The sequence below is a fragment of the Anaerolineaceae bacterium oral taxon 439 genome, assembly GCA_001717545.1.
In the GTDB taxonomy this organism is placed as follows: domain Bacteria; phylum Chloroflexota; class Anaerolineae; order Anaerolineales; family Anaerolineaceae; genus Flexilinea.
The window spans coordinates 2,188,991-2,246,661 of the sequence record CP017039.1; the positions used below are offsets into that span (position 1 = coordinate 2,188,991).

The window sequence follows — 57,671 nt, forward strand, 5'->3', positions numbered from 1 at the left end:
GCGGCGCAATAATCACAATATCGCGGCAGTCTACCCCCTGTCCATGAACCAGCGCGGCGATATCGCGCGCCGCGTCCTTAATCATGCGCGGGTAATAATGCGTCAGGTGGAAACGGAAAGCCTCGACCGGGTTCCCCGGAAGCGACGCGGACGGGGCGTTCGGATTTTCGATCACCGCCGCCAGCGCCCTGACCGAACCGGAGGATACGAACGAGTCGCTCAAGACGCCGGTCCGGTCCGCCCCATCGCGCAACTTCCGCGCCGAATCCGGATCGCCGCCCATAAACGTCCGGAACCCGCCGAGCTCGTCGTAAATCGCCAGCGAGGAATCGACGATATCGCGAATCGAGAGTCCGAACGCGTGCGCAAGCGGGATATCCTCTTCGACATTGTCATGGACAAAGAACTGAATATGGTCCTGGAGCCAGCGCCGGTAGAGCGGATTTCCCGCCAGGCAGCGCTGATAAATTTCAAGCTGGAGCGCGAAATCGAGCATGTTATCCGCACGGCAGGTCTCCTTAAACGAGAGCCCCAGCCGTTGAATCAGATCGAAAACGGATCGCATCGTCCCGTCGCCGCTCCAACTCGACTTCATGCGTTCGGCGTACGTCTCGAACGGGAAACCCGCCGCCGCCATTTTATGCATCGCCATCGTCGCCTGATTCAGGAACCGGCTCAGCGTCCATTGCAGAACGTTAAACGCGCCGCCTTCCCAAAGCGGTTCGGCGACCGATTGGAGAACGACCTGCGCCGTTTCAATCGTCAGGAATAAAGGCGCGGATCCGCCCGCCGAATAACCCGCCTCCTCCGCGATCAGCGGCCAGAACAGGTTGAGATTCTGCTGCACGAAGCCGTTAAACGTCGTCACCCACGCGCTTCGTCCATCTTCAGTCCGAATCCCACGGTACGCCTCCCCAGCGGACGCGACCGGCGTAAAAACGAGCGTCCGCTTTCCCGCCCGCTGGGCGCTGAGCATGCGCCGGACGCGCGCGCAGCCGACCGTCGTCTTTCCGGCGCCGGGAATCCCTTCAATAAAGACGCGCCCGGTTAACGGCGCTTCCACGATATTTTTTTGCGCTTCCGTAAGTCGATCCATAGTTCGTTCGTCAATCCTGATAGTATACCTGATTCGCCGTGGACAGGAAAAAGAAAAATGGAAGGGAAAGAAAAATAAACTCCCCGGAACTTTTCGCGCCGTTTCCGCGTCATAATAACAACTGGCAGATAATTCCTCAGGTACAATATGAATTGTAAAGCGCATCGATTCTAAGAAGAAAGCAGGTGTCCCCACAATGAAAAACCAGAACCAAACCGTCAAAGTTTTAAACCTCCTCCTGACCGTTCTCGCGGTCTTAACGCTGTTCGCCGCGGCCTGCGCGCAGGAGCAGCCTGAAACCGATGAAGAAGACCTGATCGAATACCCCAATCCTGAAAGCCCCGACGAGAACGCTGAATTCCCGCCCGAAACTCCCGACGAGACGGGATACTTCGGCGTCAGCGCCGAGGACCTCGCCGCTTTGGACCAGATCTATAACCAGATGACTGAATTCGGGCGTTCGAATTCCGGCTGGTTCGGCGCGAACCCCGATGTCTGTTCCTGGATGGGATTAGGCTGTGAAAACGGCTCGATTGTCCGCTTTTCGTTCGATAACGTCGAGTTTTTCTGCGAAATACCGTCCGCTTTAACGGCGCTTCCGGCGCTTCGCGAAATCCACCTGACGAACACGCTCCTCCGCGGAGTCGTTCCGGATAATTTCCTTCAGAAGGATACCCTCGAACAGGTTGACCTCAGCAATAACCTGTTGACCGGGCCAATCCCGGAAAACATCTACGCTCCAGGCCTGCAAAATCTTACGTTATCCGGAAATAAGCTGACCGGAGAAAAACAGCAGATGCTGAACGAACGGCCCAATCTGGCGCAATGTGAGGCGAACCTGACGATCGACCCCTATCGGGAAATCGATCTGACGCCCGGAATCGACGGCGGAATTCCGCCGTCGATCGGAGGCTTATCGGTAATGAGCCGGCTCGATCTTTCCGGGAACAACCTTTCCGGCGCGCTGCCATACGAAATGACGTATCTATGGTCTTTGGGCTCGCTTTTCCTGAACGACAATAACACTGAGCAGCCGTTGATGACCGATCACCCCGAAGTTATCGCCAAATTAGAAATGATTCCGGATAAAAATATCGACGGCGTCGTACTGGCAAGCCCGCCGACAGTCGAGATTCCGACCGAAGTTCCGACTGATACGCCGGAGCCGACCTGGACGGAAATCCCGACTGAAATTCCGACCGACACGCCGGAGCCGACCTGGACGGAAATCCCGACCGAAATTCCGACCGACACGCCGGAGCCGACCTGGACGGAAATCCCGACCGAAATTCCGACCGACACGCCGGAGCCGACCTGGACAGAAATCCCGACCGAAATTCCGACTGACACGCCGGAGCCGACCTGGACGGAAATCCTGACCGAAATTCCGACCGACACGCCGGAGCCGACCTGGACAGAAATCCCGACCGAAGTTCCGACCGACACGCCGGAGCCGCCGACAGCCGTTCCGCCGACGGCCGTTCCACCGACAGCCGTTCCACCAACAGCCGTTCCACCGACAGCCGTTCCACCGACAGCCGTTCCGCCGACAGCCGTTCCACCAACGGCCGTTCCGCCGACGGCCGTTCCGCCAACGGCCGTTCCACCGACAGCCGTTCCACCGACAGCCGTTCCACCGACAGCCGTTCCGCCGACGGCCGTTCCGCCGACGGCCGTTCCGCCGACGCCGATCGTTATTACAGTCATTCCACCAACCGCTGTCCCGCCAACACCGATCGTCATCACGGTCATTCCCCCGACGCCTGTCCCGCCGACCACCGGTCCTATCATTATTGAGTGGGTCACGGCAACGAGCCAGCCGTTCTACTGGGCTACCGCCACGCCGCAGCGCAACTGGATGACTGCGACCCCGTATTGGCGATATCAGACCGCGACGCCGATGCCGTATGTTCCGCCGATCTGGGTGTATCCGACCGCGCCGTCGAATCCCAATTACGTCTATCCAACGTCGCAGCCCAACGTCAATCCGAATCCGCAGCCGCAGTCGACCTATTACACGCCGCCGCGGCGGACCGCAGCGCCGCCGAGTAACTGGACTCCGTTCGCGCAGGTCCCGACGGCGACAAAAGCGCCGACCGTCAACCCCGCCTCTCAATTCGGCTTCACGTACGATTCGGCAGCAATGACCGCGGAACGGCTCCCGGTCTCCTGGAAATATACGGGGATGGACTCATACATGATCAATTACCTGACTAAAAATAAGACGCTCTTCCCCGGATTCGCGATGGAATGGACAACGGCTGATAAACTCTGCACCGGGACATCCTGCAAATTTGAGATCCTGAATATCCCGATGGACCTGCTCAAAGACGGCGTCTTCTATATCCAGCTCCAGGGACGCGATAAATCAGGACGCGTCTATCAGAGCGATCCGATCGGTCTCCAGGCCGCCGTAACGCCGGAACCGTCCGCAACGCCGGTCCCGGAAGAAGTCGAGGAAGGGAACTGGTTTACCCGCTTCCTGAAATGGCTCTTTGGACCGATTATCCGCTTGTTCGGAGGCGACGCATAAAATGGATTGGTTCGTCTATTTATCCAAGCTGCTGCCGACGCTGATCTATCCGATCGGCCTGACCTTCATCCTCTTAGCCGCTGCGCTGCTCTCGTTCAGGTCCGAGAAATGCCGAAGGCGGTTCCTGACCGCGGCGTTCCTGATTCTCTGGGTTACCGGGCTGCCTTTTCCCACCGCATGGCTGACCCGCTCACTCGAGACGTCGGCTCCCCCGCTTCCGGCAGGCGAATCCGCGGAGGTCGCCGTCGTCCTCGGAGGCGGGACGGAATCGTTCGAAGCCCCGCGCCAGATGGTTGAAATCGGCGGCGCGGGCGACCGAATCCTCTACGCAGCGAAACTGTATCATGAAGGACGGGTCGGGAAGCTTCTTTTCGGCGGCGCATATTTCGCGCCGCTGAGCGGAAAGAAGCCCTCGGTCGCCGCCGAAATGGCCGATATCGCGGAGCGGCTCGGCGTCCCGAAGGAAGATATCCTGATCCAGGAGACGTCGCTAAATACCGCTGAGGAAGCCGCCGCGGACGCGGTCATCCTGCGCGAGATGGACGTTGAAAAAATAATCGTCGTCACCTCCGCGACGCATATATTCCGCGCTGTGAATCTCTTCAAAAAACAGGGCTTCGACGTCGTCGCCGCGCCAACCGATTTCACGTACTCGGACGCGGAATGGGAAGACCTGACCCATCCAACAGCGGAAAGCTGGTACCGCTATGTCATTCCGCAATCGGGAAACATTCGTGCGTTCGAGACCGCGGTTAAGGAGTACCTTGGCGTACTGATGTATCGGATCCGCGGATGGCTTTAGAAGAAACGCGGCCCCGCACCCCTATAGAAAAACCGCTCGCCGGGAGCGGTTTTTCTATATATCCTGAATATGCTAATCCTTCGCCTGTTTACGCGTTCGCGGCTTTTACGATCGCGCTGAACGTCTCCGGATCGCGAACGGCCAGATCCGCCAGCATCTTCCGATTCAGGCAGATATCCGCTTTGCGAAGTCCCGAAATCAGGCGGCTATAAGAAATTCCGTTGATCCGCGCCGCAGCGTTGATCCGCGTAATCCAAAGCTTCCGCAAGTCGCGCTTCCGTACGCGGCGATCGCGAAAAGCGTAAACCAGACCGGATAACAGCGTTTCATTCGCACGGCGGTAAAGCTTCGAACGAGTCGCTCGATACCCTTCCGCTAACTTCAATAATCTCTTGTGCCGGCGATGTCCCTGCGGACCACCCTTAACACGTGCCATAAGCTATAAACTCCTTTGCAAACCCCCGGACGCCGGTTTTTTCAACCCGTTGCGAACATCCGACAGCCGCACTGAAACGAACCGATTACGCCATATAAGGCGCGAGACGCTTGACGCGGCGGACAATCTTCTTGCCCTCCACCGGAATCATCTCTGCCAACAGTTTTTTCGTTCGCACGGACGTTCGGCGGCGTAAATGACTCTTCCCGCCTTTCGTGCGGACGATGATGCCGGACCCAGTCATGCGAAAACGCTTGGAAGTCGCCTTGTGGGTCTTCAGCTTCAACTTACCCGATACTTTTAATTTGCGTGGCACAACAAAACTCCTTAATATTTTATCGCCGAGACGCATAGGAAAAGAACCGCGTCTTCGACGGATTAGCCTGTAAATTATACCCGGGATTCATCCTTCCGCCGGGAAAGACAAAAAATCAGGACGCTAAATTGGATTACGGCTCTCCTTCGCCGTCCTCCTCCTCCTCGTCATCGTACGCCTCGTCGATCTCGTCCTCGATCTCAGGTTCAGGTTCATTCGCGCGTTCTTCCTTAATTTTAGCGATTTTTTTCATGTTCGGCGCTAAGAGCATCCCCATCGTCCGCCCTTCCATACCCGGCGCCTGCTCGATCATCGCGATATCGCTCAGGTCCTGCGCAATTTCACGCAAATCCTCCAACGCAATTTCCGGATAAGTAATTTCACGCCCGCGAAACCGAATCGTCACGCGCACCTTCATCCCGCTCATCAGCCACCGGCGGGCGTCGCGCGTCTTGAAAGATCGATGATGATCTCCTGTTTTCGGACGCAGCCGGATTTCCTTGATCTCTATTTTCGTTTGAGACTTTCGGGCTTCCTTCTCTTTTTTCATCCGCTCATACAGGAACTTGCCAAAATCCATCACACGGCAGACCGGCGGATTCCCATTCGGCGAAACCTCTACCAGATCCAGATTTGCGTCCTGCGCCATTTTTAACGCTTCGTAGGTCGATATGACGCCGATGTTATTGCCCTGATGATCGATGACCCGAACCTCGGGAACCCGAATCGATTCGTTTACGCGAAAATCTTGTGTACTAATCTTATGCTCCTTCCAACTTGCCGGCGAATTTCAGGTCAGGCCAGCAAATTACCAGTCAAATATATCATAATCCGCGATTTTCCGCAATCATGACCTTTGTCAGGTCTGCAAAAACCCGTCACGATATCCGGAATCCGCTATAATAATCGGCATGACGCCCCTGAACGAACTCGCAACCGCGGCTCAGCCTTTCCTCGGCTTCCAGCTCACCCCGTCACAACTCGACCAGTTTGAGCGCTTTCTATTCGAAATCCTCGAATGGAACGCGAAATTCAACCTGACCGCGATCCGCGACCCTGAATCGATTCGCGTGAAACATTTCCTCGATTCCCTGACCGTCGCGACAGGGACCGGCGATCTGAACCGGAAGACGCTCGCCGACGTCGGGACCGGGGGAGGCTTCCCGGGAATCCCGCTGAAAATCGCGTTCCCGGAACTGAAGCTGACGCTGATCGATTCGATCGGGAAAAAGCTGAAATTCTGTGAACGCGTCTGCGCGCTTTTCGGCTGGACCGACGTCGTGACGCTGCATGCCCGGGCCGAAGACGCGGGCCGCATGGCGCAGCTTCGGGAGCGGCAGGATTTCGCGGTCGCCCGCGCCGTATCGCGTCTCCCGGTTCTCTGCGAGTACCTGATGCCGCTCGTGACCGTTGGCGGCGCCATGCTTGCGCAGAAATCCGCTGACTGCGACGAGGAAATCGCCAGCGCGAAAAAGGCGATCACGCTCCTCGGCGGCGCGTTCGAGTCAAGCCTCCGATTCGAACTCCCAGGCGCCGGCGGCGAAACGTCCGGCCGCGCCCTCGTCGTCATCCGCAAGCGCAGCTCAACGCCGGCGGCTTACCCGCGTCAGGCCGGGATTCCGCTCAAAAAACCGCTCGGCTAAACCATTCCCTCTTTCAGCAGGATACCATCACGGACTTCCCAAATCGTCCGGCTCCCCAGGAACTCAGACGAAAAAAACTTCAAGTCCGTCGTCGTCACGATCCCCTGACCGCATTCGTCCAGCAGCCGCATCAGCTCCCCACGCCGTCCCGCGTCCAGCTCAGAAAACGTCTCGTCGAGGAGCAGCAGCGGCGCCGTCCCCTTCGCCTCCCGAATCCAGTCGACCTCGGCAAATTTCAGCGCCAGCAGGACCGTTCGGACCTGACCGCGGGAGCCATAAACGCCGACATCAATTCCATTCGTCACAACGCGCATTTCATCACGATGCGGCCCGATCGTCGAAACGCCGCGCCGGATATCCTGCCTGCGTCCGGATTCGAGCGCCGTCCGGACCGCCATGGTAATTCCGGCGATCGCTTCGGGTTCCGCTTTCCCGTCCGCGCCGACGAGCTCCGTCAGCGTCAGATCTGCATCGCTCAGCGCCGGCCGGTACCTGAGCGACATCACCTCGTTCCGCCCCGTCAGTCGCTGCAGCGCGGTATCCGCCAGCCGCTCCAGCGTTGCGATCGCCCGGGCGCGATGATAAATCAGGAACGCCCCCTGCCCGGCCAGGAGCTCATCCCAATAAGCCAGCTGCCCCGGATCGCCGCCGCGCTCGTTTAGCGTCCGAAGAAGCGCGTTCCGCTGCAGGACCGCACGCGCATAGCGGCTCAGCGTCCGAGCGTAACCCGGAACCGACTGCGACAGGAGGATATTCAGGTAGCGCCGCCGCTCCGCGGGCGGTCCGCTGATCATCTCCGTCATCTGCGGAAGGAACAGAACCGCCGGGAACTCGCCGACGGCGGATTGCGCCGTCGTTTTCCGCCCGTCGAGGAGGATTTCTTTCCGAAGCCGCCGGGTTTCCCGCTCGCCTTCTAATATCAATCGGATTTCCAGCTTCCGCTTCTTTTCCCCAACCGCGTATGCAGCAACGATCCGCGCGACAGCCGGGTCCTCCTCTTCCGCCTGAAACCGGATGAGCTGCCGATCCTGACCCGCAAGAGACGTCGAAAACGTCGCGCAATAAAATAAACTTTCGAGAATGCTCGTTTTCCCAACCGCGTTCCCGCCCCGCAATAACAAAATCCCGTTCGGAATATCGCTTTCCAAACGGGCGTAAGAACGAAAATTCGTCAGCGACAGCCGTTCAAGCCGCAAGGTTCCGCCTCGCTTCAGCCCTTCTCGTCTGCCGTAACCGCGGCTTCCATTTCATCGTCTTCAGCGTCAAGCTGCCAGACGTTCGACGATCGATCCACGTAGCAGACTCCATCTAAATGGTCGATTTCATGCTGAAAGATCCGCGCGATCCAGCCCTTCAAGTCATATTTTACCGGCCGGCCATAAACGTCGAGCCCACGAACCTTAACGGCTTCATGCCGCTCGACTTCGCCCGCCAGGCCCGGAATCGACAGGCAGCCTTCCACGCCTATGACCATTTCCTCCGAACGCCAGATAATTTCAGGATTGACAACCTGATACGTCCGCAGCGGCGAATCCTCCTTTTCATCGTCCTCAGGGAACTCGACGACGATCAGGCGAACCAGCTCGCCGACCTGCGGCGCGGCCAGGCCAACCCCATGCGCCTCACGCATCGTCTCCAGCATTTCATTCGCGAGCCGCCGCGTCTCGGCGGTAATCCGCGAAATCTTATGACTTTTCTTCCGTAAAACCGGATTTCCAATTTGAACAATCGGCAAACTCATTGATCCTGACTCCATGATCCACATCCGGCCCATAGCCGGAATTCAGTTACGATTAAATCTTTCCATAATTGTAACTGTTTTTCTGGGAATAAACGTTCCCGGTCCGAAAAAATAAATAATCGTTCCGGGACCTGGCGCCGCCCGATGAATCAGGCCTCGAACCATTGATTCCTCGCGGGAACCTTCAACGCCCTGAACGCGTTCCCCGCTGCCTTTCGCAGCGGCTTCGAGCCGCAGACGAAAACGTCATAGCGGTCGCGCTCCCGCGGATAAACGCGCCGGATCGATTCCGCCGAAATCGGTTCTCCAATCGACCTCACAACCGTCAGCTTCAACCGTTCCTCCAGCCTCGTCAGCTCCTCTGCAAACCAGACCGCCGTTTCGCTGTCGGCGCGGTAAATCAGCGTCAGCTTCCGTGGGTCGCGTCTTTCCGCCAGCGTTCTAAGCGACGCTATCGCCGCCGCGATCCCGTACCCATCGACGATAAAGACGAATCCGTCCGCTCCGAGCCGATCCAGCCGGAAATTCCCATGCGCGATCCCCACCGCCGCTTTCGTCCCGACGCGAAGCGAATCGCGTCCGCCCGGAAACGCAGCGCGCAGCGTACCATCCTTCCCAACGCCGCTGATATAAAACAGCGGCTTTCCGGAAAAGGCGCCGCCGTTCAGCGCCAGTCCAACCGACTGGCCCGGGAGAACGACGGCGTGACCCGATTTCCGTACGAACGTCGCCTCGACCGCATCCGCGCCGATCTCAACAAGCTCGCTGATCTCATAGCGCGCCGATCGAAGCGGCAGGATCACCCCGCCAACCGCGACGCCCATCACCGCTGCGAGGAGCAGCGCGCCCCACAGCCAGAAAACGACAGGACTCAGATCAGGCGCTTCCGCAAAATACGCCTGCGCCAGCGCGAAAGCGACCACCGCCGCCGTGAGCCAGAATCGTCCGATCCGGAGCGCGCTGTGAATCCCGCCACGCCAGGGATCGGCCGTCAACCGTAAAACCGCCAGTACCGCCAACGCGCCGGCGATCGCGACGAACGTCGGACCTGGCAGCAGGCCCCCGCGCTCCGCGGGCAGAACGTGAACGACCTCCGGAAGCTGACGAAACTTCAGGAGCAAATGCGCAGCGGCAAAGGTCAGCCCGGTCAGCCCGACAGCGCGATCGATCGACGCCGCTTCGCGCGGATTAAACCGTCCTGCGACGCAGGGCAAATCAGCGAACGGGACCAGCGACAGCGTCAGCAGCGACAGCCCCATCACGCCGCAAAGCCGCGCGGCAATCCACCCGGCATCCAGCCCCCCCCCGCTTCGAAGCGTAAACAGCGCCGCCCCCGTCGGGAGCAGCGCGGCCAAAACCAAACCAGCAATAAAAAACGTCCGGGAAGATCGGAGCGCCGCGACGAACGCGCGGCGTTCCGATCGATTTACAGCAGCGTTCATGCCTGAATTTCCTTTCCAAATTTACCTGTTGCGGCTACCCGATACGCCGGACGATCAACCCGGCGATAACCGTCACCGCGACGAAAAAGCCGATGACGACAAAAACAAGCGTATTTATCATACTGCGCCTCCATTTCGAATTCCACTTCATTATACAGTCTTCCTCTGGAACCGACTGAAAACCGGAAATCGCGGCGCGCCGGACGCGCTCTCCCCGCCCAGATCAGGGACAGGTAAAGAACTGTCATGAAGGGAACCTGTCGAACGCCGCGGCCAACAGCAGGAATTCCCAAACGCGTACCTTCCGCCTGAAACAGGCCGAATACAGTATCATTTTAATAAGGGGAACGCATGGAAATTCAGAAGTTGCTCGATTCTTTCGTCATACAAAGCGAAAATATCCTGAAGGACAATCTGACGGGAATCTACCTTCATGGCTCGATAGCGATGGGATGTTTCAATGGTCAAAAAAGCGATATAGATTTAATCGTCGTCGTTCAGCGTGAGCTTTCCAACGCAATAAAACGCCAATATATGGATAAGATCGTCGAACTGAACAATCAGGCGCCTGGAAAAGGGTTGGAGCTGAGCGTCGTCAGGGAGTCGGCCTGCAATCCCGTTATCTACCCGACGCCATATGAGCTGCATTTTTCGGCAATTCACTTGAACCGATACGCTTCGGATCCCGAGGAGTACATCGAAAAGATGAAGGGGATGGATAAGGACCTGGCAGCGCATTTCAAAATCATCCGCCATCGGGGAAAAACCATATATGGAAGAAACGTATCCTCCGTTTTTTCCGAAGTCAGCGATCAGAACTATATGGACAGCGTCTGGTCGGACGTTGAAAAGGCAGAAGAAGGCATCAACGGAAATCCGACATACGTTATCCTGAATTTATGCAGAGTACTGGCGTACGCCAGCGAAAAGCTGATCTTGTCCAAGCGGGAAGGCGGAGAATGGGCGCTGCGGCGAATTCCCAGTCAAGGATTCAAAAGAATCATAGCGGCCGCGATCGAAGATTACAGAGGCGGCAGGGTTATAAAGACAGATTCTCCAGCTGCGGTAGAGTTTGCGGAAACCATGCTGCGGGAGATTCGCGATTCAGGATCGGTCTTTTTTCGAAACACGCGGAACGACGAATCAATTGGACACTGCGGAATCAGAGAGGAAGCCAGACTGATTTCGGGCCATCCGGTTGATCCCGGTGAAAATGAAGAAGCGGCATGATGATCTTCAAGCCGAAAAGAAAGGAAGGGAACGCATGCAAACGTTCAATCGAAACGCCAGGAGCGAAAGCCTACGCGAAAATTCAGAGCAGAACGACGCGAACGATTATGCGTTCCGTGACGCCGACGAACGCGTCGAAGCCTTTCTTGACGTCTACCGTCGCCTTGAAAAAGCTCTGAAATCGAACAGGCGCTACGCCCAAAATAATCCGTACGACAACGTTATTATCCGCTTCAGCAACTCGAACGAAGGCAAGGCATATAAAGAATCGCTCGACCTTATCCGTGAGATCCGGAACCTGCTGACCCATTCGCCGAAAGTCGCCGGCGATTACCCGGTCGAGCCTTCTCCCGCGCTGTACCGAATCCTGAAAGAGGTCCTGGAGATCGTCGAGAATCCCGAACTCGCGGTCAATTACGCGATCCGCGCGGATCAGGTCTTCAAGACCTCGCTTCATGAAAACGCGCTGAACGTCATGCGTAAAATGGAGTCTGCCGGCTTTTCGCACGTTCCCGTCGTCATCCGCGACGAGCTCCTCGGCGTCTTCAGCAAAACCAGCGTCTTTTCGTACATTATTAAAAGCGGAGAAAAACAGATCGGCACAGCGTTGAAAATCAGCGATTTTCTTCCCTATATCGACCTGAATTATCCGAATGGGGACCGGTATGAATTCGCGACGAAGGACGCCCTCGCCGCCGACGTCCGCGACCTGTTCGACATGAGTCTCAACCGCCGCTCGCGTCGGATCTCCGCTGTCTTTCTGACCGAAACCGGCGAACCGAAAGCGAAACTGGTCGGAATGATCACCCCGTGGGATATCCTGAAAAACGCGAACGACGCGCGCTCGGGCGCGGGGAAGTAAGCGCCGCGGATTTCTTACGCTCGTCTTATAATCGTCGAGTAAATTTAAACGAGACGCTTGATGATTTATCATGAGTTGAAAATTTGAAAGGAACGTACATGATTCGATTCGATCGATTTACAAAAGAAGCTCAGGACGTCGCGCAGCGCGCGATTGAGCTTTTAAAAGACTATAAACATAATCAACTTGCAACTGAACATATCTTACTGGCGCTGATCGAGAACCCGGAATCCGCGGCGGCGTCGCTCCTGTCACAGATGGACGTCAGCGCTGAGACGCTCGCTGACCGGATCGACTTCATGCTCCGAACGCGGGTCAAAGCCGATTTCTATAGCGGCGGCTCCGGCCAGCTCTTTATTACGCCCGAGGTCCGCTCGATTATTGATAAAGCTCCAGCCGAAGCCAGCCGGCTGAAAGCCGATCTCGCCGGCCCGGAACATATGTTCCTGGCGATCCTGACCGAAAAAGGCACGGCCGTTTCGCGCCTGATGCAGGAGTTTGATCTCAACTGGACCAAGGCGTATAATCTCCTCGCCCAGAAAAGCCAGAGCGCTTCGCAGAACCGGAAAACGATCAACACGAAATATAAAAACGTCGCAAAGTATTCCCGCGACCTGACGGATCAGGCCGCTAACGGCAAGCTCGATCCGGTTATCGGCCGAGACGCCGAGATTTTACGCGTGATTCAGGTCCTTTGCCGCCGGACGAAAAATAATCCGGTCCTGATCGGGGCCGCCGGCGTCGGAAAGACCGCGATCGCCGAAGGCCTGGCGCAGAAAATCTCCGTCAACGACGTTCCCGAACCGCTGATGGATAAAAAGGTCATGTCGCTCGATATCGGCGCGATGGTCGCCGGATCGAAGTTCCGTGGCGAATTCGAAGAGCGGCTGAAAGCCGTAATCGAGGAGGTCCGCGCTTCCGAAGGCGAAATTATCCTGTTCATCGACGAGCTGCATACGGTCGTCGGCGCGGGCGCGTCGCAGGGCGCGATCGACGCCTCCAACATGCTCAAGCCGGCCCTGGCGCGCGGCGAACTGCAGTGCATCGGCGCGACAACATTCGATGAATACCGAAAATATATTGAAAAGGACGCGGCGCTCGAACGCCGTTTCGCTTCCGTCTACGTTGAAGAACCGAGCGATGGAGTTACGATCGCGATGCTCCGCGGGCTGAAGGATCGCTACGAGGATCATCATAAAATCAAGTTCGACGATGCCGCGCTTGAAGCCGCCGTCCATCTCTCATCGCGCTACGTGACCGACCGCTATCAGCCGGATAAAGCGATCGACCTGATCGACGAATCGGCGGCGAAACGGCGCGTCGCGCTCTTCTCGATCCCGGACGAACTGCGGCAGATGAAAAATAAGATCAGCGCGCTGACGCAGGAGGAGGAGGAAGCCGGAAACGACCGCGACTACGAACGCGCCGCCCGAATTAAAGCGGAACGGATCCGAATCGAGAGCGAATTCGAGAAAAAAAGCCGCGCCTGGAAAACGGACCAGAAGCTCGACGATATCGTCAAAGTCGACGATATCGCCCAGGTCGTCGCCCAATGGACCGGAATCCCGGTCAACGCGATGCTTGAAAACGAAACCGAGCGGTTGATCAAGATGGAAGAACGGCTCGCCGAACGGATTATCGGTCAGAAAGAAGCGGTTCACGGTTTGTCGGACGCGATCCGCCGCGCCCGAACCGGATTCAAGGATCCGAAACGCCCGATCGGCTCGTTTATCTTCATCGGCCCGTCCGGCGTCGGGAAAACCGAGCTCGCGAAAGCGCTGGCGGAGTTCCTTTTTGACGACGAGGACGCGCTCGTCCGAATTGACATGAGCGAGTATCGCGAACGCCATACCGCGTCTCGATTATTCGGCGCGCCGCCAGGATACGTCGGCTATGAAGAAGGCGGTCAGCTGACCGAGGCCGTCCGCCGCCGCCCCTATCGCGTTATCCTTTTCGACGAAATCGAAAAAGCGCACCCCGAAGTCTGGAACTCGCTGCTGCAAATCCTTGACGACGGACGGCTGACCGACGGGCAGGGACAGATCGTCGACTTCCGCAACACTGTCCTAATCATGACCTCAAATCTCGGAACGGAATATATCAGCCGCAGCGGCACGCTCGGCTTTCTCGGCACGGGCGAAAACAATGAAGACCGCGACGCGAAGATCAAGATTGACCGCGCGCTCAAGGATACGTTCCGTCCCGAATTCCTTAACCGGATCGACGAAATTATCATGTTCTCGCGACTGAGCGTTGACGAGATGAAAGAGATTGTCGATCTGCAGCTCAAGGAAATCTGCGGACGGATCGTCGACATGGGGCTCACGCTCAACCTCGACGACAGCGCGCGGACCTGGCTGGCGACCGTCGGCTATGACCCCGCCTTCGGAGCACGCCCAATGCGCCGCGCGCTCCAGAAGTACCTTGAAAGCCCGTTGTCGATGAAGTTCCTGTCCGGCGAGGTCGTCAGCGGCGACATCGTCAGCGTGACCAAGGATCCGGAACGGGACGCGCTCGTTATCACGAGAGAAACCGCGGAAGATTAAATTAACGACGTGAATCTTTCAATCCATCGTTCCTCGAAGCTGATCGCCCCGGGGAACGATGGACAGCGCTGCCGCCGCAAGGACGCCCAAAGATACCGACGCTACAACGCGATAGCCCCGTCATCCGGAAGAAACTGCTCGATCCCAAGATACAGAATTCCGGATTCATCTCTCCAGGGCCGGATAAAATCGCGGACAACAACCATCTTGGCGAATGAATCAGGAATGCGAATCAGCGAAGCGATTTCCTGCCTTCGCTTTTCCGGATCGTCGACCGATAAAGCTGACTGGATGTAATACCCTCTGATCCCCGCGATTGACGATAAAATCAACTTCCAGCTGTTTCCGGATTTTCTTTCCTTTTCTCCGTTTCGCCTGAAAGCGGTTCATAACCAGTTTTATCGCCAGGCCGTCCCGCCTTTTCGCCTGAGGAGAGATGAAATGATAGAATATTCCTCATGAACGAAAGCGATACCAACCGGCGCGTGCTGACGCTTTTCCTGATCGGAACGGCGGTTTATGGCCTGACGCTGATTCTCTGCCTGATCATCAAGAAGCATGCGCTGACCGCCGCGATCAGCGCCGTCGGCGCTATCGCCTATATCGCTTTTGCGCTCTATCTGCTTTGGCTCAGGCGCAGCGGCTTCAACCTCAGCGAAAGTGCACGCCCTGCGCGCCGGCGACCGGAAGCGGGAAACGCCCGGCCGATCGAGGAAGCGATCCGGCAGGAAAATCCGCTCAGAATCCATATCGATCTCCCGAAAAATCCGACTCCGGACGAAGACAGAACCGTATCGGAAGAAACGCCTGATTCCGCCGCGTCCTCCCGCCTGGCTGCGCAGCAAACGGACGAAATCGCTCCGAACGGAACGATCCTCTTCAAAACACACGCCCACTGGATGAAATTTTTTCGAAGCAGCTTCAGCGTCCTGCTGATCGGGATCGCGTGCCTGGCTTTCGGAATATATGGCTCGACCGGATCGAAACCGTTCCTGCCGTCGGAATTTCGCTCTGTCGTCGGGGCTGCGATTCTCGCCTGCGCTGCCGTCGCGCTGACCCTTTGGATAGACTGCGCCAACGATGAATTCCGGATTGAGAATGACCGCGTCGCCGAGGTTTACCGGAAGCCCTTCGGCTTTGAACGGGAAAGAACCGCCCTGTTGAATAAAATCCAGACAGTCGAGATCGCCCGGAAGAACCTCTTTGCCTTCCTGTTTAACTATGGCGACGTCGCGATTAACATCGGCGAATCCGTTTTGCACTTCGAATACGTTCCCGATCCGAAGGCCTTCCGAGAACGAATCTTCGCCCAAATCGCCGCCTGCGAAACGCTCGATCGGGAGCGCGCCAACCATGCACAGCGTCAATTTATCGAAGAAATCGTCACGGCAATCCGGCTTGAAAAATAGCTTTCGAAGTATCTTTCATACAGCAATTACTCGGACAAAGAATAAACTGATAACATATTGGAGTCCTGAAACTGAGCAAGCCGTTCTTGAACGATTATCACTTTAAGGAATCAAGCAAAGATGCATATTTACTCGCGCAGATTTCATCGCTTAGTATGGTCTGAAATGTTGAAGCAAGACTGGGTTCCATATTCCTTCTCGACACTTAATCTTCCTATCCAACATTGGAGTCGCAGCTTAACTGGCAGTTTTTTTACTCCTCTCGCCCCCTATCGCACGCCCATCCCACCAGCCGCACGGAGAACCCGGCGCCGCATATCTTTCCGCGCTTCGGCTCGGCGGTCGGACAGCCTTGCTGTATAATGGGAAAAAATTTCAAAAATAGACGTCCTGGAGGCAGTATGGATAAAACGATCGTTCCGATTTATGATCCGGCGAAAATTGAAAAGAAATGGCATGGGTTATGGGAGGAAAATCGTCTGGATTATTCCGATATTGACCTGACCAAACCGAAACACTATGCGCTGACGATGCTCCCGTATCCGTCGGGAAATCTTCATATCGGCCACTGGTACGCGATTACCCCGTCCGACGCGCACGCGCGCTTTATGCGGATGCAGGGGTATAACGTTTTATTTCCGATGGGGTTCGATGCGTTCGGGCTCCCCGCCGAAAACGCCGCCATCAAGCATAATATCCACCCGGCAGAATGGACGTTTAAAAATATCGACCACATGCGCGATCAGCTTAAATCGATGGGCTGCATGTTTGACTGGCGCCGTGAGATTATCAGCGCGAAACCTGAGTATTACCGCTGGACGCAATGGTTTTTCATTCAGCTGCTGAAAAACGGGCTGGCGTATCAGAAATTCTCGCCGGTCGACTGGTGCCCCACGTGCAACACGACGCTCGCCCGGGAACAGGTCTGGGGTGACGATCGGCATTGCGAACGCTGCGGAACGCCGGTTATCAAGAAAAACCTGAATCAATGGTACTTCAGGACGACCCAATACGCCGATCAGCTCCTCGATTTTTCCGGGATGGACTGGCCGGAACGCGTTCGAACGCTTCAGACGAACTGGATCGGCCGATCGGAAGGCGCGTCCGTGACGTTCGAAACCGAATCCGGCGACCCGCTCGTCGTTTTCACGACGCGACCCGATACGCTCTGGGGCGCGACGTTCATGGTCCTTGCCCCGGAACATCCGCTGGTCGGGAAGCTCACAACCCAGTCGCAGAAGGCGGCGATCGGCGCCTATATCGAAGAAGCAGCGCGACAAACGGACATCCAGCGCGAAGCGGAAGGGCGGGAGAAGACCGGCGTCTTCACCGGTTCCTACGCGATCAACCCAGTCAATGGGAAACGGATCCCGATCTGGATCGCTGACTACGTCCTGATGGGGTATGGAACCGGCGCGATTATGGCGGTCCCGGCGCATGACCAGCGCGATTTCGATTTCGCCAGGAAATTCGGGCTTGAAATTATCGTCGTCGTTCAGCCGGACGACATGGAACCCCTCGATGGAAAAACGATGAGCGAGGCGGTCCCGGCGCAGGGGAAACTCGTCAATTCCGACGAGATGAACGGCGTTTCCGGCGACGAAGCGATACCGCGCGTGATCGCCTGGCTCGAAGAAAAAAAGATCGGCGAACGGAAGATTACCTATCGCCTCCGCGACTGGCTGATCAGCCGGCAGCGCTACTGGGGAACGCCGATCCCGATAATCTACTGCCCGGAACATGGCGCCGTTCCTGTTCCCGAGGACCAGCTCCCGGTCAGACTCCCGGACGACGTCCAATGGACCCCAACCGGCGAAAGCCCGCTCAAGCTGCATCCAACCTGGAAGTACGCGAAATGCCCAATCTGCGGTCGGGACGCGGAACGCGAGACCGATACGCTGGATACGTTCCTCTGTTCCAGCTGGTACCATCTTGGGTATCTCAGCCCATATCATCAGGGTTATCCATTCGCGCAGGAAGAATACGATTACTGGATGCCGGTCGACGTCTACACGGGCGGTATCGAGCACGCGACCATGCACCTGATCTATACGCGGTTCTTCCATAAAGCCGGACGCGATATCGGCGTCATGAAAGGCAAAGAACCGATGATCGCGCTCCGGAACCAGGGAATCGTCCTCGGAGAAGACAGCGAAAAAATGTCGAAGAGCCGCGGAAACGTCGTCGATCCGGATAAGCTCATCGAGTTTTACGGCGCCGATACCGTACGCGCGTACCTGATGTTTTTTGCGCGCTGGGAACTGGGCGCTCCCTGGAACAGCTCCGGAATCGAAGGCAGCTCGCGTTGGATTCGCCGAACCTGGTCAACAATCCTCGAACCGGCGGATAACGACGACGACGCGAGCGAAGATACGCTCCGAGAACTTCGCCGCAAGGTACATCAGACGCTGAAATCGGTAACGCGTGATTTCGAATCGTTCTCGTTCAATACGATCGTATCCAGCCTGATGGAACTGCTGAATAAGATGATCAAAGCGAAGCAGGCCGGCGCGTTCAGGACGGAAGCCTGGGACGAAGCGGTCGAAATTTACCTGAAAATGATGGCGCCGATCGCGCCGCATATCACCGAAGAGCTCTGGTCGCTCCTCGGAAAATCAGGCTCGGTCCACGTTCAGCGCTGGCCCGAACTCGACGCCGAAGCCGCGAAAGCCGACGAAATAACGCTCGTCGTTCAGGTCAACGGGAAGCTCCGCGACCGGATCACGCTCCCCGCGGAATACGCCGAAGCCGAAGCGAAAGCCGCCGCGCTCGAAAGCGCGAACGTCAGGGCCGCGCTGGCCGGACGCGAGCCGAAAAAAATCATCGTTGTCCCCGGGAAGCTGGTCAATATCGTCGGATAATCCTGAAGGCGAAAGAAAAGGAAGAAAAAGATATCAAAACTGCGCTGTTTTCTGATCAGCGCAGTTTAGTTTTCAAATCCGGGAAACAGTTCCGGCTGAAATTCCGCTCAAGCTTATAACAAACGCAGTTCCGAGCCCTGTAAAGACGGCGCCCGCTCGATCTCCGCGCGTTCAATCGTCATCCGCTCCGGAGCGATCGGACGCAGCAGGTCGGAAACTTCGCGCGGATCATCGCATGTCAGCCATCGGTCGCGATCCTTCCGGTCTATAATAACCGGCATACGCGAATGGACCCGCGCAGCGATTTCGTTCGCTGCCGTCGTGATCATCGTCGCTGAATAGACTTCGTTTCCCTCCGCGTCCATCCAATAATCCCAAAGACCGGCAAACGTGAAGATCTTCGTATCGGGGAGAAAAAACCGATACGGGGTTTTCGTCCCGCCTTCCGAAGTCCATTCATAATACGACGTCGCCGGGATCAGCGCGCGCCGTCTCCGGAATGCGTTCCGGAACGACGCCCGTTCCAGGAGCGTTTCAGCCCGCGCGTTGAACGTTTTCCGCGCGATTGAAACGTCCTTCGCCCAGGACGGAACCAGTCCCCAATAAAAGTATTCCAGCTTCCGACGCTTCGCGTCGATCAGGATCGCGATCCCACTCCCGGGCGTGACCTGATCTCTGGGTTCAAAACGCGGCGGAAGCACCAACAGGTTCAGTTCCTCCGCCAGCGCCGCCAGCTCTGTCATCAATGAATATCGGCCGCACATATCCGATTTCAGCTCAATCTTCCAAAAACCGGTCCGTCAAAAACGTCTTGATCGCTTTAATCGAACCGGCGCGGTCGTCGCGCGAAACGCTGTGGCCCGAGATCGGCGAATAATACCAGCTCCAGTTTGGGTGAGCCGCGAGGAGTCCGCGCACGATTTCGGGCGTAACGATTCCGTTCAGCTCCGGATTCCCGGTCATCAGCAACGCCGGGAGCGTCATTTTCGCCGTGATCCGGTCCCAGTCTTTTACCAACTCCGGCAGGATCGCCAACGATTCAAACGTCGCCTGCTGCTTGGCTTTCGCCCAGGCGCGGTAATCTTCCTCCGCCCAGTTTGGATTTCGCGCCCGGATTTCCACGATCAGGTCCGCGTAAGACGCCGCATGATACGCCGTCAGGTCCGAGCGGAAACTATCGATCCCGGCGGCGATCCGTTCCTCGGTAACCAGCGCTGGATCGAACCAGGGCGGATCGATCAGGACCACGCCCCGCGTCAGCTCGCGATACTCAGCGCCCAGGTACGCCGTAACCGCCGCGCCCATCGAATGCCCAATGACGACCGGACGGTCCAATTCGTATTCCCGGATCAGCGCGGCCGCGTCGCCCGCCATCGCCGCGATCGAATAGTCGTTATCAGCGGCCTTATCCGAAGCGCCATGTCCGCGCATATCGGGGAAGACAACGTCATACGAAAACGCAAGCGCCGCGACGAGACTGCTCCAGAGCATGCCGCTGTCGGTCAGTCCATGAAGAAGAACGACAGCCGGGAGCTCGCCGCCGGTACGATGCACCGTGAGTCTCGTTTTTCCAGCTTCAAAGCTCCCGCGATACAGGTTCAATTTTCAACCTCATTTACGATCGCTACGCCTGAGCTGGTCCCGATTCGGGTCGCCCCCGCGTCGATCATCTTCCGAACGTCCGCCAGCGTTCGAATCCCTCCCGACGCTTTCACCTCAACCTCTTCGTCAACCCATTTCCGCATGTTGCGGACGTCTTCGACCTTCGCTCCGCCGGTCGAGAATCCGGTCGACGTTTTCACGAACATCGCGCCGCAGGCCTGACTCACCAGGCAAGCGATTTTCATTTCCTCTTCGGTCAGCAGGCAGGTCTCCAGAATCACCTTAACGATGGCTTTATCTCTGACCGCGTAAACGACCTGCAGGATATCGTTCGCAACAGTCCGATAATCCTTCCCCTTCAACGCGCCGATATTCAGGACCATGTCGACTTCTTTCGCGCCGTTTTCAGCGGCAAGTTCCGCCTCAAAAGCTTTCGCCTTCGTCGCCATCGCGCCTAACGGGAAGCCAACGACCGTACAGACCCGGACATTCGTTCCGCGTAAAAGCTCAACGCACAGCGGGACCCAGGTCCCGTTGACACAGACAGAAGCGAAATGATTTTCGCGCGCTTCATTGCAGAGTTTAACAATCTGATCCTGCGTCGCGTCAGCTTTCAGGAGCGTATGATCGATCATGCAAGCAATTTTCGCTTTTTCGCTGAACGGGATTTGCTTCGATTCGTCCTGAACAAGAGCTTCCCAAACGGAATCCGATTCATCTAAGAAGATCAGCGCGTGCGTATCCCCGTAGGCCGCGTGCAGGGGGTGCGACGCAAATTCGGGCAGATCCCCTTGTTCCTCGGTTTCCAGATCTGAAAATTTATCCCAATCCGGTTCCGGTTCGTACCGCGCTTCGCTCACGAACGACTCATACTTTTCCATATTCTTTTTCTTTTTATGATCCTGCGCCATTGTCTTTTTTCTCCTCTGAGTTATCCTGTAGACTCAATCGTTGTTCACTACGGATAATTATAGTCCATTCGGGTCCAATTTCCGCCAGGCTCAGACCGAAGAAAAACCGACCGCGCCGGAATCCGCTCCCGCCCAATCCGTGCCCTCCCACCGAACATCGCTGACAGCCTGATCCGGAATTTTTCGGGATCGCCAGGATCGGAACGATCAAAAACAACCTCCGGCTCATCGTCGGAAGCCCGCTTCCAGCGCTATAATTCACTGAAAAGCCGGAAGGCCGGCGGGGAGAAACTCCGCCAGCTTTCCGGCTAACGCGATCAGCGTGGAAACGCAATCATCGCGCCGATTGCCAGAAACAGGATCTGAATCAGGTACATCGGAACCGCGAATTTCAGGAAGTCTTTCAACTTATACTTCCCCATCCCCAGAATCAACGCCGGCAGTCCGTCAATCGGCAGGAACCCGCCGCCTATTCAGAGATTGGCAATCGATCATCCGCGTTCTCAAAAGCAAAACCAGTTCACAGAACATTCATCATCCAATACAATATCGGAGAAACATAGAACGGAGTTATTTTTCCGATTAAGAAGTTTTACTTCGCTTTCGTTACATTCATCATATTTACCGTGCTCTATCAAGCCATTAGAATTTTAATAATAAGCGAAATCAGAAGCAAAATATCATATCCGCCAGATTTTTGGAGCAATACTTCAAATGATTTTAGAAGAAATTCAAAAGAAAATGCCGGGATTTACAAAATCCGAAAAACAAGTCGCAGAATACATTCTCGCACACGCCAACGCCGTCATCGAGCTAAGTATCTCCGAAATTGCAGCGTTGACAAATACGAGCGACGCGACCATTATCCGATTTTGCAAACGGTTAGGATTAAACGGCGTTTATCAATTAAAAATCAATCTTTCAAACGAATTAGGAAATTCCGGTTACCTCGTCGGCGGAAAGCAAGAAGATACAAATCACTTTTCGAAGTACTGGAAAAAAGTCGAATCAAATATCACAAGTCTTTCACAGAATCTGGACGAAAAAATCATTGAAGACAGTATTGAAACGATTATTACGGCAAAACAAATCCATATTTCAGGGTGGGGGAATACCGGAATGGTCGCCGCCGACTTCGCACATCGCCTGACAATGTTCGGTTTCAATACTTTTTTCACAACGGTCCCGGAATATGCAATGCGAAACCTGGCGACATCACAGGAGCAAACAATCCTCATCGCATTTTCACATTCCGGATCCTCCATTCATATTATCGACATGTTGAAACTAGCCAGATCGTTGAATCGAAAAACAATCCTCATCACAAACACGGAAGGATCGCCTGCAAATAAATATGCCGACTTATCACTGATCGCTAATATCAGGAACGAATTATTCAAGGATTTAGGCGCGGCGTCGCATATTTCGGAATACATCATCATCGACTTACTTTTATACGGCGTCTTATCCCAAAAAGGACCCGCGCAAATTTCGGACCAGGCGGAAGTTCTTCTATCAAGGCACAAACTGTAAGGAAGGAGAAAACGTTGGCCGATCCAGTCGATTCATTATTTTATTGTAAAAACATATCAAAATCCTTTGGCGGAACGAAAGCTTTAAAAAACGTCCAATTAGCAGTCGCGAGAGGCGAAGTTCACGCGCTATTAGGGGAGAATGGCGCTGGCAAGTCAACACTCATGAAAATTATCATCGGACTTTACCGTGAAGATTCCGGCGAAATGTTTTTCTCCGGAGAAAGATATAAGATTGCAGGCCCTTCAGAAGCGTTATCGAAGGGAATTTCAATGATCCATCAGGAATTAAATCCCGAGCCTCATCTGACCATCGCGGAAAGCATCTTTCTAAATCGGGAAGACACCTTTGGGAAAACTATTTTTTTAAATAAAAAAGCGACAAACCAAAGGGCTCAAGCGCTCCTCAATAAGTTCGGGATCAGATTTTCCGCCGATAGGGAAATCAGCTCGCTATCGCTTGCGCAAACTCAGATGATTGAAATTGTCAAAGCGGTGTCTATGAACGCAAAAATGATTATCATGGACGAACCGACATCATCTCTGGACTTCGACGAAACGAAGAGACTATTCGAAACAATCCGAGACCTGAAATCTCAAGGCGTATCTATCATCTATATTTCACATCGGATGGATGAAATTTTTGAGATCTGTGACCGCGTTTCCGTATTCCGCGACGGCTCGTATATATCCACCCACAGCCTGACCGATATCACAAAAGATAAATTAATCAGCCTGATGGTTGGGAAAAAAGTCGAATCTATTTTTCCAAAAATAACCTGCCCGATTGGAGACGTCGTTCTAAAAGTTGAAAATTTATCAGGCGACGGATTTTCAAACATTACGTTTGAAGTCAGAGCTGGAGAAATTCTCGGATTATCCGGATTAGTCGGATCTGGACGAAGCGAGACCGCCTGCGCGATTTTCGGCCTTCGGGAGCGGCGCTCAGGAATGATTTACTTGAACGGGAGGAATTTAAAAATAAATAAACCGATCGATGCAATTCAAAATGGAATTTGTATGGTAAATGAAGATCGAAAGAATTTCGGATTATGCCTGAATCGTCCGATTCGCGAAAATATAACGCTACCCGCTATTCAGGACTTCGTTTCTTATCTGTTGATCAACCATAAAAAAGAAAGGGAAGTTTCCAGCTCTATTTCAAAGAAAATAACGCTCAACGCGAAAAACCTTGATTTAGACGCTTTCTCGCTGAGCGGAGGAAACCAGCAAAAAGTCGTTCTATCCAAATGGCTGCTGACGAATCTGAAAGTCCTGATTCTGGATGAGCCGACGAGAGGCGTCGACGTTGGGGCGAAAGCCGATATTCATAGAGTTATGGGAGAGCTGGCTTCGCAGGGGTTGGCGATCATCATGATCTCATCCGAATTACCGGAGATTATCGGTATCAGCGATCGAATTATTGTCTATCATGAAGGGAAAATCAATGGGATCATCGACCGCGAAATGATTCTAAATGGAGAAATTTCAGAAGAAGAAATATTAAGTTTGGAATTTGGGGAAGAAATGGAGATGATCGAAAGATGAAAGAACGAAAACTTTTTGGAATGACAAAGGAATTATTCCTGAGACGCTACGGTATTACGTTCATCTTTATTGCGATGGTTATTCTCCTGTCGATCGTCTCGCCGGTATTCAGGACATGGCGGAATTGGGTCAGTATTCTTCAACAGGTTTCGACAAATGGCATTTTGGCGTTAGGGATGGTATTCGTCATTACGGCAGGCGGAATTGATTTGTCCATTGGCTCAATGTTGGCGCTGACGAGCGTAGTCGTCGGCGAAACGCTTATTGCTACGAATTCAATTCCATTAGCAATCTTTGCCGCTATTGTCATATGTTCAATATTTGGCTTTATAAACGGCATTTTGGTAGCCAGGTTTGACCTGTTCCCATTCGTTGTTACGCTCGCTACACAGCTCGTTATTCGAGGAATGGCGTATATTGTTTCCGGGGGGCAATCAAAAGTTATCATGCATCCAAACTATCGGGATATCGGCTTGGGAAAAATAGGTGGGATCATCCCATTCTCAGTTCTGATTCTTCTTGGCGTTGCAACCGCATCGTACATACTGCTGCATCAAACTACATTTGGTCGTTATATTTATGCGGTAGGGGGAAACAAAGACGCAGCGCGAGCCTCGGGCGTAAACGTTGAAAAAACAATAATTCAATCATATATTCTGATGGGAGGATGTTCGGCAATATCCGGCGTAATCTTAGCGTCCCGAATTAACGCGTCGCAGCCCAACATCGGCATGGGATATGAAACAGACGCAATCGCAGCCTGCGTTATCGGAGGAACCTCGTTCGCAGGAGGCGTTTCTACAATTCCGGGCGCAATGATTGGAATTTTCATGATCGGAATTATTTACAACGGAATGAACCTGCTCCAGGTCCAATCCTATTGGCAAACTGTTATCAAAGGTTTGCTTATTCTTCTTGCGGTACTTCTTGACATGTATCTCAATAAAAAACGCAGTAAATAACGGGAATACCCGTAAAAAAGGAGAGAAAAAATGAAAAACAAAGTTTTATACATATTGCTGTCAGCCGCTGTTCTCACTTTGATCACAGGCTGCACATCCGGAGATAAACCGTCGGAAACCAAAGTAGTCGTCGGTTGGCTCCAGAAGAACCAAACGAATGTTTTCGAAACGTACATCAATAAAGGAGGCGAAACGGTTCTAAACGAAAAAAAGAAAACTGGAGAAATCACGGACTTCATCCTTCTCGATGGGAATACCGATCCTTCCACACAGATTAATCAGGCAAACGATCTGATTAACTCAAGTGTATCCGCCGCTATTCTGCAGCCAGCGGAAGCCGATGGAAGCGCTCCAGCGCTAAAAGCCCTTACAGACGCCGGGATTCCAGTCGTCGTCGTAAACGCACGAACAAACAATACGGATGAACTCGCCTCCGCATACGTCGGGTCTAACGACATTGTCGCCGGCGAAATGATGGGGAAGTTCGTCCTCGATAAGCTGGGGGAATCTGGCGGCTATGCGCATCTTATGGGTATGGTCGGGAACTCAGCAGCTGTTGAACGCACCACAGGGATTCATAACATTATGGATACAGCGTCCGGATGGACCTTGCTTGACGAACAATCAGCGGAATGGCAGGGAGATAAAGCGAGTAAGTTTGCGCAAGACTGGATCAATCTCCATGGCGACAATCTGGATGCAATTATCTGCGACAACGATGATATGGCAATCGCCGCAAAATTAGCCTGTATCGAAGCTGGACGAGATGACATCGTTGTCATTGGCGTTGATGGAATTCAAAGCGCGCTCCAGATGGTCAAATCAGGCGAGTTAGACGGTACTGTTTTTCAAGACGGCAACGGACAAGGGAAGAAAGCTGCCGAGCTCGCGATCGAATTAACCAAAGGGAATCAGATTCAAAAAGAATACTGGATCGACTTCGTCCTCGTCACGCAAGATAATGTTGATCAATACATTTCAGAATAAATCTTGGTATTAAGGAGGAGACCGGTTATCTTCAAAAATGGCCTCCTCCCCAAAAAACAGGTGGAGAAAAAATGTACGAATTAACGAATAGCGGTCTACCCCTTTACTATATTGAAGAAACAGGAATGATCGCCTTAAGTGGAGAACTATCGTTCGATGGATATTCTCGAAAATATGCGAGCCAAATGGAAGGATTATTCTATACAAAAAAAACGTTATCCTCAAGCGAGGCAATTTACGACGTTTACCGTGGAATCCGATTTCCCAAAGACAAGGCGCTTTTAGATGATTTTGAGTTACGCTACGATATCACAGTGATCTACGACGGAACGATCGACGGAGAAAGAAAAAAAACCTCCGGGCATTATCATGGCTACAATCCAGCCAGAACGGCGACATACGCGGAAGTATATGAGGTTATTAAAGGAAAAGCGCTGTATATTCTTCAACGTGCGGATAATTTCAGCGACACAACCGCTGAAATCCAAGTCAATGACCTGAAATTCGCTATCGTCAATGAAGGAGAAGCGATTATCATTCCGCCAAATTATGGTCATTGTTCTATCAACATCGGAAGCGGGCCCCTGATTTTCAGCAATTTAGCCTACATCCCTTGCAGCGTACATTATGCCCAGGTCCAACGATACCATGGAATGAATTACTACATATTCAACGATAAAGAAAATGAGTTTAATGTAATTCCGAACAGGCTATATCCCCGCAGCCCCAATTATGAGATTGTGACCGTAAAAGAAGCGCCAAACCTCGGGATCAAGTTCGGAGTTCCCATCTACAAGAGCTTCCAGGAAAATCCAAAAGCGTTTAGTTATTTAGGCGACCCAGCGCCCTACGAAAGCCTGATTTTAGAGAACCTGACAGGAGTACAGAAAAAATGAAAAAACTTCAAATTGCTCTCGACTTATTGACCTTGGAAAACGCGCTTGATGTCTTGTCAAAAGTCGCGGAATACGTCGACATTATTGAAGTCGGGACTCCATTAATCATTTCCGAAGGATGCAAAGCGGTAGAAACAATCAAGCGCAAGTATCCCCAAAAAACTGTCTTCGCGGATATTAAAGTCATGGACGGAGGTTCTGTTGTCCCAAAAATCGCTTTTAGCGCGGGAGCCGATATGGTTTCCGTCTTAGCCGCTGCGGATGATAAAACGATATTGGCCACGTTGGATTGCGCGAAAGCATTCAGTGGGAAAGTCCTTGTCGACATGTGTTCCGTTGCAGATTTGACCAAAAGAGGAATCGAGATTGACAAGATGGGCATCGATTATGTTTGCGTTCATGTGGGCTACGATCTTCAAGATCTGAATATTGACCCAGTAGAAGAATTAAAAAAAATATCGTCGATGAAAACGAAAAAGGCAATCGCAGGAGGAATCCGCTTAGAGTCTTTTCAGGATGCCGTGAAGAGCGCGGCCGATATTATCGTCGTCGGAGGGGGTTTATATAATCAGCCAGAAATGGTATCGACAGCAAGGGAAATGCACCATATCATCGAAAGTTTTAATGGAAAACAGGGTTAGATGATGGAAATCAAACAGATTACACTCAGCGCCACAGATGAATTACGCCAGATTTTCGAGAAATTAGAAGAGGATCAGGTCAAAACGTTAATCGAAAACATCACACAAGCAGATAAGATATTCGTATCCGGAGCAGGACGATCTTTGCTCATGCTTCGCGGATTTGCGATGCGACTGATGCATTTAGGATTTAGGAGCTATGTCGTCGGCGATACAATAACGCCTGCCTTCAGCGAAAACGATTTGCTGATCATCGGTTCGGGCTCCGGAGAAACGAGAACGCTGATTTCAATAGCGATAAAAGCCAAGGAAATCGGAGGAAAAATCACGTTGATTTCAACACGTGAGAAATCTACCCTCAGTAAATTGTCATACGATACAATAATTATTCCAGCGTATACGGATAAAGTTGACGAACCGTCCCAGAGAAAGCCGCTGCTTCCCGGCGGATCATTATTCGAAGAAGCGCTTCTGGTCCTTCTTGATTCGGTCGTTCTCCCTCTATCGGAGGTGCATTCCATACCCACGACCAAAGCATTTTCATTCCATGCGAATTTGGAATAACCATGAAAGATACTTTTGTTGGAATTGACGTTGGGGGGACAAATATTAAGATCATGCTCATGGATTGTGAAAAGACAATCATAGCAGATCACTCAATTCCAACAGAAAAAGAAAAAGGACGTAACTCTATTACAGACAAGATCATTAACATAATTATACAGATGTTAACAAACAATCAGGTATCAAGAAACAGAGTAGCCTGCGTCTGCATGGGATTACCGGGAGCTATTAACATCAGAGAGCAAAAAACCATACATCTGGCTTATCTTGATTGGAACAATCTTAACCCAACGGATGAAATCGGGAAATTCTTCAATTGTCCGACCTTGATTGATAATGATGCAAGTCTGAACGCATGGGGGGAGTATCATTTTTCATATGCGAATCAATATAAAAACATCGTTCTTCTGACGTTAGGAACGGGCGTCGGCTGCGGCGTTATCCTCAATGGAGAGATATTTCGGGGATCGTCTTATCTTGGCGCGGAAATTGGGCATATGACAATCGATGCGTCGAGTCCTGAATTATGCCTTTGCGGCAGGGCTGGACATTTTGAAGCGTTCTGCTCAGGGAAAGCCCTGGCCCGCTATACCTTGGATCAATTAAAACGCTATCCTGACTCAAAGGTCCAGCGCTTATCACAGGAGGCGGGAGGGAATTTCAACCCGATCATGATAGACAGAGCCGCGCTGGATGGGGATTGGTTAGCATGTAAAATTTTCGCACGATTTAATACATATCTATCAATCGGGATCGCCAATCTTGTAAATATTTTCAATCCTGAGTTAATACTAATCGGAGGCGGTTTAGCTGCGGCAAAGAACATTCAGATTCCTGCAATAAAGGCCGCCGTCATCGAGCGGATCCTTTCGCCGGATCAAATGTGCCAGATTGAAAAAACAAAACTTGGCGGAAAAGCAGGGATGTATGGAGCATGCCTGAAGGCCATGGAACATCTGGAGCAGGTAAGGTAAGCAGCGCTTTTTACCGAGATACTTTCACCCCTCCTTTCCACGCAAGCTCCATCCGTTCATAGCCTTCTTATAAAAATACCGCCTGACAGAGCAACCGGTAGTATAATCAGGATAAGTGAAAGAACGCACAATCTCGATGATCCGACGTTCCTTCAAACATAAAGACAAAGGAAGTAGAAGGAGAATATATGATTCGTTTTACCTTGCCGCGTGATCTGTATCACGGAAAAGACGCACTTGCTGCGCTGAAGACCTTAACCGGAAAAAAAGCCATGATTTGCACCGGCGGAAGCTCGATGAAGAAATTCGGATTCCTCGACAAAACGAAGAAATATCTTGAAGAAGCCGGAATGGAAGTCGCGATCTTCGAAGGGATTGAACCGGATCCGTCCGTTGAAACCGTCATGCGCGGGGCTGCCGCCATGCTCGAATTCGAACCGGATTGGATCGTCGCGATCGGCGGCGGCTCTCCGATCGACGCGGCCAAAGCCATGTGGATCAAGTATGAATATCCACAGACGACCTTCGAGGACATGTGCGTAGTTTTCGGTATCCCGAAACTACGCAACAAAGCTCGTTTCTGCGCTATTTCGTCAACCTCCGGAACCGCTACCGAAGTCACCGCCTTCTCGATCATCACCGACTATCAGAAGGGCGTAAAATACCCGATCGCCGATTACGAAATTACTCCGGACGTTGCGATCGTCGATCCTGAATTAGCGATGACCATGCCGACCAAACTGGTTGCGCATACCGGTATGGACGCGATGACCCACGCGATTGAAGCGTTCGTCTCGACCGCCAACAGCGATTACACCGATCCGCTCGCGCTCCATGCGATCGAAATGGTCAAAGCTGATCTCGTTCCGTCGTTCAATAAAGACACCGATGCCCGCGCCCGCATGCACGACGCGCAGTGCCTCGCCGGAATGGCGTTCACTAACGCGCTCCTCGGTATCGTCCACTCGATGGCGCACAAAACCGGCGCCGCGTTCGACGATTTCGGAGCGCATATTATCCACGGCGCCGCTAACTCGATGTACCTCCCGAAAGTCATCGCCTACAACGCGAAAGAACCGACCGCTAAGAAACGCTACGCCGCCATCGCCGATTTCATTAAGCTCGGCGGGGCCTCTGACGACGAAAAGATTGCGCGGCTGATCAAGCTGCTCCGCAACATGAACGACGAACTCCGCATTCCACACTGTATCAAACATTACGGCGCGGACAGCTACGCGGCCGAAGTCGGCTTTGTTCCGGAAAAAGTCTTCCTCGAACGATTGCCGAAAATTGCTGAATTGGCAATCGCCGACGCCTGCACGGGATCGAACCCGCGCCAGCCTTCGCAGGAAGAAATGGAAAAACTGCTGAAGTGCTGCTATTACGATCTGGACGTCGATTTCTAATCCGCGCGTTCGCTGAATCTGAATCGTAAGCCAACCTGTCCCGCCGCGATTATCGTCCGCATGGGACAGGTTTTTTCATACAAGGAAGGAAACCTCATGAAACCACTTATCATTTATCGCAGTTTTCATCATCACAATACCGAAGCCATCGTCAAAGCAATCGCTCCCATCATCAACGCCGATATCATTTCCGCTGACAAGCCGGATGAAATCGATATTGCCGGACGCGATTGTATCGGATTCGCCTCAGGAATCTACATGAGCAACTTTGATAAGACGATTTATCGTATCATCGAACGGTTGGGGCCCAAGCCGGGAACGAAAACTTTTACAGTCTTCACATCCGGCGCGAATCTCCGTCGCCCGCCGCGGCGGCTAACCAAAATCCTCGCGGAAAACGGATACGAGAATCTCGGGAATTTCAGTTGCAAAGCGTTCGACACCTGGGGGCCTCTCCGATTCATCGGTGGAACCAACAGGAATCGTCCGAATGAGGCCGATCTGGAAGCAGCCCGCGAATTCGCGGCAGGCTTACTTCCGAAGATCAACGAACAGTAGCCGTCTCACCCAATATCTACACGAAGCCGGCGAACAGGTTTATTACTTGCCGCCTGCTTTAATATCAGCGTTATAAAAATAAAAGCGGCTGCGTTTTCAGAGCTCATCTGACTTCGCAGCCGCGAAAAAAACAGAGATACGTCCGGGCTATTCGTCAGTCTCGATCTCATACGGCCAATTCATAATCCCGCCAAAGTCATAGACCTTCGTATACCCCAAATCCTTCAGGATCTTCGCCGCCTCCCCGCTGCGATTTCCTGACCGGCAATACACCAACAGCATCGCGTCCAAGCTCGGAAGCGCGGTTTTCGCCTGCGCAGCGAGCGAATCGAGCGGAACCAACGCCGCACCCGGAACATGCCCCATCGCATATTCCGCCGCCGAGCGAACGTCGACAACCGTAACCCCGCCGGCATCCATCATCTTTTTCGCTTCTTCCGCGCTGATTTTTTGATTAATCACGGTCTCTCCCTGCGGCCTGCGCTCAGGTTCGACCGTCAGCGTCGGAGTCAGTTCCGTCGCACAGCCGGTCAACGTCGCTGCCGAAATGAGTGCCAAAATAAAAAAAGAAATAAATCGCTTCACAATTCCTGATTCCTTTTCCCCGCGAACCGGACCGGCAGCCAGGCTCACCCGCCAATCAACGGTTTCCGCTCGACCTTTTCTTCAAAACGACTGAACAGGTACGAAACAATCACGCCAATAATCAGCATCAGAAGGCAGATCAACAGCGCAACCGGAAAAGATAAACCTGACGCGGCCAGCCCTTCCCCGCTGAGCGCGGGAAAAACGACGACCGGAAAAATGACCAGAGACGAACCGATAACCGTTCCAAGGATAAAATGATGCGTACCGGCGTAAAACCGATCGAATAAGAAAGCCATCAGCCGGGATAACAGTAAAACGCACGCCACCGCGCCTAAACCGAACGGAATCATCATCGTGAAATCCAGATTTTTGATCCCCTCCGCCATTTTGTCATAAAGTCCAAAATAAATCAGGAAATTCGACGGCGACATCCCCGGGACAATAAATCCAAGAGCGAAAACCATGCCGCTGAAGAACCAGACCACCAGATTCGGGGTAACCTGCGTCAGGCTCTGCTGCCCCATCATCAGCATCGCGAACAGCAGCGCCGCGGTAACCGCCATGATCAGCAGGTGCCCACCGGAACGTCCGCGCTCGCCCGCCGTCCGAATCAGCGACGGAAGCGTTCCCAGAACGAATCCGATGAACAGGCAGACAAACTGCGCCTCATATTTACCGAAGGCAGCGGAAACGACCGCCGAGAACAGGATAAAGCCAAGCCCGACGCCGATCACGATCGGCAGAAAATATCGGAAATTTTTGACAAAATCCTTCCGAATATCGGCGAGAAAACGAATCAACGGATCGTAAATCCCGAAAATAACCGCCATGACGCCGCCGGAAAGTCCGGGCAATATTGCGCCAATCCCAACAATCGTACCTTTAATTAGGCGAATGAACCAATCCATCCGTGTTCCTCCTGAAAAGAATCTTTTGATATTGTATCAAATGCACTTAATATCCTGAGCCTTTATTCGGAAAGATGTAACAGAGCTGGAACATGCCTCCAACATTAGAGCTTCCTCATCCCCAGATTCAGCTCCCGCATCGCCGCCGCATCGACCTTCACCACCTCCCGGTCATACGTCACCAACCCATTCAGCTCGTCCTCCACGTCCGACAGCTGCGTATAAATCGCGGCGACCAACCCCCGCTCAACCGCAGGGGAAATCTCCTCCCGGTACAGCCGCCGCAGCCAGGCGCCAAGCTCCTCCCGTGACGACAGCCGTTTATAGCCGAAATCCTTCTCGTTATACGCATGTCCGGGAATACGCAGGTTATATCCGCCGAACTCGCTCAGCGCAGCCGCACGCCCGCGCCCGTCCGCCTCAAAACGAACCGGCTTAAAATAAACGTGCCGGCTTGAAAAATCGCCGCATCCCTGATCGTACCATCCGCTCGCCGAGTCGACGAGCCGCGTCGGGTCCGCCGCGCGCAGGTGCGTCGTCGTTTCAACGGCGTCGAACTGGCCCCAACCCTCATTAAACGGGACCCAGACGACAATCGACGGAACGTTGCGCAAATGCGCGATCATCTCGTCCAGCTCAACCCGATACTGCGCTCGACCGGCACGATCGCCGCGCGCGAAAAGACGGTAAAACCGGTCCCGAATCGGAAGACGCAAAAAAACCGGGACCGAAATCAGCGCGGTCGAATACGTCCCTCCGCCGTTGACCATATCCTGCCACACCAGCATCCCCAGCCGGTCGCAATGATAATACCAGCGCAGCGGCTCCACCTTAATATGCTTCCGCAGCATGTTGAAACCCATCGCCTTCGCCATCGCGATATCGGCAATCAGCGCATCGTCCGACGGCGCGGTCAGCATCCCGTCGCTCCAATACCCCTGATCGAGCAATCCGCTTTGAAAAATCGCCCGGTTATTCAGCATGAACCGCGGGACCCCATCCGCGCCCTTCTCGATCGCGACCTTCCGCATGCCAAAATAGCTCTCGACCCGATCCTCCCCCATCCGAACCGTCAGGTCATACAGCTTCGGCGTTTCCGGCGTCCAGGGCTCAAACCCGGTCATATCCAGCCGGATCGGTCGTCCCGTCCATCCCTCAACCGTTCGCCCGTCAACCTCCGCCGAACAGCGAAGCTCCCCCACCCCGCCGTCGATCGTAATCTCAACCGCGCTGCCGTCGAAATCCGGACGGATCGTCAGCCCGCGAATAAATTCATTCGGAACGCTTTCCATCCAGACCGTCTGCCAGATTCCGGATTGCGGCGTGTACCAGATCCCGCCGCGCTTCGTCCTCTGCTTTCCCCGGCTATGCCATGACGTATCCGTCGTATCGACAACGCGAACAATAACCTCATTCGCACCTCCGCGGTTCCATGCGGCGGTTATGTCGATCGAAAACGGCGTAAACCCGCCGACATGCCCGCCGACCTCTGTCCCGTTCACCCAAACCGTCGCAATCTGGTCCACCGCGCCAAAATGCAGCAGCAGCCGGTCCTTCAGGAAACCGTCCGGAAGCTCGATGGCCCACCGGTACCAGAGACGCCCTTCCGGCGTCAACGTCCGATTCACCCCGCTCAGCTCGGATTCGGGCGAAAACGGAACGAGGATCTGACCGTCATATCCGTCTGGCCGCTGGTCCGACGCCGTCATCGCATAGTCCCAGAATCCATTCAAATTCAAATAACTGTCGCGGCGCAGCTGCGGACGCGGATACTCCTGAAGGACCGCGTCAGGATCAAGCTCCTTACCCCATCTTGTCAGCATGCGCCCTCCTCAGGAAAAACAACGGAATCAGGACGAAAACCAGCGTAACCGCGGCCGCCAGGAAGATCTCCGGCGTCGGAATCCCCTTCGTCCGCCCCAGCTCCTCGTAAACCCCGGCACCATTCCGAATCACGAGCACGCCGATAAACGGCCCGATAATCATCGGCAGCATCACGTTAAACACCATGCGCACACCCTGGAAAACGCCGACCTGACCAGCGGGCGTATAATCGCGGATCAGCGCAGAAAGCGTCGCCGCGATCAGCATATACCCGGACATCATGACCACCCCAGCGACGGTCACCGCCGCGTTCGACCGCGTCAGGTACAGCCCGACCAGCCCGACGAACATCACCGCGATTCCCACCGTCGTCATCGGCAGCTTCCCTCTCCGGTCGATAACCGGGCCCATCAGGACGCTGAAAACCGAACCGGCGATCAGGACGATCGCCAAAACGACCGCATAGTCTTTCATCCCCAGAAAAAGCGAAAAATAAATAATCAGGTACGGGAAAAAGACCTGTACCGCAATACTGAACAGGCAGAACGCCGCCATCGCCAGGTACAGCTCCCGATTTTCACGAACCGACCGAAGCGAAAACCCGTAAAAAAGCGACTTGAAAAACGGCGCGCGCTTCCGCTCGCCGCGCGAATCGTCCATCAGGAACACGCCGCAAAGCCCGACGGCGATCACGATTCCCCCTATCAGGTTGAAAAACAGCCGCCAGTTCTCCCGCTGCACCAGCGGATCCAACGCCCCGAACACGATCAGCATCGAAACCGGCGGCAGGATCGCCAGAACCGATTCCGTTCTTCCGCGGTTCTCCGGGACCGTCCGCTCGGTAACGTACGCGTTAAACGCCGCGTCGTTCGCAGTCGAACCGAAAAAGGTCATCACGCAGTCCAAAATCACGATCATCGTCGCGGCGGCAATCCCCGCGTTCGCGGCCGGGAAAAGCTTCGCCGCGTTTTCCGAATTGACCTGAGCGAAGAGGAGGATCGAAATTCCCCAAAGGATATACCCGCCGGCAATAAAAATCTTCCGCCGTCCGAAACGATCGGAAATATTCCCCATGATCAGCGTCGTCAGCGTCGCGACAATCGCGCTCGCTGAGACCATCGCCGCGATAAAGCGCGGATCGGGAATCGCGACATGATACAGATATACATTCAGGTACATATTCTCGACCGTCCAGGCCAGCTGCCCCGCCAGCCCAACCACAATCAACGTAACCCAAAGCTTCAGAGAAATTTTCACAAGAAAGAGCCGCCTCCCCGACGGATATGGAAAGGATAAAAAGCGAACGCCGTCCGTCCGCTTATTATAACCCGAACCGCCCAGCGAGAAATCAGGCGTCCGGGTTGAATTCGTCGTAAGCGTCGAGCCGCTCGACGCGCCAGTCCGTACGATCGATCCGATACGTATCGATCGTCACGTTCTCCGGCGTCCAGCTCGCGATCCGAACGTACAGGTAAGGCGTCCCGTCGATCACCTGAAGATTCGACGCATGAGGCTCGTCGAGGAGAAGAGACTTCTCCCCCGTCGCCAGATCGATCCGGTAGACAAAACCGTCGCTCGAATCATCCGCATAGTACAGAAAGTCGTCGTCCACGGTATACATCCCGATCCCGCCCGCCGCGACTTTTTTCAGCGCTTTCGTCGTCAGATCGACGGAATACAGCGCGTCTTCCCGATCAATATCGAAGAAATATAAAAGATCGCCGCGAATAAAGAGCGTGAATTCGGCCCGAACGCCCGAAAGCGGGAGATCGCTCCGATCGTCCAGCGAAAAAACGCGCACTTCATTCACTGCGTTCGTATAATAGAACTTCCCATTCCGAAAAGCCAGCGCGCTCGGGTACAGGACATGCCGGATCAGGAGGGTCTCCTTCCCAGTCGTCAAGCTAACCATCTTCACGCCATGATCCGAATAGAGAAAAAGCGAATCCCCGTAAATCATGAACGGCAGGTCGCGCTTCCCCAGCGACCACAGATGCTCTTCGAGATCATCGTTCAGCAGCTTAACCTCTCCCGGCTGGCTATGATAATAAATCCTGCGCTGGTCCCAGCCCTTCAGATCGACCCCGATAATTTCGTCATGATCATCGGTCGTCACCGAATAATATAATTGGCCTTCATGAAGAAAAATCCCCGCGACATATTTATAAATATACTCATCGTCCAGAAACGGGTCCCGGACAACGCGGTCCAGCGCGCCGGAATTCAAATCCTCGATCATGAAATCCGGGAACAGCGAAACAATATACGGATCAGCATAGGAATAATAAGAATCATTCCCAAAATTAAAGGTCAGCGGCGTCTCCGCTTCATCCGTCGTTCCGGCCGCTGAACATCCGGCCATCGCGAGCATCACGAACGTCAGCGCCAGAATCAGGATCGAGGCCGGGATCGAATGAGCCCTTTTTCCAGAACGCGCCTCTACATGACAGAATTGACGCCGGATCAGCGTCAGCGCGCCTGCCGAAATCGCCGTCCAGAAAACCGCGATACCGATAACGATCCCGTTCGTCAGGATAACGTCGCCCGAAAGGGCTTCCGCTCCCGTTCCCTGAACGCCGGTCGGAGCCAGAAACGGCATCCCGAGAATCAGGCTGAACGGCGTCGGAAGCACCGCCTTCAGCGACGCGTCCAGCGGCAGCGCGTACGGGAGCGTAACCAGTCCCAGTCCCGCGATCAGCGCCGGAACGACGCTCTCCGCCGCGACGGTCACCGCCGCGTTCGACCGCGTCAGGTACAGCCCGACCAGCCCGACGAACATCACCGCGATTCCCACCGTCGTCATCGGCAGCTTCCCTCTCCGGTCGATAACCGGGCCCATCAGGACGCTGAAAACCGAGCCGGCGATCAGGACGATCGTCAAAACGACCGCATAGTCTTTCATCCCCAGAAAAAGCGAAAAATAAATAATCAGGTACGGGAAAAAGACCTGTACCGCAATACTGAACAGGCAGAACGCCGCATTCGCTCTCCGCTCAGATCAGTTATTACAGCAAACTCATTCAGGAAAATGCCGACTGGGAATATGCAAGAGTCTATACCGACAAGGCGGTCTCCGGAACAACGACTGACCGTTCGGAGTTTCAAAGAATGCTGCAGGATGCACGAGACGGGAAAATAGATATTATCCTGACAAAGTCCATCTCACGCTTTGCCAGAAACACCGTTGATCTCTTGGAGACAATTAGGGAACTGAAAGCTTTGGGGATTGAAGTTAGGTTTGAGAAGGAGAAAATCAACTCCCTCTCCGAAGACGGAGAACTCATGCTGACGCTTCTTGCTTCCTTTGCCCAGGAAGAAAGCCGCTCCATTTCCGAGAACGTGAAATGGGGCATCCGCAAGAACTTTCAAAAAGGCATCGGGAACTCCTTTCACATCTATGGCTACCGCTGGACAGGGAAAGAGTTTGTCATCGTCGAGGAAGAAGCAGAAATCGTAAGGCTCATTTATGACAATTACCTAAACGGTATCTCGGCGGAAAAGACCGAAAAACAACTTGAAGAAATGGGAGTGAAATCTTATACAGGAGGACACTTCAGCAACAGCAGCATCCGGCAGATTCTACAGCAGGAGCGTTATACAGGAAACGCCCTGTTTCAGAAAACCTATATCGATACTTTCGGTTCAGGAAAGACAAAATACAACAATGGCGAGCTGCCGCAATACTATGCGAGAAACACCCACCCCGCCATCATAAGCGAGGAGACATTTAACAAGGTGCAAGAAATAAGGCAAAAGAAACGGAAGCTGGGTGCCTTTGCCAATCCGCATATCAAGACGACTGCTTTGACTTCTAAAATCAAATGCAAGCACTGCAACAGAAGTTTTCAAAGAACCAGCAGAAAACTCGTCAACGGCCGCAGCCGCTACTGGATATGCGCAACAAGGAAGGCAGGTCAAGGCAACCCCTGCGGAACAGGGGACTTGCACGAAGAACAGCTAAAGAAGCTCATCAGCGAGGTTCTTGGAGTGGACGAATTTGATGACGACCTCTTTCTTGAGAAAGTCGACCATATTGAAGTCACAGGAAAGGATCTGCTGGAGTTTTTCATGAGCGACGGCAGCTTGGTCACTCGCACCTATGTGTCCACAGCAAGAAAGGACGCTTGGACTCCGGAAGTCCGGAAAAAGGTCAGTCGCCAAAGACGAAGCAAGGATGCCCGTAGGATAAAGAATGCTGCCAGCCCTTATACGGGATTCATCAGGTGCGGCAGATGCGGCAACAGTTTCTATGGGCAAAAATTAACCTTGAAGGATGGCACAAAAGTATGCTATCTGAGATGCCGGACAAAACTTAGTGAATGCCCTTCAAACACCATTCAGGAGTCAACGCTGAACGCTCTGGTCTGTGATGTCTTGGGGCTTGAGGAATATGACGAAGCAGTTATGGACAGGGCGATGGATTACTGCGAGATAACTGACAATATCGTCTCCTTCCATTTCCGTGACGGACATTTTGAAAAGAGAAGCTACGAGGAAAAGAAACGAGGCACGCCTTGGACTGAGGAACGACGCCAGAAAGCCTTAAAAGGAATGAAGGAATACTGGAGTGACCCCGAGCACCGTAAACAAACAAGTGAACGCATGAAGAAAATCAGGAGGGAGAAAAAATGGTCAAGTCAGTAACAACAATACCTGCCAGAATCAATAAAAAGACTGCTACGCCCATTGACTCTCCCCGAAAAAGACGAGTCGCTGCTTATGCCCGTGTTTCTACCGACAGCGAAGAACAGGCAACAAGCTATGAAGCACAGGTCGACTATTACACCAATTACATCAAGAGCCGAAATGACTGGGAGTTTGTCAGAGTCTATGCCGATGAGGGCATCACTGGAACAAACACCAAGGATCGTGTTGAATTTAAGGCAATGATAAATGATGCCCTTGACGGCAAAATCGACCTCATCATCACAAAATCTGTCAGCCGTTTTGCGAGAAATACAGTTGATACTTTGACGACGGGCAGGAAGTTGAAAGAGAAAAATATCGAGGTATGGTTCGAAAAAGAAAACATTCAAACTCTGGATTCCAAAGGCGAGCTTCTGATAACCATCATGTCCTCTCTTGCCCAGGAAGAATCCCGCTCCATTTCTGAAAACTGCACCTGGGGACAAAGAAAGCGGTTCGCTGACGGGAAAGTCACCGTGCCCTTTAGCCGTTTCTTGGGCTATGACAGAGGAGAGGACGGCAATCTGGTCGTTAATTCCGAGGAAGCAAAAAGTGTGAAGCTTCTATACGGTCTTTTCCTTGAAGGACGCTCCTGCTACGGTGTCGCCAAAGAACTGACGGATCGAGGGATTAAAACGCCTGGCGGCAAAGACAAATGGAGTACTCGGAGTGTAAAATCCATCCTGACAAACGAAAAATACAAAGGCGATGCCCTTTTGCAGAAGTCTTTCACCGTCGACTTTCTGACCAAAAAGAAAAAGAAAAACGAAGGTGAAATTCCTCAATACTATGTGAAAAATAATCACGAAGCCATCATCGAGCCTGAGACTTGGGATTTTGTGCAAACACTCCTTGAGCATGATTATAGGAAGTCAAAGAACAGCGTCACCATCTTTTCAGGGAAGCTGAAATGTGAAGACTGCGGAGACTGGTACGGCTCCAAGGTCTGGCATTCCAACAGCAAGTACAAACGGACTATCTGGCAGTGCAACAGCAAGTTCAAAGAGAAATGCCAAACTCCGCACTTTGCGGAGGATGAAATAAAAGATGCTTTTATGAAGGCTGTAAGTATCCTTATTAAAGACCGTGAGCAGATACAAGCGAATTTTCAGGCTATTGAAAGCATCGCCTACAGCACAAAAGAACTGGAGATTGAACGAGACAAGCTCTATGCGGAGATGGAATCCATATCGCAGCTCATGGAGCAGGCGATTCAAAATAACGCCAGAGTGGCCTTGGATCAGGAAAAATACAATCAGGAGTTTGATGAGATGGCTGAACGGTTCAACAGTGTGAAAGAAAAATTTGATGCCATCAACGAGAAAATTGAAGACAAGAAAACCCGGCATATTCAGGCCGGGCGTTTTATAAAAACCTTGCTGGCTGAAGATGAAACGACAACCTTCAGCCCGCTTCTCTGGCAAAGTCTCCTTGATTATGCCAAGGTTTCAAGGGATGGAAATTTAGGATTGCTTATTAAAAAAACATAAAACATTATATAGATTCGGCTGTGTTCAATCCCCTTTTAGAATAGACCCAGAACAAAATACTATCCATTAAACGTAATGAAAACAATGCATCTTCTATTGTTGGATTTTCTTGAGTAGCTTCATTCCTATGCGTACCATAATCCGACATCATAGAATAGATCATATAGATTGTTTTTGTTTTCGTTAGTTTTCCGGCACGATTTTCATAAAAGAAATCTGCTAAATCGTCTTTTCGAAGATCCGTATTTAACGCCTGTGACAAATCCTGTACTGAAGAAATTTTATTCTCGCCACTAGTGTTATATACACCTCGCATCCATTTAGCGAAATCCTCTGTTCCCTTATATTTTGAGAATATACTTACCAAACAAGTTCTACATGATTCAATACATGCTCCAGCATGTCCCTGAGTATACGCATCAATAGCTGCTTCATAAGAATCGTATACTTCACTGTGATTTTGTTTTAACCAATTTTCTACTGAAAAGAGTTCGACGACTCTTTGTCCATTACTAGCCATGCATGTTGTAACTAAAACCTTATCAGCTTCAATATTTATCGATAACCCAAGCAATCCATAAAGATGACCTAATTTTTTAAAATCATTACTCGAATGCTCTTCTATATATCCGATAGCGAATGACTTTGTTAACTCCTTCAACAGGGCTATAATTTCTTCGTTTTTTCCTTCATTGTATAAATCGGTGAAAATACTATCTAACCCTAAGAAAGCATCATAAGTTACGTTTCGATTTTCAAAGATATATTTGTTCCTATTATTATAAGAATAAGGGATTAGGTACATAGAGTATTTGTCAAAGTATTCTCCTAATCCAACGCATTTAAGTCTTGACTTAAACTCGGAATTGCTCTTTAGGAGAAAACCACGGCTACTTAATATATCAGCTATCCTTGACAGTATTATTTCCTTACCACCCATACCAAAATCTCCATTCTTTTTTGATTCTTTTTTGATTCATTTTTTGTGATCCTTATGCTCCACTCGTTTTATTAGTAGCAACTATAAACCTATCGCAAGATTAAAACCTAGGGATGCCTTGACTTACAATACTGCACACCCCTGAAAACTTTTGAACACCCCTATGCGGCAACCTTTTTATAATCATTAAATTGTATCAATTTCGGTATTATCATTTCATAGTCGCGGCTATACGATTCCATCGCGGTCGCCAGGGACAGCCGGTTCGTTTCGCCGATCACGTAATCGAGCAGTTCGCTGTCGATCGGCCCGCAGGCGCACTCGACGCAGAGCCGGTTATAATCCGATTCCGGGAACCAGGCCTGATAGACGCGGTTGGAGAGGAAGATCCCGATCAAGTTCACCGCCGTCAGGACGATAAAAGCGATCGGCACGTACGGCTTCCGGATCGCTTTCAGGATTTCAGCCTTCAGGAGCGTCATCGCGGTTCCCTCCGGTCAGGTAAATATACGCCTCCTCTAATCGCGGCGGAACGGATTCAGCGCGCTCATCCGGCCGCTCGTCCGAAACAATCCGCAACGTATAGCGCCGGACCGTCAGCTCGATCGTTTCCTCCGGCGCGATGTGGTGGACGCTGACCGCCTGAAGCTCGTCGGCGGGACGCAGCCCGTCCAGCGTCTGCGTCGAGCGGATAACCTGATGCGGCTGGACCGCGCCGTCGATAAAGAAGGCCATCCCGACGTTCGTCTCGCCGATATCGCCTTCGATCTGAAACGTCAGCTCGATCGGCGTCCCGTCGTATACGAGCGGTTCTTTGCTCAAAGGGCCATCATAGCCGATCGGTTTTACGATATAGCCGCCTAAAGCTACGCTGCGGACCTCCCGGGCTTCGACGTCGGCGTCGGCAAACGGATCCGGCGGCAGCGACGAAGGCGCCGTCAATCGTCCCTCCGGAACGTTCGCCGCGCAGCCGACAAGCCCGACGATCAGCGCCAGCGCCCAGAGCATGATTACCATTTTTTTGATCATATCCCCTCCGATCAACAATCGCATAAAAAGGATCTCTTTATCTTCTGCTATTAAGTTAAAATAATTGTAAGTTGTTTTTTTACGTTTTCCATTAAATCAATCTTAAGCAAGCGCGTCTGAGGATATGGAGAAGCATGCCAAATAAAAACATCATTCAGGTAAACCATCTATCCGTGAAATATCGGGACATCGTCGCCGTCGACGACGTATCCTTCGAGGTAAGGGAGAACGAAATCTTCGGCATGATCGGGCCCAACGGCGCAGGAAAAACCTCGCTCGTCGAGGCGATCGAAGGTCTTCGAGACACCTCTTCGGGCGAAATCTCCATATTGGAGATGAACCCCAAAGCTGACAGAATAAAACTTTATAACCAGATTGGCGTTCAATTACAGCAGACGTCTTATCCGGATCAGGCAAAAGTTGAGGATATCTGCAAACTGTTTTCCTCCTTTTACGATAACCCGGCCCCGTACGACAGGCTATTATCCGATATGAGGCTGGACAGGCGAAGAAAGACTTATATCAATAAACTATCCGGCGGCGAAAAGCAGAAGCTGTCGATTTTATTATCCTTACTGGGTTCGCCCAAAATCGTTTTTTGGGACGAGCTGACGACCGGATTAGACCCGCTCGCGAGACATGAAGTCTGGGACATGATCCGGGAATACAAAAAAGACGGATTAACGATCGTTCTGATTACGCATTTCATGGACGAAATCGAAAACCTATGCGATCGGGTCGCTTTGATGAAAGCCGGGAAAATGATTTACATTGGGACGCCCAAAGAAGTTATCGAAAACTTTCAGGCGAAAAATCTCGATGAAGTGTTTCTGAAAATATCTGTCTCTGAATAAAAAGCAGGAGGATCAGGAATGAAGAATAAAGCAATAAAAGCGTGTCTCAGATTTGAATTTATGATGTTCTGCCGGAATTTCATTACCGCCTTTTTCCTCCTGATTTTTCCTGCAATGATGCTGATCATTTTCGGGAGTATTTACGGAAATAAACCAAACGCGCTGTACGGAGGTTTTGGCGCTATCGATATGTTCATTCCAGCTTATTCAGGCATCGTGATATCCGTAACGGGTTTGATGAATATTCCGCTGACGCTCTGCGAATACCGGGAAAAAGGTGTTTTTAAAAGATACAGGGCCACGCCTTCGGATCCATCATCCGTCATTTTGGCGCAGCTCATAATAAATTCAGTAATGACCATGATCGGAATGGCTTTTCTGATCATCATCGGAAAACTTGTATATCAGGTTAAATTACCAGCCAACATCGTCCAGTGTCTGCTGCTTTTTTTGATATCCATATTCTGTATATTCGCCATAGGCTTTTTCATCGGCGGCCTTGCCCCAGGCATGAAAGCTGCAAATTCAATCGCGTATCTTATTTTTTTCCCCATGCTCTTTTTATCCGGAGCGACGATTCCTTACGAAATACTGCCTCCGGCCGCGCGCCAGGTTTCAAAGTTCTTTCCCTTGACCTATACCGTATCAGCGATGAAATCGGTCTGGAACGGCGGAACGATATCCGAAAATATCAATGCGCTTCTTCTATTACTCGTTTTCGGCGCAGTCTTCTGGACGCTGAGCCGGTACGCTTTTAAGTGGGAAACATAAGAATAAAACCAGAAGCGTATCGTCCGCCCCCATATCTCCGCCGCCGACCGCCTCGGTGATCAGAGGGAATCAACGCTTCACAAAATTCAGATTTTCCGGAGTTTGTAGATTTGAGTTAACAAACTTGATTCCCCCGTCCATTTGCGGTATAGTAGCGTATGAAGAGAAAGGAGACGGCGCGATGCTGACCGCGAAATTAAAAAACCGCGACCTGTACCTGAACCGCATGATCGCGTTTCAGGATACCGGGATGATTAAGGTCATGACCGGGATTCGCCGCTGCGGAAAGTCCAGCCTGATGAAAAGAACGTGTTGCTGACGGGCTGCCTGAACCAGCTGGCTTCCATCAGATTTCCAGCCGGTTCAGGCAGCGCCATCGCCTCCTGACAGTTACCTTACGTCCAAAGAGCGGACGCCCGCTCGATCCCGCGGAAGCGGAAACGGAAGCGCATCGACGCGCCGGCGTCCAGCAGGTACTCCGGATGCGTGCGCGCGCCCCAGCTGTCATCCCCGCCGATCCCCATCTGGCCCAGCGCCGCCCGCACGTACGTATAATGAACCGGCGGCAACTCGAAATCGTGCCCCGCGTTCTCCAGCTCGTGCGGCGAATATGGGAGCGCCGAAAACTCCATTCCGTCAAACGTCTCGCTCGAAAAGATCAGCCCCTCCCCGTTCGGGCGCATTACCGCGGCGTACCGGACGTCCGTTTTATTTCCCGTCTCGCCCGGGATTGTGTATGCCGCGAGGTTCTCCACGACCCGATTCGAATACAGCCCGAGCTTCGCTCCCGCTTTTCGATCGCGGTATGTCTCGGCCGGGCCATTCCCGTACCAGCTGACCCGGTCCAAATCAGCGTCCAGCTTGAAAATCATGCCGAACTCGGGCATGTCGCCCAGCTCCGGGACCGGCTCGTAGGTCAGCGTCGTCTCGATCGTCCCTTCCCCGAAAACGCGGTATTCGACCTCGACGCAGGCCGCCGGGCGCGTCGGAAGGCGGTAAAGATACCGGATGACCGCCGCGTCGGCCTCGATCGTCAGCCGCGGCTCAAGGTCTCCCGCCGGATCTTCCGCGTCGCGATGTGACACGTAAAGCGACGCAATCTTCCACTGCGCGTACCGCTCGGGCATCCGGTTCCCCCGGTCGTTATCCGTCGGCGCACGCCAGAAATTCGGACGGACGATCCCCTTCAGCAGCTCCTTCCCGCCGTACCGGTACGAAACCAGCCCGCCATGATTCTTCGAAAACAACGCATCAAACGACAGCCCGCGCACACCGATATTCATCGTCCCGTCGATGACCTCGAACGCCCGCTTTTCCGCCGGAACCGTCGCCTTTCGGAAACCCGGGACCGCCCGCGCCAGGACCGGCGCAAAGCGGCGAAGCGTTTCCGCGTCAATCGTAAACGGAACGGACGGATCCCCGACGCGGAACGCCGCCTGGCCAAACGCGACTTCATATCCCTTCTCCGCCCAGCGTGTCGCCTTTCGCAGCCGGAGCGAAACCGTGACCACGTACTCGCCCGCCGCCAATCCCTCGGGAAGCCCGGTCGGGTACGACTCCGACGCGCCCGGGCCAACGGCGGTTTTCAGTTTACTCGACAGCAGGATCCGCCCCTCTTTTTCCAGCGTCAGAACGCAATCGAAATCTCCGCTGTCGCTGAATAAGCTCTTATTCTCAATTACGATAGCTTTTTTATCTACGCGAATTTTAAACGGTTGATACTGGAATTTGACCTCCTGCGTTTTCGGGGTCAGCTTCCGGTCAGCCGCGATCAGCCCGTTCGCACAGAAGTTAAAATCGGTCGGGAAATCGTCGAAATCCCCGCCCCAGCCGAGCGTCGCGTTCCCATAGCGGTCCTTTTTCCAGAGCGCCTGGTCCGCGAAGTCCCAGATAAAACCGCCCTGATAAAGCGGTTCCCGCTCCGTCAGCTCAATATACTTTCCCAGCGCGCCGCTCGAATTCCCCATCGCATGCGCATACTCGCAGGATAGATAAGGCTTTCCGCGGTTTTCCTTTAAATAAGCCTCGATCTCCGCCGCCGGAACGTACATCCGGCTGATCATGTCCGTCGTATCCGGATAACGCGGGTCCCAGGCCACCCCTTCATAATGCACCAGGCGGGCCGGATCGACTTCATGAAAATACTTCGACATCTCGTAAAAATTAACCCCGCCGAACGATTCGTTCCCCAGCGACCAGATCAGGATCGACGGGCGATTCTTGTCCCGCTCGTACATCGCCTTCGCCCGATTCAAAACGACGCCGAGCGCTTCGGGACGATCGCCGGGCAGGACCGTTCCCTCCGGGATCTGCCCGGTCGCGTACGCAAACCAGAGGCCATGCGACTCGATATTCGCTTCGTCAATGACATACAACCCGTATTCGTCGCAGAGCTCGTAAAACCGCGCCTGATTGGGATAATGGCAGGTACGGACGGCGTTGACGTTCAGCCGCTTCATCAGCACGATATCCTCGATCATCTCCGCTTCGGTAACGCTCCGTCCGTTGGTTGCCGAAAGCTCGTGCCGGTTGACGCCGTTAAAAACGATCCGCTTGCCGTTGAGCTTCATGATCCCGCCGCTGAGTTCGAAACGGCGAAAACCGACCCGCTCCGGGACGATCTCGATAATCTCGCCCGTTTCGTCTCGAAGAACGACCGTCAGCTCGTAAAGGTTCGGTTTTTCCGCCGACCAGAGCCGCGGCTTCTCGATCGGAATTCGGAACTCGGTCACCGCTTCGGCCGGACGGATCTCCGAAAGAACCGGGAACCTCTTGCGGCTGAAAACGACCTCCGCGGTTCCTGAAACCTCCGCCGCACCGCGGATTTCCAGCCGGACGCGAACCAGGCCGGAACGGTAATCGTCCGCTAACGAAGTCCGGATCTCGATATCGTCGACATGCAGCTTCGGGACAGTATACAGCGTCACGTCGCGGAAAATCCCGCTCAGCCGGAAGAAATCCTGATCCTCGAGCCAGCTTCCCGCCGACCATTTAAAAACCTGAACCGCTAATTTATTTTCGCCCTCGCGAACCGAATCGCTGACGTCGAACGCCGCGCCGGTAAACGAATCCGTCTTGTATCCGACGTACGTTCCGTTGAGCCAGACCGCGTACGCGCTCTCGACGCCGCCGAACGAAAGAAAAACCGGCCCGCCGCTCATCCGCGCCGGAAGCTCAAAATATTTTACATAGCTCGCGACCGGATTATAAATCGTCGGAATCTCGCCCGGAAGAATCGCCTCGCGCCCGTCCCAGGGATACTGAATATTCGTGTACATCGGACGATCGTACCCTTCCAGCTGGATCGAGGCGGGAACGCGTATCTCGTCCCACTTCCGGCAGTCGTACGCCGGCGATTCGAAACCGCGGACCGCCGATTCATAATTTTCCGCGTAAGAAAATTTCCAATATCCGTTCAGCGACTCGCTGAGCCCCGTCGTCCGGTTCCGGAACTCCGCCTCGGACGCGTAGAACCGGTGCGCCGAACGCGGCGGGAGCGTATTTTCCGAATAAAGCGAACCGTCTTTTACCTTTGCGTAATCAAACTCTTTTTCTGCCATGCGTACCGACTCCTTCATGCTGCGATATACCTGATTTTATCCAGTTCCATAAAATATGCGTCTTTTTCAGCCTGTCTCAAAGAATTCAGGATTCCTGCGGTATGACGTTCGTAACTTTATACGCGAAGAAAAAGTGATGAATGTCATTTTTTCAAGAATAGGGGTAACAGACGCCGTTTTTTTCTCGTTTTCCGCCTATACATAGCGATGTTTTGTACTGAAACAATTTCAGAGGCGTTTCAAGCTTTTTGACAACTCGTCTGAAAAACGGTAGGATTAAGATGTTCAGAGTTAACTGAACATCTTATCAGCCCACTCATAAAACAGGAGGAAAAAACGTGAAGAAATTCTTATCAGCATTCATAGCACTTATCATAGTCCTGTCGCTTTCCGGAGCCGTTTTCGCCGCTGACAAACCCGTGATCGGTGTCCTGATCTACAAATACGACGACACGTACATCTCAACCGTCCGCAACGCAATCGAGAAGTACGGCGCCGACGTCCTCGATATTACGATGCAGGACGGTAAAGGCGATCAGGCGACTCAGAACGACCAGGTCGACGTATTTATCGCCAAGGGCGTCGACGCGCTCGTCGTCAACATGGTTGACGCCGCCGCCGCGCAGGGCGTCGTTGATAAAGCGAAAGACGCCGGGATCCCGGTCGTTTTCTTCAACCGCGAACCCGCCGCCGACGTTCTCAAGTCCTACGATAAAGCCATCTTTATCGGCACCAACGCGGCCGACGCCGGCATCATGCAGGGCGAACTGATCGCCAAGATCTGGGGCGACGGATCAGCCTATGACCTGAATAAAGACGGCGTAATTCAGTACCTGATGTTCCAGGGGGAACCGGACAATCCGGAAGCAATCGCCCGGACCGACTATTCCGTCAAGACAGCGGAAGAGCTCGGGCTCAAGATGGAGCCTGCGAACGAAATTATCGTCTGCAACTGGGATACCGCCTGCGCGCAGTCGTCGATGGAACCGATTATCAACAAGGGAACCAACGTTGAGTTCATTATCGCCAACAACGACGGTATGGCCGAAGGCGTTATCAACGCCCTCGTCGCTGACGGCAAAAACACCGGCGAAGAAGGGGACCCGGTCATCCCGGTCGTCGGCGTCGACGCGACCGACGCGGCGATCGAACTGATCACCAAGGGTAAGATGGCCGCGACCGTCAAGCAGGACGGAGACGCGATGGGGAAAGCGATCGTTGAAATCACCCTCAACGTCGCCGCCGGAAAAGATCCGCTCGACGGGACCGATTATAAATTCGACGACAGCGGCGTCGCCGTCCGTATCCCCTACGTGCCGTTCGATATCGAAAGCGTGGGGAAATAATTTTTCCTGCTATTCGATCGAATCATCATCAAGAACATACACCGGGGTGCTCTGCTCCGGTGTATGTTTAACAGAGAAAGGAGCCCCATTGATGTCTGAATATATCCTGGAAATGACCGATATCGATAAAACCTTTCCCGGGGTCAAAGCCTTAAATCATGCGCAGCTCAACGTCCGTCCCGGAACCGTCCATGCGTTGATGGGGGAAAACGGCGCCGGTAAATCCACCTTAATGAAGTGCCTCTTCGGCGTTTATATCGAAGACAGCGGAGAAATTCGAATCGACGGGAAGTCGGTCCGCTTCACCAACCCCAAGCAGGCGCTCGACAACGGCGTCGCCATGGTTCATCAGGAGCTCAATCAGGTCCTGCAGCGATCCGTCATGGAAAATATCTGGTTAGGCCGCTTCCCGCTGAAGTTCGGCCTCGTGGATCATGACAAAATGCTTTCCGAAACGAAGCGCGTCTTCGAAGACCTCGATATCCGTGTGAATCCGGCGATGACGATCGGAAAGCTATCCGTCGCTCAGCGACAGATGGTCGAGATCGCCAAAGCCGTATCCTATAACGCCCGGATCCTCGTTCTCGACGAACCGACCTCGTCCCTGACGGAACAGGAAGTCGACCACCTCTTCCGAATTATTGCCAAACTCCGCACGCAGGGGATCGGAATTATCTATATTTCGCATAAAATGGAGGAAATCCTCCGGATCTCAGACGAAGTCACGATCATGCGCGACGGACAGTGGGTCGCGACCCGCGACGCCAAATCGCTCAGCACCGACGAGATTATCCAGCTGATGGTCGGACGCGAATTGACCAACCGCTATCCGCAGAAAACCAACGCCCCCGGCGAAACGATCCTCAACGTCGTCAGCCTGACCGGCAAATACCAACCGACCTGCACGGACGTTACGTTCGACCTCCGCAAAGGCGAAGTCCTCGGGATCGCCGGTCTCGTCGGCTCCCGTCGGACCGAACTCCTCGAAACGATTTTCGGTATCCGGACGCGCGAATCCGGCGAAATAACCCTTTACGATACGAACGGGCTCGGGAAAAAAGTCTGGAATAAAGACTCAAATCAGGCAATCCGCAACGGCTTCGCGCTCATTACCGAAGAACGGCGCGCGACCGGTATTTTCGGCGGGCTCAGCGTTTCCTTCAACTCCATCATCGCGAACATCAAAAACTACGCGAAAGGATTCCTCCTTTCGAATAAATCAATCGGGAAGGACACCCAATGGGTCATCGACGCAATGAACGTCAAGACCCCGTCGCAGTACACCCATATCCGCGACCTCTCCGGCGGCAATCAGCAGAAGGTCATTATCGGCCGCTGGCTGCTGACCAATCCGGAAATCCTGCTGCTCGACGAACCGACGCGCGGAATCGACGTCGGCGCGAAGTACGAAATCTACCAGCTAATCCTCAATCTCGCGAACGACGGGAAAGGAATTATCATGGTTTCGTCAGAGATGCCCGAGCTGCTCGGGATCTGCGACCGGATCGCCGTGCTGTCGAATGGGATCCTCGCCGGGATTCTCGATCGGGAAGAAGCGACGCAGGAAAAAATCCTCGCGCTCGCGGCAAAATACATTTAACCAAAAGGGGAGCTCTCCATGGAAAAAACCAAAGCTTTTATACTTAATTACGCCTTGTATATCATCCTGGGCGTCCTCATCGTCATCGTTATTATCATTGAGCCATCATTCCTGAACGCGCGGAACTTCCTGAAAATCCTGGAACAGGCGTCCACCCGCGGGATTCTCGCCCTGGGCGTCGCCGGGCTGATCGTTCTCGCCGGGACCGACCTCTCCGCGGGGCGTATCCTCGGGACCTGCGCCGCGATCTCCGCGTCCATGCTGCAATCCGTCACCTATGGCTCGCGCATGTACCCGCAGTTCGAATCGATCCAGACGCTCTGGGTTCCTTTCCTGATCGCCTTTTTAGTCGGAATCGCCGCCGCGATCCTGATCCAGTATCTTCTCAAATCGCCGCTCGGATTCCTCCTCCCGATCATCGCCGTAACCGTGCTGGGGATATACTACCTGACGCAGCGGCAGATCGTCCCGGTCTGGCTCCCGCTGATCTTCTCGATCATGATCGGTACCGTCTTCGGCCTGATCAACGGCTTCGGCGTCGCCAAGCTTCACCTGCACGCGTTTATTATCACGCTGGGGACCCAGCTGATCGCCTACGGCACGACCTGTATTTATATCGACAGTCAGAAAGGCGGCGCGCAGCCGCTCTCCTCGCTCGACAGTCAGTACTCCAGAATCGTCACCGGAAAAATCCAGCTCGGGAATACGCTTTATATCCCCTATCTCGTGATCTACTTCGCGATCGCCGCCTTCGTGCTGCATATCATCTGGACCCGCACCACGATCGGAAAGAACATGTTCGCGATCGGCGGCAATACGGAAGCGGCGGAAGTTTCCGGCGTCAATATCTCCCGCTCAATTCTATATGTCTACCTGATTTCCGGGGTCCTTTACGGAATCGCCTCGTACCTCGAAGCGGCGCGCGTCGGTTCGGTCACGACCCAGACCGGTTTGAACTATGAACTGGACGCGATTTCCGGCTGCGTGATCGGCGGCGTATCCTTTACCGGAGGCGTCGGGACGATTCCCGGCGTTGTCATCGGCGTTATTATTCTTCAGGTCATCAACTACGCGCTCTACTATCTCGGCGTTAACGCCTATCTCCAATACATCATCAAGGGCCTGATTATCATTCTGGCCGTCTCGATCGACGTTCGGAAATACCTGAAGAAGAAATAAACCGAAAAGAGACTCGGGACAACAAAGGAAAGGGAGCCAAACCGCATGGATCAGCAAAAAGAACCGCGAACGCCGGAAACGGAAGATCGAAAAAGACCGCTGCGCAGCCGGCTATACGATAAACTTCCGGTAACCGTCGCCATGATGGATAAAATCATTATCGGCGTTGCCGCGTTGATCCTGATCCTGATCCTCGTCGGCATCCTGACCTGAGAAACGGAAATCGGCCGCGCTGAAACGGAAACGCGCGCCGGCCAGAACGCAAAAACCTTCCCCTGCAAAAATCGGGAAGGTTTTTTATCGGTTAATCCGCTGTCATCCGCGATTCGGTCCCGATTCGGAAGGACAAGGCGGAGCGGGAGGATTTCGCCCGGCTTATTGGACAACGCCGCGTCTGGACGGCTGTTTACCGAGATACGCCTCGCGAATCTCCGCGTTCTGCGCCAGCTCGCGCCCGGGGCCATGCATCGTAATCTTCCCGGTCTCCAGGACGTACGCGTAATCCGCCGTGCGCAGCGCCATATTCGCGTTCTGCTCAACCAAAAGGATCGTCACGCCCATTTCGTTAATCCGCTTAATAATCGCGAAAATCCCCTGAACGACCTTCGGCGCCAGTCCTAACGACGGCTCGTCCATCATGACCATCTTCGGCCGGCTCATCAACGCGCGCCCGACAGCCAGCATCTGCTGTTCTCCGCCGGAAAGCGTCCCGGCCGATTGCCAGCTGCGCTCCTTCAATCGCGGAAAAAGATCGTAGACCCAATCCAGATCCCTCCTGATTTCCGCGGCGTCGGTCCTTAAGTACGCCCCGATTTTCAGGTTCTCCAAGACCGACATACTCGCGAAAATCCGCCGTCCTTCGGGAACCGTCGCAATTCCGGCGGCGATCGTTTTATGCGTCGGCTGGTTCGTAATATCGTTCCCGTCAAAGATAATTTTTCCGCTCCTGACCCGGACCAGTCCGACCGAAGAACGGAGCGTCGTACTCTTTCCCGCGCCGTTCGCCCCGATCAGCGTTACGATCCTGCCTTCGGGGACCTCGAACGAAATTCCGCGGAGCGCCTGGATCCCGCCATACGCGACTTCGAGATTTTCAACTTTAAGCATCCTCCACCCCCAGATAAGCCGCGATAACATGTTCATTTTCCTGAATTTCAGACGGAATTCCTTCCGCGATCTTGCGTCCGAAATCGAGAACGTAAATCCGGTCGGAAATATCCATGACAAGAGTCATATGATGTTCAATCAGGAAAACGGTCAGGTTGAAATCTTCCTTCGTCTTTTTAATAAACGCCGAAAGTTCGTCCGTTTCCTGCGGATTCATTCCCGCCGCCGGCTCGTCCAGCAGCAGGAAGCGCGGTTTCGTCGCCAACGCCCGCGCGATCTCGATTCGCCGCTGCTGACCGTAGGGAAGCGACGACGCAATTTTATCTTTAACATGGTACAGCCCCTGCATCTCCAGCAGCGCGGCCGCCTCCTCGCGCATCCGCTTTTCCTCGGCAAAATTCAACCGCAGCGCCGCCATAAAGAAGTTACTCGCCAGGTGCAAATGCATTGCCGCCAGAACGTTATCAAAAACAGTCAGATGCTTAAACAGGCGGATATTCTGGAACGTCCGAGCCATACCCAATCTGGTAATCTGATCCGGCGTTTTCCGAACGACGTCGCTGCAAATCTGGTTGGGATCGCCCTGGTACAGCCTGCGCATTTTTCCCTGCGGACGATTCGCGACCATCAGCTCCCCGTCGAAGAAAACGCGGCCGTTCGTCGGCTCGTAAACGCCGGTAATAAAGTTGAACGCGGTCGTCTTCCCCGCGCCGTTCGGCCCGATCAGCGCCACGATCTCGTTCGGAAAAACCTCCATCGAGAAGTTATCGACGGCGACGACCCCGCCGAATTGCATCGTACAATTTTCTACACGCAAAATTGGCGCGGCGTTATTTGTCATGCGAACCTCCCTGCCCCCGCGCCTCAGTCCGTTTCGGAAGCAGGCGGTTCAGGAGCCCCGCGGCTGCGTCCCAACTGAACTCCCGGTCGCCCATGATCCCCTTCCGGTAAAAGAGAACAACGATCATCAAAAGAACCGAAAAAATAACCATCCGGAATCCCGGCCGGAAAAGCGGAACGCTCACGCCCGCGATCGCCAGCGGCTCGTCAAAAAAGCGCAGGAATTCACGTCCGCCGGTAACCAGGAACGACGCCAGGACCGAGCCGCTGACCGACCCCATCCCCCCCAGCACGACGATCAGCAGAATATCGTACGTCAGCGTCACGCGGAACGTTCCGGAATCGATCGACCCCATAAACATCGCCAGCAATCCGCCCGCCACGCCGGTAAAAAACGAACTGATCACGAAGGATAATTCTTTATGCCTGAAAAGATTGATCCCCATCGCTTCAGCGGCGATCTCGTCCTCGCGAATCGCCAGGAACGCTCTGCCGTATGAGCTGCGTAAAATCAGGACCATCAGGAAAATACAGATTCCCGCCAGAATAAACGGCGTAAAAATCGTATCGAAGCGAAGGATTTTCTTCAATCCATAGGACCCGTTCGTAATCGTGTCCATCTGCGGACTGGCGATAACCGCGCGGATAATCTCGGCGAACCCCAGCGTCGCAATCGCCAGATAATCCGAACGCAGCTTTAAGATCAGTACCCCGATCAGCGCCGCAATCGCCGCGGCGAGCAGCCCGCCGATCAGCAGCGCGATCAGATAATGCACTTCAACGTTCGCGAGCCACGGGGCAATTCCACTGATATAGTAGACATTCGGACGGGCCGCAACCGGAATCGTCAGCACGCCAACGATATAAGCGCCAATCGCCATGAACCCGGCCTGCCCTAACGAAAAGAGACCGGTGAACCCGTTCATCAGGTTCATCGCCACGGCGACAATCGCGTAAATCGCCGACCGTTCGAGAATCGTAATCACATAACCGTTTCCGCGTGGGTCCTGCTCCAGCGTGTAAAACCAGACCGCCAGCAGCGCCATGACAAGAACCGTGAGAATTATTTTTGAAAGGTTGTTCAGTCGGATCATACCTTCTCCGTAATTGCTTCGCCGAAAAGACCCGTCGGCTTGAAAAGCAGCATCAAAACCAGAATGACAAAGGTGAACGCGTCGCTGAAGGTTGAGAACCCCGCCGCGACCATGAACGTTTCGCCCAGACCTAAAATAAATCCCCCGATCATCGCGCCCGGAATACTCCCGATTCCGCCCAGAACCGCCGCCACGAAGCATTTCAACCCCGGAAGCGAACCGCTGAACGGATTCACGGACATCCGGTCGGTAAAGTACAGGATCGAGCCGACCCCTGCCAGGAGGGAACCGATCGCGAACGTCGCGCTGATCACACTGTTCAGCTGCACCCCCATCAGTTTCGCGGTCTCGAAATCGGTCGCGACAGCGCGCATTGCCATCCCGATCTTCGTATGATTGATCAGCTGAACCAACGCCCAAACCAGGATCACCGTGATTACCGGCGTAATAAACGTCACGAGCGACGACGACAGCGTTCCGATCTGAAAAACCCGCTTCAGTATTGGAATCTCCGGATATCCACGCGGCAGCGCAGTAAACAGGTAAGTCGCCAGATTTTGAAGCAGGTACGATACGCCGATCGCCGAAATCATAATCGACATCCGCGGCGCAGATCGCAGCGGACTATACGCAAACCGTTCAATAACGACGCCCAAAACGGCCGTCCCGACTAATACCACCGGCAACGCTAATTGCCAGGGCATCGCCGCGATCGAAAAAATCATGAAATACCCGGCCATCATGAAAATCTCGCCATGCGCAAAATTAATCAGGCGCAGCACCCCATAAACCATCGTGTATCCGATCGCGATCAGCGCGTAGGCGCCGCCCAACGATATCCCCGCTAAAGTATGTTGAAGTACGGTTTCTAAACTCATAAAATATAACTCCCGCTCAATTAAGCTCGGGCGCGCCGCCCGCCGCAGAAGCGTCCAAGACCGTTATCCTTCTCGAACGGCGCGGAACGATAAGACAAATAAGGCGCCGGTTTTACGTCTTCGGCGCCTTACAATTTCCTGAATCCTTCCGGCGCTTCAGAAGCACAATCCGTCTGATCTGGTACGTGCCTGAAGCTGGAGAACCAGACTCAGACAAAGCTTATTCCGCAACAGTAACGGTCTGCAGGAACTTGAATTTTCCGTCCTCGATAACCTTAATAAACGCCATATCCTTGATCGCATCGCCATTTTCGTCGAAAGCGATTTTACCGGTTACAGCCTCGAATTCAAGTTCCGTCAGCGCGTCGCGAATCGCGACCGGATCGACCGAATCCGCCTGCTCCATCGCGCGGTACAGCGCCAGATAGGCGTCGTAGCTAAGCGCGGCAACCGCCGGAATAATTTCGGGCTGTCCGTTTTCAACAAGAAACGGCTTGAATCCCTCGACGAATTTCCTCGCCTCCTCGGTTTCCGGAGCCGCGTCGTCGAAGAACGTCGAGACGACGACGCCTTCCGCGTCAGCCCCGGCGTTATCGATAATCGTCGCGTTCTCCCAGGTATCGCCGCCCATGATCTGCGCCGTAATCCCCAATTCTCGCGCCTGTTTAATAATCAACGACGCGGTCACGATCGACGACGGCGCGAAAATAACGTCCGGATCGGCGGCTTTAATATTGCCAAGGATGGCCTTGAAGTCGGTCTGATTCGTCTGGAACTGCTCCTGCGCGACGATTCCGTCTTCGCCGGCGAGCGCGACGAACGCGTTCGTGAAGAAGCTCCCCAGCCCGGACGAATAGTCGTCGCCCAGCTGCGTAATAACCGCGGCTTTCTTCGCGCCGTTCTGGAACGCGTAGTTTGCCATGACCGTACCTTGGAACGGATCGAGGAAAGCGACGCGGAAATAAAAATCGTTTCCGAACGTAACCTGCGGATTCGTACAGGAAGCGCCCATCGCCGGGATCATCGCATCAGCGAAAATCTCGCCCGCCGCGATCGAAACGCCCGAACCGTAAGAACCGACGACCGCGGTAACGTTCTTACTGACCAGGTTCTGCGCAGCGGTTACCGCCTCGGTCTTATCGCTCTTATTATCAACTTCAAACAGGTTGATTTTATAAGTTTTACCGCCGACCGTAATCTCCGGATAAACCTGATTCGCGTATCGGACGCCGAGAACCTCCTGGAAACCGCCGCCGCCGTTTTCGCCCGTAACCGGTTCGAAAACGCCGATTGTAATTTCGCCGTCTACCTGCGCATACGCAAACCCGACAGCAGCCAATAAAGAAACAGCAAGCAACAGCGACAATGCAATAATCTTCTTCATCAGAACCTCCATCAATATAAAGTTGTACACGAGATTTACTTTTGCATTATAGCACATCCTTTTTTCATCCTGCAACAGGAAAACTGTAAAGGATC

The 57,671-nt window shown here is 53.3% G+C and carries 51 protein-coding genes (1 of these 51 cut by a window edge); 25 read left to right on the forward strand and 26 right to left on the reverse strand.

Annotated features, from left to right (window positions below):
• On the reverse strand, positions 1 to 1,096 hold the beginning of the coding sequence (locus tag BEQ56_09720) for a hypothetical protein (GenBank protein AOH43729.1). 1,115 nt of this gene lie to the left of the window's left edge; 1,096 of the gene's 2,211 nt are visible here — the first part of the coding sequence; it begins with the start codon at positions 1,094 to 1,096; its stop codon lies beyond the left edge, outside the window.
• 196 nt (positions 1,097 to 1,292) lie between these two features.
• Between BEQ56_09720 and BEQ56_09725 the strand changes: the two genes are divergently transcribed.
• Together BEQ56_09725 and BEQ56_09730 are read left to right on the forward strand one after the other, a co-directional pair.
• A complete protein-coding gene (locus tag BEQ56_09725) occupies positions 1,293 to 3,629 on the forward strand; it encodes a hypothetical protein (protein AOH43730.1) in 2,337 nt (778 codons plus the stop codon).
• A gap of 1 nt (position 3,630) precedes the next feature.
• Complete coding sequence (locus tag BEQ56_09730; protein AOH43731.1) at positions 3,631 to 4,431, forward strand: hypothetical protein; 801 nt, start codon at positions 3,631 to 3,633, stop codon at positions 4,429 to 4,431.
• Between the two features lie 88 nt (positions 4,432 to 4,519).
• On the opposite strand, the gene BEQ56_09735 is transcribed toward BEQ56_09730, so the two are convergent.
• The 3 genes from BEQ56_09735 to BEQ56_09745 all read right to left on the reverse strand — a co-directional run bounded on the left by BEQ56_09735 (position 4,520) and on the right by BEQ56_09745 (position 5,943).
• A complete protein-coding gene (locus tag BEQ56_09735; protein AOH43732.1) occupies positions 4,520 to 4,867 on the reverse strand; it encodes a 50S ribosomal protein L20 in 348 nt (115 codons plus the stop codon).
• An 85-nt stretch (positions 4,868 to 4,952) separates the two neighbouring features.
• On the reverse strand, positions 4,953 to 5,183 hold the full coding sequence (locus tag BEQ56_09740) for a 50S ribosomal protein L35 (GenBank protein ID AOH43733.1): 231 nt from the start codon (positions 5,181 to 5,183) through the stop codon (positions 4,953 to 4,955).
• Between the two features lie 133 nt (positions 5,184 to 5,316).
• The gene (locus BEQ56_09745) at positions 5,317 to 5,943 is read right to left on the reverse strand and encodes a translation initiation factor IF-3 (GenBank protein AOH43734.1); all 627 of its coding nucleotides are present in this window, start codon (positions 5,941 to 5,943) and stop codon (positions 5,317 to 5,319) included.
• Positions 5,944 to 6,103: 160 nt separating this feature from the next.
• Between BEQ56_09745 and BEQ56_09750 the strand changes: the two genes are divergently transcribed.
• A complete protein-coding gene (locus BEQ56_09750) occupies positions 6,104 to 6,826 on the forward strand; it encodes a hypothetical protein (protein ID AOH44494.1) in 723 nt (240 codons plus the stop codon).
• Here BEQ56_09750 and BEQ56_09755 read toward each other — a convergent pair.
• The 3 genes from BEQ56_09755 to BEQ56_09765 all read right to left on the reverse strand — a co-directional run bounded on the left by BEQ56_09755 (position 6,823) and on the right by BEQ56_09765 (position 10,009).
• On the reverse strand, positions 6,823 to 8,022 hold the full coding sequence (locus BEQ56_09755; GenBank protein AOH43735.1) for a hypothetical protein: 1,200 nt from the start codon (positions 8,020 to 8,022) through the stop codon (positions 6,823 to 6,825). The two genes, BEQ56_09750 and BEQ56_09755, sit on opposite strands and share 4 nt — an antisense overlap.
• A gap of 14 nt (positions 8,023 to 8,036) precedes the next feature.
• Entirely contained in the window at positions 8,037 to 8,567 is a 531-nt protein-coding gene (locus BEQ56_09760) for a peptide deformylase (GenBank protein AOH43736.1), read from the reverse strand.
• A 149-nt stretch (positions 8,568 to 8,716) separates the two neighbouring features.
• Positions 8,717 to 10,009, reverse strand: coding sequence for a hypothetical protein (locus BEQ56_09765; GenBank protein AOH43737.1), 1,293 nt, complete (start codon positions 10,007 to 10,009; stop codon positions 8,717 to 8,719).
• 351 nt (positions 10,010 to 10,360) lie between these two features.
• On the opposite strand from BEQ56_09765, the gene BEQ56_09770 reads away from it, so the two are divergent.
• From BEQ56_09770 to BEQ56_09780, 3 genes are all read left to right on the forward strand, one after another.
• Complete coding sequence (locus BEQ56_09770) at positions 10,361 to 11,239, forward strand: hypothetical protein (GenBank protein ID AOH43738.1); 879 nt, start codon at positions 10,361 to 10,363, stop codon at positions 11,237 to 11,239.
• Positions 11,240 to 11,273: 34 nt separating this feature from the next.
• Positions 11,274 to 12,101: a hypothetical protein gene (locus BEQ56_09775; GenBank protein AOH43739.1), complete on the forward strand. Its 828-nt coding sequence runs from the start codon at positions 11,274 to 11,276 to the stop codon at positions 12,099 to 12,101.
• 101 nt (positions 12,102 to 12,202) lie between these two features.
• A complete protein-coding gene (locus BEQ56_09780) occupies positions 12,203 to 14,647 on the forward strand; it encodes a Clp protease (protein ID AOH44495.1) in 2,445 nt (814 codons plus the stop codon).
• A gap of 101 nt (positions 14,648 to 14,748) precedes the next feature.
• Here the strand turns inward: BEQ56_09780 and BEQ56_09785 are convergent, their stop codons facing one another.
• Positions 14,749 to 14,979 carry a hypothetical protein gene (locus tag BEQ56_09785; protein ID AOH43740.1) on the reverse strand — a complete coding sequence of 77 codons (231 nt, stop codon included), beginning with the start codon at positions 14,977 to 14,979 and terminating at the stop codon, positions 14,749 to 14,751.
• A gap of 126 nt (positions 14,980 to 15,105) precedes the next feature.
• On the opposite strand from BEQ56_09785, the gene BEQ56_09790 reads away from it, so the two are divergent.
• Together BEQ56_09790 and BEQ56_09795 are read left to right on the forward strand one after the other, a co-directional pair.
• A complete protein-coding gene (locus BEQ56_09790; protein AOH43741.1) occupies positions 15,106 to 16,056 on the forward strand; it encodes a hypothetical protein in 951 nt (316 codons plus the stop codon).
• 401 nt (positions 16,057 to 16,457) lie between these two features.
• Positions 16,458 to 18,917 (forward strand): leucine--tRNA ligase, encoded by a 2,460-nt coding sequence (locus BEQ56_09795; protein AOH43742.1) that lies wholly within the window; start codon positions 16,458 to 16,460, stop codon positions 18,915 to 18,917.
• Between the two features lie 113 nt (positions 18,918 to 19,030).
• Here the strand turns inward: BEQ56_09795 and BEQ56_09800 are convergent, their stop codons facing one another.
• From BEQ56_09800 to BEQ56_09810, 3 genes are read right to left on the reverse strand one after another with little or no spacing between them, the layout of a single operon-like run.
• Entirely contained in the window at positions 19,031 to 19,681 is a 651-nt protein-coding gene (locus tag BEQ56_09800) for a hypothetical protein (protein ID AOH43743.1), read from the reverse strand.
• 13 nt (positions 19,682 to 19,694) lie between these two features.
• On the reverse strand, positions 19,695 to 20,519 hold the full coding sequence (locus tag BEQ56_09805; protein AOH43744.1) for a hypothetical protein: 825 nt from the start codon (positions 20,517 to 20,519) through the stop codon (positions 19,695 to 19,697).
• Positions 20,516 to 21,154, reverse strand: coding sequence for a deoxyribose-phosphate aldolase (locus BEQ56_09810; protein ID AOH44496.1), 639 nt, complete (start codon positions 21,152 to 21,154; stop codon positions 20,516 to 20,518). Before BEQ56_09810 ends, BEQ56_09805 begins: the two co-directional genes overlap by 4 nt.
• 990 nt (positions 21,155 to 22,144) lie before the next feature.
• Here BEQ56_09810 and BEQ56_09815 point away from each other — a divergent pair.
• From BEQ56_09815 to BEQ56_09860, 10 genes are all read left to right on the forward strand, one after another.
• Positions 22,145 to 22,963: a hypothetical protein gene (locus tag BEQ56_09815; GenBank protein AOH43745.1), complete on the forward strand. Its 819-nt coding sequence runs from the start codon at positions 22,145 to 22,147 to the stop codon at positions 22,961 to 22,963.
• A 14-nt stretch (positions 22,964 to 22,977) separates the two neighbouring features.
• A complete protein-coding gene (locus BEQ56_09820) occupies positions 22,978 to 24,510 on the forward strand; it encodes a hypothetical protein (protein AOH43746.1) in 1,533 nt (510 codons plus the stop codon).
• On the forward strand, positions 24,507 to 25,472 hold the full coding sequence (locus BEQ56_09825) for a sugar ABC transporter permease (protein ID AOH43747.1): 966 nt from the start codon (positions 24,507 to 24,509) through the stop codon (positions 25,470 to 25,472). Before BEQ56_09820 ends, BEQ56_09825 begins: the two co-directional genes overlap by 4 nt.
• Before the next feature lie 30 nt (positions 25,473 to 25,502).
• Entirely contained in the window at positions 25,503 to 26,459 is a 957-nt protein-coding gene (locus BEQ56_09830) for a hypothetical protein (protein ID AOH43748.1), read from the forward strand.
• A gap of 71 nt (positions 26,460 to 26,530) precedes the next feature.
• Positions 26,531 to 27,355, forward strand: a complete 825-nt coding sequence (locus BEQ56_09835) for a hypothetical protein (GenBank protein ID AOH43749.1) — start codon at positions 26,531 to 26,533, stop codon at positions 27,353 to 27,355.
• Positions 27,352 to 27,996, forward strand: a complete 645-nt coding sequence (locus BEQ56_09840; protein ID AOH43750.1) for a 3-hexulose-6-phosphate synthase — start codon at positions 27,352 to 27,354, stop codon at positions 27,994 to 27,996. The genes BEQ56_09835 and BEQ56_09840 overlap by 4 nt, the downstream gene beginning before the upstream one ends.
• A gap of 3 nt (positions 27,997 to 27,999) precedes the next feature.
• Entirely contained in the window at positions 28,000 to 28,560 is a 561-nt protein-coding gene (locus tag BEQ56_09845) for a 6-phospho 3-hexuloisomerase (GenBank protein AOH44497.1), read from the forward strand.
• Positions 28,561 to 28,562: 2 nt separating this feature from the next.
• Positions 28,563 to 29,534, forward strand: a complete 972-nt coding sequence (locus tag BEQ56_09850) for a hypothetical protein (GenBank protein ID AOH43751.1) — start codon at positions 28,563 to 28,565, stop codon at positions 29,532 to 29,534.
• 188 nt (positions 29,535 to 29,722) lie between these two features.
• Complete coding sequence (locus BEQ56_09855) at positions 29,723 to 30,940, forward strand: butanol dehydrogenase (protein ID AOH43752.1); 1,218 nt, start codon at positions 29,723 to 29,725, stop codon at positions 30,938 to 30,940.
• A gap of 96 nt (positions 30,941 to 31,036) precedes the next feature.
• Positions 31,037 to 31,498 carry a hypothetical protein gene (locus BEQ56_09860; GenBank protein ID AOH43753.1) on the forward strand — a complete coding sequence of 154 codons (462 nt, stop codon included), beginning with the start codon at positions 31,037 to 31,039 and terminating at the stop codon, positions 31,496 to 31,498.
• 147 nt (positions 31,499 to 31,645) lie between these two features.
• On the opposite strand, the gene BEQ56_09865 is transcribed toward BEQ56_09860, so the two are convergent.
• The 5 genes from BEQ56_09865 to BEQ56_09885 all read right to left on the reverse strand — a co-directional run bounded on the left by BEQ56_09865 (position 31,646) and on the right by BEQ56_09885 (position 37,720).
• Positions 31,646 to 32,086: a hypothetical protein gene (locus tag BEQ56_09865; protein AOH44498.1), complete on the reverse strand. Its 441-nt coding sequence runs from the start codon at positions 32,084 to 32,086 to the stop codon at positions 31,646 to 31,648.
• Positions 32,087 to 32,127: 41 nt separating this feature from the next.
• The gene (locus BEQ56_09870) at positions 32,128 to 32,994 is read right to left on the reverse strand and encodes a DUF368 domain-containing protein (protein ID AOH43754.1); all 867 of its coding nucleotides are present in this window, start codon (positions 32,992 to 32,994) and stop codon (positions 32,128 to 32,130) included.
• 104 nt (positions 32,995 to 33,098) lie between these two features.
• Complete coding sequence (locus BEQ56_09875; protein ID AOH43755.1) at positions 33,099 to 34,817, reverse strand: glycosyl hydrolase family 2; 1,719 nt, start codon at positions 34,815 to 34,817, stop codon at positions 33,099 to 33,101.
• A complete protein-coding gene (locus BEQ56_09880; protein ID AOH44499.1) occupies positions 34,798 to 36,045 on the reverse strand; it encodes a hypothetical protein in 1,248 nt (415 codons plus the stop codon). The genes BEQ56_09875 and BEQ56_09880 overlap by 20 nt, the downstream gene beginning before the upstream one ends.
• A 121-nt stretch (positions 36,046 to 36,166) precedes the next feature.
• A complete protein-coding gene (locus BEQ56_09885) occupies positions 36,167 to 37,720 on the reverse strand; it encodes a hypothetical protein (GenBank protein ID AOH43756.1) in 1,554 nt (517 codons plus the stop codon).
• 206 nt (positions 37,721 to 37,926) lie between these two features.
• Here BEQ56_09885 and BEQ56_09890 point away from each other — a divergent pair, with 206 nt between their 5' ends.
• Entirely contained in the window at positions 37,927 to 39,462 is a 1,536-nt protein-coding gene (locus tag BEQ56_09890; protein AOH43757.1) for a hypothetical protein, read from the forward strand.
• Positions 39,447 to 40,994, forward strand: coding sequence for a recombinase (locus BEQ56_09895; protein AOH43758.1), 1,548 nt, complete (start codon positions 39,447 to 39,449; stop codon positions 40,992 to 40,994). Before BEQ56_09890 ends, BEQ56_09895 begins: the two co-directional genes overlap by 16 nt.
• Before the next feature lie 4 nt (positions 40,995 to 40,998).
• Here BEQ56_09895 and BEQ56_09900 read toward each other — a convergent pair whose 3' ends face one another.
• The 3 genes from BEQ56_09900 to BEQ56_09910 form a co-directional block, all read right to left on the reverse strand.
• The gene (locus BEQ56_09900; protein ID AOH43759.1) at positions 40,999 to 41,934 is read right to left on the reverse strand and encodes a hypothetical protein; all 936 of its coding nucleotides are present in this window, start codon (positions 41,932 to 41,934) and stop codon (positions 40,999 to 41,001) included.
• A gap of 161 nt (positions 41,935 to 42,095) precedes the next feature.
• Entirely contained in the window at positions 42,096 to 42,416 is a 321-nt protein-coding gene (locus tag BEQ56_09905; GenBank protein AOH43760.1) for a hypothetical protein, read from the reverse strand.
• Positions 42,397 to 42,987, reverse strand: a complete 591-nt coding sequence (locus BEQ56_09910) for a hypothetical protein (GenBank protein ID AOH43761.1) — start codon at positions 42,985 to 42,987, stop codon at positions 42,397 to 42,399. Before BEQ56_09910 ends, BEQ56_09905 begins: the two co-directional genes overlap by 20 nt.
• 110 nt (positions 42,988 to 43,097) lie before the next feature.
• Between BEQ56_09910 and BEQ56_09915 the strand changes: the two genes are divergently transcribed.
• Positions 43,098 to 43,817 carry a hypothetical protein gene (locus BEQ56_09915; protein ID AOH43762.1) on the forward strand — a complete coding sequence of 240 codons (720 nt, stop codon included), beginning with the start codon at positions 43,098 to 43,100 and terminating at the stop codon, positions 43,815 to 43,817.
• Between the two features lie 18 nt (positions 43,818 to 43,835).
• Entirely contained in the window at positions 43,836 to 44,588 is a 753-nt protein-coding gene (locus BEQ56_09920) for a hypothetical protein (GenBank protein AOH43763.1), read from the forward strand.
• A gap of 395 nt (positions 44,589 to 44,983) precedes the next feature.
• Here BEQ56_09920 and BEQ56_09925 read toward each other — a convergent pair whose 3' ends face one another.
• Positions 44,984 to 48,148, reverse strand: coding sequence for a beta-galactosidase (locus tag BEQ56_09925; GenBank protein AOH43764.1), 3,165 nt, complete (start codon positions 48,146 to 48,148; stop codon positions 44,984 to 44,986).
• 338 nt (positions 48,149 to 48,486) lie between these two features.
• On the opposite strand from BEQ56_09925, the gene BEQ56_09930 reads away from it, so the two are divergent.
• The 3 genes from BEQ56_09930 to BEQ56_09940 all read left to right on the forward strand — a co-directional run bounded on the left by BEQ56_09930 (position 48,487) and on the right by BEQ56_09940 (position 52,273).
• A complete protein-coding gene (locus BEQ56_09930) occupies positions 48,487 to 49,494 on the forward strand; it encodes a hypothetical protein (GenBank protein AOH43765.1) in 1,008 nt (335 codons plus the stop codon).
• Positions 49,495 to 49,585: 91 nt separating this feature from the next.
• Positions 49,586 to 51,094 (forward strand): galactose/methyl galactoside ABC transporter ATP-binding protein MglA, encoded by a 1,509-nt coding sequence (locus BEQ56_09935; GenBank protein ID AOH43766.1) that lies wholly within the window; start codon positions 49,586 to 49,588, stop codon positions 51,092 to 51,094.
• Positions 51,095 to 51,112: 18 nt separating this feature from the next.
• Positions 51,113 to 52,273, forward strand: a complete 1,161-nt coding sequence (locus BEQ56_09940; GenBank protein ID AOH43767.1) for a beta-methylgalactoside transporter — start codon at positions 51,113 to 51,115, stop codon at positions 52,271 to 52,273.
• 50 nt (positions 52,274 to 52,323) lie between these two features.
• On the opposite strand, the gene BEQ56_09945 is transcribed toward BEQ56_09940, so the two are convergent.
• From BEQ56_09945 to BEQ56_09970, 6 genes are all read right to left on the reverse strand, one after another.
• Positions 52,324 to 52,659 carry a hypothetical protein gene (locus BEQ56_09945; protein ID AOH43768.1) on the reverse strand — a complete coding sequence of 112 codons (336 nt, stop codon included), beginning with the start codon at positions 52,657 to 52,659 and terminating at the stop codon, positions 52,324 to 52,326.
• Positions 52,649 to 53,380, reverse strand: coding sequence for an ABC transporter ATP-binding protein (locus BEQ56_09950; GenBank protein ID AOH44500.1), 732 nt, complete (start codon positions 53,378 to 53,380; stop codon positions 52,649 to 52,651). The genes BEQ56_09945 and BEQ56_09950 overlap by 11 nt, the downstream gene beginning before the upstream one ends.
• The gene (locus tag BEQ56_09955; protein AOH43769.1) at positions 53,373 to 54,221 is read right to left on the reverse strand and encodes an ABC transporter ATP-binding protein; all 849 of its coding nucleotides are present in this window, start codon (positions 54,219 to 54,221) and stop codon (positions 53,373 to 53,375) included. Before BEQ56_09955 ends, BEQ56_09950 begins: the two co-directional genes overlap by 8 nt.
• Positions 54,211 to 55,314 carry an ABC transporter permease gene (locus BEQ56_09960; GenBank protein ID AOH43770.1) on the reverse strand — a complete coding sequence of 368 codons (1,104 nt, stop codon included), beginning with the start codon at positions 55,312 to 55,314 and terminating at the stop codon, positions 54,211 to 54,213. The genes BEQ56_09955 and BEQ56_09960 overlap by 11 nt, the downstream gene beginning before the upstream one ends.
• On the reverse strand, positions 55,311 to 56,192 hold the full coding sequence (locus tag BEQ56_09965) for an ABC transporter permease (GenBank protein ID AOH43771.1): 882 nt from the start codon (positions 56,190 to 56,192) through the stop codon (positions 55,311 to 55,313). Before BEQ56_09965 ends, BEQ56_09960 begins: the two co-directional genes overlap by 4 nt.
• 220 nt (positions 56,193 to 56,412) lie before the next feature.
• On the reverse strand, positions 56,413 to 57,588 hold the full coding sequence (locus BEQ56_09970; GenBank protein AOH44501.1) for an amino acid ABC transporter substrate-binding protein: 1,176 nt from the start codon (positions 57,586 to 57,588) through the stop codon (positions 56,413 to 56,415).
• Positions 57,589 to 57,671: the final 83 nt, after the last annotated feature.

Coding starts and splice junctions, on each gene's coding strand:
- BEQ56_09725 (AOH43730.1), top strand. CDS start 1,293: ATGAAAAACCAGAACCAAACCGTCAAAGTTTTAAACCTCCTCCTGACC.
- BEQ56_09730 (AOH43731.1), top strand. CDS start 3,631: ATGGATTGGTTCGTCTATTTATCCAAGCTGCTGCCGACGCTGATCTAT.
- BEQ56_09735 (AOH43732.1), bottom strand. CDS start 4,867: ATGGCACGTGTTAAGGGTGGTCCGCAGGGACATCGCCGGCACAAGAGA.
- BEQ56_09760 (AOH43736.1), bottom strand. CDS start 8,567: ATGAGTTTGCCGATTGTTCAAATTGGAAATCCGGTTTTACGGAAGAAA.
- BEQ56_09765 (AOH43737.1), bottom strand. CDS start 10,009: ATGAACGCTGCTGTAAATCGATCGGAACGCCGCGCGTTCGTCGCGGCG.
- BEQ56_09770 (AOH43738.1), top strand. CDS start 10,361: ATGGAAATTCAGAAGTTGCTCGATTCTTTCGTCATACAAAGCGAAAAT.
- BEQ56_09775 (AOH43739.1), top strand. CDS start 11,274: ATGCAAACGTTCAATCGAAACGCCAGGAGCGAAAGCCTACGCGAAAAT.
- BEQ56_09790 (AOH43741.1), top strand. CDS start 15,106: ATGAACGAAAGCGATACCAACCGGCGCGTGCTGACGCTTTTCCTGATC.
- BEQ56_09795 (AOH43742.1), top strand. CDS start 16,458: ATGGATAAAACGATCGTTCCGATTTATGATCCGGCGAAAATTGAAAAG.
- BEQ56_09800 (AOH43743.1), bottom strand. CDS start 19,681: ATGTGCGGCCGATATTCATTGATGACAGAGCTGGCGGCGCTGGCGGAG.
- BEQ56_09810 (AOH44496.1), bottom strand. CDS start 21,154: ATGATCGATCATACGCTCCTGAAAGCTGACGCGACGCAGGATCAGATT.
- BEQ56_09815 (AOH43745.1), top strand. CDS start 22,145: ATGATTTTAGAAGAAATTCAAAAGAAAATGCCGGGATTTACAAAATCC.
- BEQ56_09825 (AOH43747.1), top strand. CDS start 24,507: ATGAAAGAACGAAAACTTTTTGGAATGACAAAGGAATTATTCCTGAGA.
- BEQ56_09830 (AOH43748.1), top strand. CDS start 25,503: ATGAAAAACAAAGTTTTATACATATTGCTGTCAGCCGCTGTTCTCACT.
- BEQ56_09835 (AOH43749.1), top strand. CDS start 26,531: ATGTACGAATTAACGAATAGCGGTCTACCCCTTTACTATATTGAAGAA.
- BEQ56_09840 (AOH43750.1), top strand. CDS start 27,352: ATGAAAAAACTTCAAATTGCTCTCGACTTATTGACCTTGGAAAACGCG.
- BEQ56_09845 (AOH44497.1), top strand. CDS start 28,000: ATGGAAATCAAACAGATTACACTCAGCGCCACAGATGAATTACGCCAG.
- BEQ56_09850 (AOH43751.1), top strand. CDS start 28,563: ATGAAAGATACTTTTGTTGGAATTGACGTTGGGGGGACAAATATTAAG.
- BEQ56_09855 (AOH43752.1), top strand. CDS start 29,723: ATGATTCGTTTTACCTTGCCGCGTGATCTGTATCACGGAAAAGACGCA.
- BEQ56_09860 (AOH43753.1), top strand. CDS start 31,037: ATGAAACCACTTATCATTTATCGCAGTTTTCATCATCACAATACCGAA.
- BEQ56_09870 (AOH43754.1), bottom strand. CDS start 32,994: ATGGATTGGTTCATTCGCCTAATTAAAGGTACGATTGTTGGGATTGGC.
- BEQ56_09875 (AOH43755.1), bottom strand. CDS start 34,817: ATGCTGACAAGATGGGGTAAGGAGCTTGATCCTGACGCGGTCCTTCAG.
- BEQ56_09885 (AOH43756.1), bottom strand. CDS start 37,720: ATGAAAGACTATGCGGTCGTTTTGACGATCGTCCTGATCGCCGGCTCG.
- BEQ56_09890 (AOH43757.1), top strand. CDS start 37,927: ATGCTGCAGGATGCACGAGACGGGAAAATAGATATTATCCTGACAAAG.
- BEQ56_09895 (AOH43758.1), top strand. CDS start 39,447: ATGGTCAAGTCAGTAACAACAATACCTGCCAGAATCAATAAAAAGACT.
- BEQ56_09900 (AOH43759.1), bottom strand. CDS start 41,934: ATGGGTGGTAAGGAAATAATACTGTCAAGGATAGCTGATATATTAAGT.
- BEQ56_09905 (AOH43760.1), bottom strand. CDS start 42,416: ATGACGCTCCTGAAGGCTGAAATCCTGAAAGCGATCCGGAAGCCGTAC.
- BEQ56_09910 (AOH43761.1), bottom strand. CDS start 42,987: ATGCGATTGTTGATCGGAGGGGATATGATCAAAAAAATGGTAATCATG.
- BEQ56_09915 (AOH43762.1), top strand. CDS start 43,098: ATGCCAAATAAAAACATCATTCAGGTAAACCATCTATCCGTGAAATAT.
- BEQ56_09920 (AOH43763.1), top strand. CDS start 43,836: ATGAAGAATAAAGCAATAAAAGCGTGTCTCAGATTTGAATTTATGATG.
- BEQ56_09925 (AOH43764.1), bottom strand. CDS start 48,148: ATGGCAGAAAAAGAGTTTGATTACGCAAAGGTAAAAGACGGTTCGCTT.
- BEQ56_09935 (AOH43766.1), top strand. CDS start 49,586: ATGTCTGAATATATCCTGGAAATGACCGATATCGATAAAACCTTTCCC.
- BEQ56_09940 (AOH43767.1), top strand. CDS start 51,113: ATGGAAAAAACCAAAGCTTTTATACTTAATTACGCCTTGTATATCATC.
- BEQ56_09950 (AOH44500.1), bottom strand. CDS start 53,380: ATGCTTAAAGTTGAAAATCTCGAAGTCGCGTATGGCGGGATCCAGGCG.
- BEQ56_09955 (AOH43769.1), bottom strand. CDS start 54,221: ATGACAAATAACGCCGCGCCAATTTTGCGTGTAGAAAATTGTACGATG.
- BEQ56_09960 (AOH43770.1), bottom strand. CDS start 55,314: ATGATCCGACTGAACAACCTTTCAAAAATAATTCTCACGGTTCTTGTC.
- BEQ56_09965 (AOH43771.1), bottom strand. CDS start 56,192: ATGAGTTTAGAAACCGTACTTCAACATACTTTAGCGGGGATATCGTTG.
- BEQ56_09970 (AOH44501.1), bottom strand. CDS start 57,588: ATGGAGGTTCTGATGAAGAAGATTATTGCATTGTCGCTGTTGCTTGCT.